Source organism: Gemmatimonas sp. (assembly GCF_031426495.1).
GTDB lineage: Bacteria > Gemmatimonadota > Gemmatimonadetes > Gemmatimonadales > Gemmatimonadaceae > Gemmatimonas.
Map to the genome: position 1 here is coordinate 1 of NZ_JANPLK010000083.1, position 57671 is coordinate 57671.

At 65.0% G+C, this 57671-nt stretch carries 58 protein-coding genes (1 of these 58 running past the window's edge); 27 read left to right on the top strand and 31 right to left on the bottom strand.

Going from position 1 to position 57671, the window contains the following annotated elements:
* Positions 1-24 precede the first annotated feature (24 nt).
* From RMP10_RS21445 to msrP, 4 genes are all read right to left on the bottom strand, one after another.
* Positions 25-1266 carry a hypothetical protein gene (locus RMP10_RS21445; protein WP_310572124.1) on the bottom strand — a complete coding sequence of 414 codons (1242 nt, stop codon included), beginning with the start codon at positions 1264-1266 and terminating at the stop codon, positions 25-27.
* On the bottom strand, positions 1250-4099 hold the full coding sequence (locus RMP10_RS21450; RefSeq protein ID WP_310572125.1) for an EAL domain-containing protein: 2850 nt from the start codon (positions 4097-4099) through the stop codon (positions 1250-1252). The genes RMP10_RS21445 and RMP10_RS21450 overlap by 17 nt, the downstream gene beginning before the upstream one ends.
* A 63-nt stretch (positions 4100-4162) precedes the next feature.
* Entirely contained in the window at positions 4163-4825 is a 663-nt protein-coding gene (locus tag RMP10_RS21455) for a protein-methionine-sulfoxide reductase heme-binding subunit MsrQ (protein ID WP_310572126.1), read from the bottom strand.
* 8 nt (positions 4826-4833) lie between these two features.
* Positions 4834-5775: a protein-methionine-sulfoxide reductase catalytic subunit MsrP gene (gene msrP, locus RMP10_RS21460; RefSeq protein WP_310572127.1), complete on the bottom strand. Its 942-nt coding sequence runs from the start codon at positions 5773-5775 to the stop codon at positions 4834-4836.
* 115 nt (positions 5776-5890) lie between these two features.
* Here msrP and RMP10_RS21465 point away from each other — a divergent pair, with 115 nt between their 5' ends.
* Positions 5891-6874, top strand: a complete 984-nt coding sequence (locus RMP10_RS21465) for an aldo/keto reductase (protein ID WP_310572128.1) — start codon at positions 5891-5893, stop codon at positions 6872-6874.
* Positions 6875-6876: 2 nt separating this feature from the next.
* Here the strand turns inward: RMP10_RS21465 and RMP10_RS21470 are convergent, their stop codons facing one another.
* From RMP10_RS21470 to RMP10_RS21480, 3 genes are read right to left on the bottom strand one after another with little or no spacing between them, the layout of a single operon-like run.
* Positions 6877-8010, bottom strand: coding sequence for an ABC transporter permease (locus tag RMP10_RS21470; protein WP_310572129.1), 1134 nt, complete (start codon positions 8008-8010; stop codon positions 6877-6879).
* Positions 8007-8771 (bottom strand): ABC transporter ATP-binding protein, encoded by a 765-nt coding sequence (locus tag RMP10_RS21475; RefSeq protein ID WP_310572130.1) that lies wholly within the window; start codon positions 8769-8771, stop codon positions 8007-8009. Before RMP10_RS21475 ends, RMP10_RS21470 begins: the two co-directional genes overlap by 4 nt.
* Before the next feature lie 8 nt (positions 8772-8779).
* Positions 8780-9748, bottom strand: coding sequence for an HlyD family efflux transporter periplasmic adaptor subunit (locus tag RMP10_RS21480; protein WP_310572131.1), 969 nt, complete (start codon positions 9746-9748; stop codon positions 8780-8782).
* A gap of 77 nt (positions 9749-9825) precedes the next feature.
* Between RMP10_RS21480 and RMP10_RS21485 the strand changes: the two genes are divergently transcribed.
* The 4 genes from RMP10_RS21485 (at position 9826) to RMP10_RS21500 (ending at position 13425) form a co-directional block, all read left to right on the top strand.
* Positions 9826-10314, top strand: coding sequence for a SufE family protein (locus RMP10_RS21485; RefSeq protein WP_310572132.1), 489 nt, complete (start codon positions 9826-9828; stop codon positions 10312-10314).
* Positions 10315-10519: 205 nt separating this feature from the next.
* Positions 10520-11302 (top strand): lysophospholipid acyltransferase family protein, encoded by a 783-nt coding sequence (locus tag RMP10_RS21490; RefSeq protein ID WP_310572133.1) that lies wholly within the window; start codon positions 10520-10522, stop codon positions 11300-11302.
* 7 nt (positions 11303-11309) lie between these two features.
* Positions 11310-12344 (top strand): NAD-dependent epimerase/dehydratase family protein, encoded by a 1035-nt coding sequence (locus RMP10_RS21495; RefSeq protein ID WP_310572134.1) that lies wholly within the window; start codon positions 11310-11312, stop codon positions 12342-12344.
* Positions 12331-13425: a dihydrodipicolinate synthase family protein gene (locus tag RMP10_RS21500; protein ID WP_310572135.1), complete on the top strand. Its 1095-nt coding sequence runs from the start codon at positions 12331-12333 to the stop codon at positions 13423-13425. The genes RMP10_RS21495 and RMP10_RS21500 overlap by 14 nt, the downstream gene beginning before the upstream one ends.
* 141 nt (positions 13426-13566) lie before the next feature.
* Here RMP10_RS21500 and RMP10_RS21505 read toward each other — a convergent pair whose 3' ends face one another.
* The 6 genes from RMP10_RS21505 to RMP10_RS21530 form a co-directional block, all read right to left on the bottom strand.
* Positions 13567-14067 (bottom strand): hypothetical protein, encoded by a 501-nt coding sequence (locus RMP10_RS21505; RefSeq protein WP_310572136.1) that lies wholly within the window; start codon positions 14065-14067, stop codon positions 13567-13569.
* 5 nt (positions 14068-14072) lie between these two features.
* Positions 14073-15041, bottom strand: a complete 969-nt coding sequence (locus tag RMP10_RS21510; protein WP_310572137.1) for a prohibitin family protein — start codon at positions 15039-15041, stop codon at positions 14073-14075.
* On the bottom strand, positions 15025-15285 hold the full coding sequence (locus RMP10_RS21515; RefSeq protein WP_309672472.1) for a hypothetical protein: 261 nt from the start codon (positions 15283-15285) through the stop codon (positions 15025-15027). The genes RMP10_RS21510 and RMP10_RS21515 overlap by 17 nt, the downstream gene beginning before the upstream one ends.
* A 274-nt stretch (positions 15286-15559) precedes the next feature.
* The gene (locus RMP10_RS21520; RefSeq protein WP_310572228.1) at positions 15560-16933 is read right to left on the bottom strand and encodes a TIGR01777 family oxidoreductase; all 1374 of its coding nucleotides are present in this window, start codon (positions 16931-16933) and stop codon (positions 15560-15562) included.
* Between the two features lie 49 nt (positions 16934-16982).
* Complete coding sequence (locus tag RMP10_RS21525) at positions 16983-17636, bottom strand: DNA-3-methyladenine glycosylase (RefSeq protein ID WP_310572138.1); 654 nt, start codon at positions 17634-17636, stop codon at positions 16983-16985.
* Between the two features lie 7 nt (positions 17637-17643).
* The gene (locus RMP10_RS21530) at positions 17644-18240 is read right to left on the bottom strand and encodes a hypothetical protein (protein ID WP_309672470.1); all 597 of its coding nucleotides are present in this window, start codon (positions 18238-18240) and stop codon (positions 17644-17646) included.
* A gap of 75 nt (positions 18241-18315) precedes the next feature.
* Here RMP10_RS21530 and RMP10_RS21535 point away from each other — a divergent pair, with 75 nt between their 5' ends.
* On the top strand, positions 18316-18996 hold the full coding sequence (locus RMP10_RS21535) for a HAMP domain-containing sensor histidine kinase (protein WP_310572139.1): 681 nt from the start codon (positions 18316-18318) through the stop codon (positions 18994-18996).
* A gap of 24 nt (positions 18997-19020) precedes the next feature.
* Here RMP10_RS21535 and RMP10_RS21540 read toward each other — a convergent pair whose 3' ends face one another.
* From RMP10_RS21540 to RMP10_RS21610, 15 genes are all read right to left on the bottom strand, one after another.
* Positions 19021-20127 carry a chemotaxis response regulator protein-glutamate methylesterase gene (locus tag RMP10_RS21540; RefSeq protein WP_310572140.1) on the bottom strand — a complete coding sequence of 369 codons (1107 nt, stop codon included), beginning with the start codon at positions 20125-20127 and terminating at the stop codon, positions 19021-19023.
* Entirely contained in the window at positions 20124-20624 is a 501-nt protein-coding gene (locus RMP10_RS21545; RefSeq protein WP_309672467.1) for a chemotaxis protein CheX, read from the bottom strand. The genes RMP10_RS21540 and RMP10_RS21545 overlap by 4 nt, the downstream gene beginning before the upstream one ends.
* On the bottom strand, positions 20572-21000 hold the full coding sequence (locus RMP10_RS21550; protein WP_309672466.1) for a response regulator: 429 nt from the start codon (positions 20998-21000) through the stop codon (positions 20572-20574). Before RMP10_RS21550 ends, RMP10_RS21545 begins: the two co-directional genes overlap by 53 nt.
* 18 nt (positions 21001-21018) lie before the next feature.
* Positions 21019-21513 carry a chemotaxis protein CheD gene (locus RMP10_RS21555; RefSeq protein ID WP_310572141.1) on the bottom strand — a complete coding sequence of 165 codons (495 nt, stop codon included), beginning with the start codon at positions 21511-21513 and terminating at the stop codon, positions 21019-21021.
* 19 nt (positions 21514-21532) lie between these two features.
* Positions 21533-22372 (bottom strand): protein-glutamate O-methyltransferase, encoded by an 840-nt coding sequence (locus RMP10_RS21560; protein ID WP_310572142.1) that lies wholly within the window; start codon positions 22370-22372, stop codon positions 21533-21535.
* Positions 22373-22379: 7 nt separating this feature from the next.
* Complete coding sequence (locus RMP10_RS21565; protein ID WP_310572143.1) at positions 22380-22883, bottom strand: chemotaxis protein CheW; 504 nt, start codon at positions 22881-22883, stop codon at positions 22380-22382.
* A gap of 144 nt (positions 22884-23027) precedes the next feature.
* Positions 23028-25223, bottom strand: a complete 2196-nt coding sequence (locus RMP10_RS21570) for a chemotaxis protein CheA (RefSeq protein ID WP_310572144.1) — start codon at positions 25221-25223, stop codon at positions 23028-23030.
* 178 nt (positions 25224-25401) lie between these two features.
* On the bottom strand, positions 25402-26097 hold the full coding sequence (locus RMP10_RS21575) for a hypothetical protein (protein WP_310572145.1): 696 nt from the start codon (positions 26095-26097) through the stop codon (positions 25402-25404).
* Between the two features lie 11 nt (positions 26098-26108).
* Complete coding sequence (locus tag RMP10_RS21580) at positions 26109-26480, bottom strand: response regulator (RefSeq protein ID WP_310572146.1); 372 nt, start codon at positions 26478-26480, stop codon at positions 26109-26111.
* A 43-nt stretch (positions 26481-26523) separates the two neighbouring features.
* On the bottom strand, positions 26524-26811 hold the full coding sequence (locus RMP10_RS21585) for a flagellar biosynthesis anti-sigma factor FlgM (RefSeq protein WP_310572147.1): 288 nt from the start codon (positions 26809-26811) through the stop codon (positions 26524-26526).
* Positions 26812-26972: 161 nt separating this feature from the next.
* Positions 26973-27239: a hypothetical protein gene (locus RMP10_RS21590; protein ID WP_310572148.1), complete on the bottom strand. Its 267-nt coding sequence runs from the start codon at positions 27237-27239 to the stop codon at positions 26973-26975.
* A gap of 17 nt (positions 27240-27256) precedes the next feature.
* The gene (locus RMP10_RS21595; protein WP_310572149.1) at positions 27257-27730 is read right to left on the bottom strand and encodes a hypothetical protein; all 474 of its coding nucleotides are present in this window, start codon (positions 27728-27730) and stop codon (positions 27257-27259) included.
* A gap of 14 nt (positions 27731-27744) precedes the next feature.
* Positions 27745-28149, bottom strand: a complete 405-nt coding sequence (gene fliS / locus RMP10_RS21600) for a flagellar export chaperone FliS (protein ID WP_310572150.1) — start codon at positions 28147-28149, stop codon at positions 27745-27747.
* A 60-nt stretch (positions 28150-28209) separates the two neighbouring features.
* Positions 28210-30258 carry a flagellar filament capping protein FliD gene (gene fliD, locus RMP10_RS21605; protein ID WP_310572151.1) on the bottom strand — a complete coding sequence of 683 codons (2049 nt, stop codon included), beginning with the start codon at positions 30256-30258 and terminating at the stop codon, positions 28210-28212.
* A 90-nt stretch (positions 30259-30348) separates the two neighbouring features.
* The gene (locus tag RMP10_RS21610) at positions 30349-31116 is read right to left on the bottom strand and encodes a flagellin (RefSeq protein WP_310572152.1); all 768 of its coding nucleotides are present in this window, start codon (positions 31114-31116) and stop codon (positions 30349-30351) included.
* Between the two features lie 179 nt (positions 31117-31295).
* Here RMP10_RS21610 and RMP10_RS21615 point away from each other — a divergent pair, with 179 nt between their 5' ends.
* The 6 genes from RMP10_RS21615 (at position 31296) to RMP10_RS21640 (ending at position 39483) form a co-directional block, all read left to right on the top strand.
* A complete protein-coding gene (locus RMP10_RS21615) occupies positions 31296-32777 on the top strand; it encodes a tetratricopeptide repeat protein (RefSeq protein WP_310572153.1) in 1482 nt (493 codons plus the stop codon).
* 217 nt (positions 32778-32994) lie between these two features.
* Positions 32995-35754, top strand: a complete 2760-nt coding sequence (locus RMP10_RS21620; protein ID WP_310572154.1) for a glycosyltransferase — start codon at positions 32995-32997, stop codon at positions 35752-35754.
* A gap of 6 nt (positions 35755-35760) precedes the next feature.
* Positions 35761-36735, top strand: coding sequence for a hypothetical protein (locus RMP10_RS21625; RefSeq protein WP_310572155.1), 975 nt, complete (start codon positions 35761-35763; stop codon positions 36733-36735).
* The gene (locus RMP10_RS21630) at positions 36732-37940 is read left to right on the top strand and encodes a DegT/DnrJ/EryC1/StrS family aminotransferase (protein WP_310572156.1); all 1209 of its coding nucleotides are present in this window, start codon (positions 36732-36734) and stop codon (positions 37938-37940) included. Before RMP10_RS21625 ends, RMP10_RS21630 begins: the two co-directional genes overlap by 4 nt.
* A complete protein-coding gene (locus tag RMP10_RS21635) occupies positions 37937-38602 on the top strand; it encodes a NeuD/PglB/VioB family sugar acetyltransferase (protein ID WP_310572157.1) in 666 nt (221 codons plus the stop codon). The genes RMP10_RS21630 and RMP10_RS21635 overlap by 4 nt, the downstream gene beginning before the upstream one ends.
* A gap of 29 nt (positions 38603-38631) precedes the next feature.
* Positions 38632-39483 (top strand): class I SAM-dependent methyltransferase, encoded by an 852-nt coding sequence (locus RMP10_RS21640; RefSeq protein ID WP_310572158.1) that lies wholly within the window; start codon positions 38632-38634, stop codon positions 39481-39483.
* A 24-nt stretch (positions 39484-39507) separates the two neighbouring features.
* Here RMP10_RS21640 and RMP10_RS21645 read toward each other — a convergent pair whose 3' ends face one another.
* The 3 genes from RMP10_RS21645 to RMP10_RS21655 are packed head-to-tail and all read right to left on the bottom strand — an operon-like array spanning position 39508 to position 42796.
* Entirely contained in the window at positions 39508-41370 is a 1863-nt protein-coding gene (locus RMP10_RS21645) for a glycosyltransferase (RefSeq protein ID WP_310572159.1), read from the bottom strand.
* Between the two features lie 5 nt (positions 41371-41375).
* Positions 41376-41882, bottom strand: a complete 507-nt coding sequence (gene fliW / locus RMP10_RS21650) for a flagellar assembly protein FliW (protein ID WP_310572160.1) — start codon at positions 41880-41882, stop codon at positions 41376-41378.
* A gap of 5 nt (positions 41883-41887) precedes the next feature.
* Positions 41888-42796: a flagellin gene (locus tag RMP10_RS21655; RefSeq protein WP_310572161.1), complete on the bottom strand. Its 909-nt coding sequence runs from the start codon at positions 42794-42796 to the stop codon at positions 41888-41890.
* A 214-nt stretch (positions 42797-43010) separates the two neighbouring features.
* On the opposite strand from RMP10_RS21655, the gene RMP10_RS21660 reads away from it, so the two are divergent.
* From RMP10_RS21660 to RMP10_RS21730, 15 genes are all read left to right on the top strand, one after another.
* Positions 43011-44480 carry a sigma-54 dependent transcriptional regulator gene (locus RMP10_RS21660; RefSeq protein WP_309671613.1) on the top strand — a complete coding sequence of 490 codons (1470 nt, stop codon included), beginning with the start codon at positions 43011-43013 and terminating at the stop codon, positions 44478-44480.
* 189 nt (positions 44481-44669) lie between these two features.
* A complete protein-coding gene (locus tag RMP10_RS21665; protein ID WP_310572162.1) occupies positions 44670-45047 on the top strand; it encodes a hypothetical protein in 378 nt (125 codons plus the stop codon).
* Complete coding sequence (gene flgC / locus RMP10_RS21670; RefSeq protein ID WP_310572163.1) at positions 45047-45664, top strand: flagellar basal body rod protein FlgC; 618 nt, start codon at positions 45047-45049, stop codon at positions 45662-45664. The genes RMP10_RS21665 and flgC overlap by 1 nt, the downstream gene beginning before the upstream one ends.
* Before the next feature lie 167 nt (positions 45665-45831).
* The gene (locus tag RMP10_RS21675; protein ID WP_310572164.1) at positions 45832-46209 is read left to right on the top strand and encodes a hypothetical protein; all 378 of its coding nucleotides are present in this window, start codon (positions 45832-45834) and stop codon (positions 46207-46209) included.
* A gap of 26 nt (positions 46210-46235) precedes the next feature.
* Positions 46236-46553 (top strand): flagellar hook-basal body complex protein FliE, encoded by a 318-nt coding sequence (gene fliE / locus RMP10_RS21680; RefSeq protein WP_310572165.1) that lies wholly within the window; start codon positions 46236-46238, stop codon positions 46551-46553.
* A 13-nt stretch (positions 46554-46566) separates the two neighbouring features.
* Entirely contained in the window at positions 46567-48150 is a 1584-nt protein-coding gene (fliF, locus tag RMP10_RS21685) for a flagellar basal-body MS-ring/collar protein FliF (protein ID WP_310572166.1), read from the top strand.
* A gap of 8 nt (positions 48151-48158) precedes the next feature.
* Complete coding sequence (gene fliG / locus RMP10_RS21690; protein WP_310572167.1) at positions 48159-49208, top strand: flagellar motor switch protein FliG; 1050 nt, start codon at positions 48159-48161, stop codon at positions 49206-49208.
* Positions 49209-49218: 10 nt separating this feature from the next.
* The gene (locus tag RMP10_RS21695; RefSeq protein WP_310572168.1) at positions 49219-49848 is read left to right on the top strand and encodes a FliH/SctL family protein; all 630 of its coding nucleotides are present in this window, start codon (positions 49219-49221) and stop codon (positions 49846-49848) included.
* Positions 49849-49895: 47 nt separating this feature from the next.
* Complete coding sequence (locus RMP10_RS21700) at positions 49896-51227, top strand: FliI/YscN family ATPase (RefSeq protein ID WP_345785839.1); 1332 nt, start codon at positions 49896-49898, stop codon at positions 51225-51227.
* Positions 51224-51724 carry a flagellar export protein FliJ gene (fliJ, locus tag RMP10_RS21705; RefSeq protein WP_310572169.1) on the top strand — a complete coding sequence of 167 codons (501 nt, stop codon included), beginning with the start codon at positions 51224-51226 and terminating at the stop codon, positions 51722-51724. The genes RMP10_RS21700 and fliJ overlap by 4 nt, the downstream gene beginning before the upstream one ends.
* Entirely contained in the window at positions 51721-52467 is a 747-nt protein-coding gene (locus RMP10_RS21710; RefSeq protein ID WP_310572170.1) for a hypothetical protein, read from the top strand. The genes fliJ and RMP10_RS21710 overlap by 4 nt, the downstream gene beginning before the upstream one ends.
* Positions 52464-54617, top strand: a complete 2154-nt coding sequence (locus tag RMP10_RS21715) for a M15 family metallopeptidase (protein WP_310572171.1) — start codon at positions 52464-52466, stop codon at positions 54615-54617. Before RMP10_RS21710 ends, RMP10_RS21715 begins: the two co-directional genes overlap by 4 nt.
* A complete protein-coding gene (locus RMP10_RS21720) occupies positions 54617-55426 on the top strand; it encodes a flagellar hook capping FlgD N-terminal domain-containing protein (RefSeq protein WP_310572172.1) in 810 nt (269 codons plus the stop codon). The genes RMP10_RS21715 and RMP10_RS21720 overlap by 1 nt, the downstream gene beginning before the upstream one ends.
* A gap of 30 nt (positions 55427-55456) precedes the next feature.
* Complete coding sequence (locus RMP10_RS21725) at positions 55457-56977, top strand: flagellar hook protein FlgE (RefSeq protein WP_309671626.1); 1521 nt, start codon at positions 55457-55459, stop codon at positions 56975-56977.
* A gap of 325 nt (positions 56978-57302) precedes the next feature.
* Positions 57303-57671: the 5' portion of a flagellar basal body-associated FliL family protein gene (locus RMP10_RS21730; protein WP_310572173.1), read on the top strand. 201 nt of this gene lie beyond the right edge of the window; the window shows 369 of its 570 coding nt (coding positions 1-369); it begins with the start codon at positions 57303-57305; its stop codon lies off the right edge, out of view.

Here is a 57671-nt window from a genome sequence, read left to right on the forward strand (position 1 = left end):
CCCCTTGAAGTCCGACGGGTAGCCCTACACCCGCGACAGCAACACCTCGACCGGCAATCCACCGTTCGCCGTGCGCATCACCGCATCGAACGTGAGCCGCGTCTGCGCCGCCAGCACGCGATCGGGCACCAGAAGCCCAAGCTGCCACGCGCGGCTGCCGGCGCGCACCACATCGCCCAGACGGGCGTACAGTGAACGCAGGTCGGCACCGTCACTGATGCGCAGTCCGTACGGCGGGTTGGTCAGGACCAATCCGGCCGAACCGATCGACTCGAGTGACGTATCCGATAGCGGCCCCTGTTCGATAACGAGGTCGGCCAGCACACCGGCGCGCTCAGCGTTGGCCACGGCAGCCTTGCACGCGCCGGCATCGCGGTCACGCATCACGATCGGCACACCTACCGCGGGCAATTGTTCGGCCTTGGCCGCCGTACGGACCCGCGCGTGCATCGACGCATCGGCACCGGGCCACTGCTCCATCACGAACTCACGACCGAGCCCGGGAGCCATGCGACGGACGCGCAGTGCCGCTTCGATGCCGATCGTGCCCGATCCGCAGAACGGGTCCACCAGGGGCCGCTCGCCGTGCCAGTCGCAGGCAGCCAGCATTGCCGCAGCCAACGTTTCGCGCAGCGGCGCCTTCGCGATCGCCTGACGCCAGCCACGCCGGTGCAGCAGCGCGCCCGAACTGTCGGCGCTGATCGTGCACCGATCGTGGTCGAAGCGCACCACGATCAACTGCGTGTTGCCGTCGTCGTCCTCTTCGTCATCCCTGGCCCGACCGAGCGCCTGCGAGCCCTTGATGCTGTTGGTGATGCCGCGCGCCACGCGTTCCGCCACGGCATCCGAGTGATACAACCGCGATTTCCGGCACGTCACGCGGAGCCGGACAGCAGCACCTGGCGACAGCACCATCTGCCACGGCACACGCGACGCCATCTTCTCGAGCGTCGCAAAATCGCGCGCCTCGAACTCCGCCAGACGCACCAGCACGCGACTCGCCAAGCGCGACCACAGATTCACCGTGAACAGCTGCTCCGCCGTGGCATTGAACGCGACGCCGGCCGGACTGACATCGCGGGGCGTGATGCCGAGCGCGACGCATTCGGCCGCCACCAGCGGGGCCAGCCCAGGGGCGGCAATCGCAAACGCGTCGAAGCCCGACGGAAGCTCCGTCGGGATCGATGTGGTATTCGGACGGGGGGCACGAGCCGGTCGGGCAGGTCGCGCGGGGATGACGTGGTCGGGCTTATGCGGCTTTGACACTCATTTCGCGACGCCGGAGTGTGGTAAAGGGCGTCCGGGCACCTCGGGCGAGCAGCAGATGCCAGAAGTCTTCGGCATCCAGCGGCGGCGCGAACAGGTAGCCCTGTCCGAGCTCGCAACCAAGGGTGAGCAGGTGGCCGCGTTGCGCCTCCGTTTCGATGCCCTCAGCCACGGTGTTCATCCGCAACGTCTCTCCAAGTGCCACGATCGCGCTGGCCAGGACCGGTCCTTCGCCTCCCTTATCGATGACATCCACGAACGCCTTGTCGATCTTCAGAATGTCGATCGGATAGCGCTGCAGATAACTCAGGGAAGAATAACCTGTCCCGAAGTCGTCGATGGCCAGCGAGATCCCGAGTGCTTTAAGCGCGTTCAAGCGCTCCATCGACAGCTCGGTGTTGTGCATCAGCATGCTCTCCGTGATCTCGAGCACGAGCTGAGCGGCCGCCAGCCCCGAATCGGCCAGCGCCTGCGCCACATCATCCACGATCCCGGGCTCCTGCAACTGACGCCCGGAGAGATTGACCGTGATCCGCACCGGCAACCCGCGTTCGTCGGTCCAGCGCTTCGCTTCACGGCACGCGCGGCGCAGCACCCAGCGACCGATCGGCACAATCAGGCCGGTCTCCTCGGCAATCGGAATGAACAGGCCCGGCGGGACTGTCCCGCGATCGCGGCACATCCAGCGTACCAGCGCCTCGGCGCCGATGATATCGCCCGTCTCGAGGGCCACGATAGGCTGATACTGCAGCATGAACTCATCGTGTTCGATGGCGCGACGGAGATCTGCTTCCACCACCAGTCGATCGAGTGCGGCCTTGTGCATCTCCGGCTCGAACAGCACGTGCTGCCCCTTCCCGCGCGTCTTCGCCACGTACATCGCCACGTCGGCATTGCGCACCAGTTCATCGGTGCTTTCCCCACGCGCACTGCGCGCGATACCGATGCTCGCATTCACGAACACTTCCTTCCCGCCAAGGACGAACGGCCTGCTCAGCGCGACGCCGACGCGATTCGTGATGGCGAGCACTTCGTCCACCGAAGCGGTGTCTTCGACGAGCACCGCGAACTCATCGCCACCGAGCCGGGCAATCAGGTCGCTGTCGCGTACACACGTCGCCAGTCGACGCGCCGCCTCCACTAGCAATCGATCGCCGGCTGCATGCCCGAGCGAATCGTTGACCGTCTTGAAGTTGTCGAGATCGAGAAAGAGCACGGTGACGGCGTTCGACTGCCGCTGCGCCCGCGCCAACGCGTGTCCCACCTGATACAAAAAGAGCGAGCGGTTCGCGAGGTCCGTGAGCGGATCGTGAAACGCCTGATGCATGTACTGCTGCTTGATCACGCTCTGCTCGGTCACATCGCGCGTGTTCAGCACCAAGCCGCGGATCACCGGCTCGCTGAGCAGGTTCGTGCCCACGTTGTCGACCGTCAGCCAGGCGCCATTCGCATGGCGGATGCGCCACTCGCGCTTCAGCACGCCGGGCGTCGCCCCACCGGTGCGCAGGCGGTTCGAACGGGCCAGTTCCTCGAGAAACTGCAGCGCCGACGACAGGTCTTCGGGGTGCAGGATCGATTCGATGCGCGACGCGACCAGCTTGGCGGGGTCGTGACCGAACACCAGCGCCATCGAGGGACTCGCGTACCGGATGGTGCCATCGGGATCGAGGATCATGATGACGTCGCTGCTGTGCTGCACGAGTGCCTGAAAGCGCGCCTCGTTGTTGCGGGCCGTCGACTCGGCGAGGAGGCGCACGGCATCCTTCGTGGACATGAACTGGCGGGCGAAGGCGAGCGCGGTGAGCACGACCACGCCGATGGCGAGGCCAAGCAGCGGCTGCGTCCCGCCAGCGTGCGGCGTACCCGAAAACGCCAACTTGAGCAGCAGGGCAAACCCCGGCAGCACGGCGGCGAACGGAATGACACTCGCGGTAAGCTGATCGCGCTCACTGCGCACACGAACCTGCCGATGCATCACCGTCGCGATGCTGACCCATGCCGCGGCCGCCATCAGCGCGAAGGTTACCGGCGAGGCAATGCGAACGACGTCGAAATTGGTAATCCCCTGCGTCATCTGCACGATCGCCAGCACGTGCACGATGAACTGCAGTAGCAAGGCAGTCGACAGGACCACGAGCACATTCGCGCGATGCTGCAGCACCGTTCGGCGCCACAACACCGAGGCCACGAGAATCACGATGAGTTCGAGCGTGGCATGGACATGCAGGATCGTGAACGGGCGCACCGCGATACTACTGCCGCCGATCATCCACAGGCCGTACCACATGACAAGCAACCCCGCCACGCCGACGGTGGTGATATCGAGCAACAGCTTCGCGCGATCGACGGCACTGCGCGGCGCACTGGGCAGACAGAGGAAGGCCATCAGTAACACGACTTCGGCCACCACCGGCGTGATCATCACTGCGAGATCGGCACCGTCCGGCGACACCGGGCGCACGGCCACGTCGATCGCGAGTCGAGCAACCGGAAAGATCGACAGGGCACCAGCGACCGTTCTCCAGAATCGTCGGGTGCCGAGGTCGAAGGCGAGTTCGCGGCCGGCACGCGAGGCACAAACGATCGCCAGCAGCGCGACGAGCTGCGGCGCGAAGCTACGCGTCCAGCTGCCCGGCTCGGCGCCGGGCGCTCCCAGCGCCAGCCACGTGGTCACCAGCGCGGTGTATCCAATCAGGGCAGCCAGAATCGGGCGATCCCAGGATGCCCCAAATACCGGACCACCAATCACCGGGATGCTGTCGAGCGATCGCCGGAGACTGGTCGTCAGGTAACTGCCCGATCGACGCGAGTCGGCGTCGGCGGGTGAGGGCATGGCATGCGGAGTCGGAGTGAGTCGAGGATTCCCACAAGAGGGACGTCCCTCGGGTCCGAGCCGTCACGCTGCCGGCAGAGTCACCGCGGCGTCAGGAGGAGCGGACCGCGGGGCCCGCGGACCCGGCTTGCGCACGATGAAGCGAAGCGCGAAGAGGACCACGAATACCGCTACATAGATGATCGGCTCGACCAGGTCCTTCTTGACTGCCCAGAGAAAATGAATGCAGCCGGCAATCGCCGACACGTAGACCAGGCGGTGCAGCAGATTCCACCGCTTTCCGCCCAATTTGCGGATTGCGGCCTTGGTCGACGTCAGCGCCAGCGGGATCATGAGGACAAAGGCGAGCATCCCGAGGGTGATATACAGCCGCTTCAGGATGTCTTCGCCGATCGCCGGCCAGTCGAAAAACTGGTCGAGCACGATGTAGACGCTCAAATGCCCCAGCGCCCAGAAAAAGGCGGCCAGCCCCAGAAACCGACGCTGCGCGACCATCCAGCCCCAGCCGGTGAGCCGCATGAGTGGGGTGACCGCCAACGAGGCCGCCAGCAAGCGGAGTGCCCACTTGCCCGAGGCATGCTCGAGCTCCTCGATTGGTTCGGCACCCAACTGATCCAGGAGCAACTGCGCCACCAGCACGATGGCGGGCACGATCACGAGCAGCCACAGCGCAGGACGGATCAGGCGCCGAATCGGGGATTCGGCGCGCGCGAGCACGGACGGCATTCGAGGGCTCAGTAGTTCTTCCGCAGATCCATACCGCTGTACATCGACGCAACCTGGCTGGCGTACCCGTTGAACGGCAGCGTCGGGATCTTCAGGAACTGTCCGATCCGACGCTCCTTGGCCTGGCTCCAGCGGGGATGATCGACCGTGGGATTCACGTTCGCGTAGAAGCCGTACTCACTGGGATTGGCGTCATTCCAGGTCGTGTTCGGCATCTTGTCCGTGAACTTGATCTTCACGATCGCCTTGATGCCCTTGAAGCCGTACTTCCACGGCACCACGAGCTTGAGCGGCGCCCCATTCTGGTTCGGCAGTGCCTTCCCGTACATGCCGGTGGCCAGTAACGCCAATGGGTTATTGGCCTCGTCGAGGCGCAGCGCCTCCTTGTACGGCCACGGCAACACGGCCCGGGCCTGCCCCGGCATCCGGCGCGGATCGTACAGCGTGGTGAATTCCACGAACTTGGCACCCGGCAGCGGCTCGCAACGCGCCACGACATCCTTGAGCTGCACCCCCTGCCACGGAATCACCATCGACCATGCTTCCACGCAGCGATGGCGGTACACCCGGTCCTGCACCGGCAGCTTGCCGACCAGCTCGTCGAACGAGTACGGGCGGGGCTTCTTGACCAGCCCCTCGACATTCACGGTCCACGGCATCGGCTTGAAGTTCTTGGCCTGATCCCTCGGCTCGTCCTTGCCGGTCCCGAACTCGTAGTAGTTGTTGTAGCTGGTCGCGTCTTCCTCGGGCGTCAGCTTGTCGTCCGCCTGCAGCCCCGGAAAGGTGCCCGCTGTGCCGCCATCGAAACTCATGGCCTGCAGCGCCGACGGCGCCACCAGTCCGCCCAGCGCCAGCGCGCCGGCCGTGCCGATAAAGGCACGACGGTTCTGGTACACGGCTTCCGGCGTGATGTCGGAGCTTGGGATGTCGTCGGGGCGGCGAATCAGCATGGGCGTCGGTGTCGGGGTGTAGGGTGCATACATTCTAGCGGCGAGCACGCTGTTCGGTTCCCGAATTTTGCGCCTGCACAGCTTCTGGTCCGGTCACTTCCTGCGATTCGTCCCCATGCGATATACGACGCTCGGCTCCACCGGGATCTCCGTGTCCCGCCTCTGCCTCGGCTGCATGAGCTACGGCACCCCCGGCTGGCGCCCCTGGGTGCTCAGCGAGGAGGACGCCCGCCCGTTCTTCCGCCGCGCCATCGAGGCCGGCATCAACTTCTTCGACACCGCCGACATGTACGCCCTCGGCATGAGCGAAGAGGTCACCGGCCGAGCATTGCGTGAATACGGTCGCATGGAAGAAATCGTGCTGGCCAGCAAAGTGTACTGGCCGATGGCGCCCGGTCCGAACATGCGCGGTCTCTCCCGCAAGCACATCGTGCAAGCCTGCGAGGCGAGCCTCACGCGACTTGGCGTGGACACGATCGACCTGTATCAGATCCATCGCTTCGACCCGAACACACCGATCGAGGAAACGCTCGCCGCCCTCGACCACCTCGTGCAATCGGGCAAGGTGCGCTACGTCGGCGCGAGTTCCGGCTGGGCATGGCAGTTCGCGCGCGCCCTCGGCACATCCGACCTCAAAGGCTGGTCGCGCTTTGTGAGCATGCAGAATCACTACAACCTTCTCTACCGTGAGGAGGAGCGTGAGATGATTCCGCTGTGCGCATCGGAAAGGATCGCGGTACTGCCGTGGTCTCCGCTGGCCCGCGGCCTCCTGGCCGGTACACGCACCGCCCTCGACGACCGCACGTCCACCACGCGCGCCGCCCACGACGCGTACGCCGTGGGCCTGTACGAAGGCGAGAAAGACTGGGAGATCGTGGACGCCACGCGCTCCATCGCGAGTGAACGCGGCGTGCCGATGGCGCAGATCGCCCTGGCCTGGCTGTTGTCAAAGCCCGCCGTGACGGCCCCGATCATCGGCGCCACCAAGATGTACCAACTCGACGAAGCTCTCGGCGCCGTCGACATCGTGTTGTCCGCCGACGAGATCACGCGACTCGAAGCGTCGTATCGACCACACGCGGTGAAGGGGCACGAGTAGGCTCAATCCAACGTCTTGGAGAACCGCCGTACCGACACGACCAGCAATACGAGCGCCAACGTCGACAACACGCCGAGCTGTGTCCACAGATCGCGCATACCGACACCCTTGAGCAACACACCACGCAAAATGTCGAGAAACCACGTGAGCGGGAGCGCCGCACCCACCCATTGCGCGGGCACCGGCATGGCGGCGCGCGGGAAGATGTAGCCCGACAGCAGAATGTTCGGCAGCATGAAGAAGAAGCTCAGTTGCATGGCTTGCAGCTGACTGCGCGCCACCGTCGAGATGAGCAGCCCGACACCGAGACTGGCCACAATGAACACCAGTGCCAGCGCATAAAGCAGCACGAGGCTACCCATGATCGGGATGTCGAAGAACATGACGCCCAGGGCGAGAATCACCGACATCTGCACATAGCCGACCAACACGAATGGGATGAGCTTGCCGAGCATGAGGCTCGTGCGACTGATCGGCGTCACGATGAGCTGCTCGAGCGTGCCGCGCTCGCGTTCCTTCACGATCGCCGTGCTCGTGATCAGCGTCATCGTGATCGTGAGCAGAATGCCGACGATACCCGGCACGATGAACGTGGCGCTCTTCTGCGCCGGGTTGTACCACGGGCGCACGCGAATCTCGACCGGCGGGCGGATCTTGTACTGCGAGGCCAGCAACTGCGCACCGCGTGCCTGCGCGGCCAGCTGCGCGCCCGAGATCGCGGCGCCGGAACTCTGCGGGTCGGCGGCGTCGATGAGCATCTGCGCCACGCCCGTGTGTCCACCGCGGATATTGCGCTGATACTCCGGTGGAATCACCAGCGCCACGCGCGCCGCACCGCGCTCGATCCATCGCTTGGCCGACGCACGGTCGGGCAACGAGGCTACGAACGTAAAGTTGTCGGTGTTGGCGAGCACCTGAATGAGCGCGCGACTCTCGCTGGTGCGCGATTCGTCGACGACCACCGTGGGCAAACGTCGGACGTCGGTCTGAATCGCGTAGCCGAACAGCAGCAGCTGAATGGCCGGCAGTACCGTCATCATGGCGAACGTGAGCCGATCGCGACGCAGCTGCAGAAATTCCTTCCACAGCATCGGCCACACTGTCCATCGTTGCACCCGCACATACAACGCGTTCACGACGGCTTGCCGGTCACCGCCATCGCCTCGTCAGCTTCATCGCGCTGCTGCAACATCACGAACACATCTTCGATCGTCTCGGCGTTGAACTGCTTCACCACTTCCGCTGGTGTACCGAGCCCGATCAAATGCCCGCGCGACAGGAACGCGAGCCGCTGACAGCGCTCGGCCTCGTCCATGTAGTGCGTCGTCACCAGAATCGTCGTGCCTTCGCGCGCCAGCTGGTAGATCGTCTCCCAGAACGTGCGGCGCGCGGCGGGATCGACACCGGCCGTCGGCTCGTCGAGAAATACCAGGTCGGGGTGATGCGCCGTGGCGCAGGCAAGGGCGAGCCGTTGCTTCCACCCACCACTGAGCGTACCCGCGCGTTGTTGCAATCGAGAGCCCAGCCCCAACGACTCCACGTGGTCGGCCAGCCGTTGCTCGCGAGCGGGCCCCACCAGTCCGTATACGGAGGAGTAAAAGCGCAGATTCTCCGCCACCGTGAGTTCGTCGTACAGCCCATATCGCTGCGACATATAGCCGATACGACGACGCACCCCTTCCGTATTCGTCTTGACGTCGAGTCCCGCCACCTCCGCCGTGCCGCTCGTCGGCACGACCAGGCCGCAGAGCATGCGAATCGTGGTCGTCTTGCCCGACCCGTTGGGGCCCAGCAGACCGAACACCTCGCCGCGCGCGATCTCGAGATCGAGTCCAGCGACCGCCACCAGCTCGCCGTAGGCTTTGCGTAGTGCCCGCGTGCGCACGACGGAATTCACCGGATCGCTCACTTGCGGGTGCGCGGTAACAGCACCGAGATCGGCATGCCGGCGCGCAGTCGCTGCGTGCTGTCGGCGAACTCCACCTTCACACCGAACAGCAGATCGGCGCGTTCCTGGTCGGTGAGCGCCACGCGCGGCGTGAACTCGGCCCTCGTCGCGATCGCGGAAATGCGTCCGCGGAACAGCGTGGTATCACCATCGAGGCGCGCCGAGAGCGAGTCGCCCGGATGCAGCGTCGGCAACACAAACTGCGACACATAGATGCGTGCCCACGGACGCGATGGTTGGGCCACCGTGATCGCGCTCTGGCCGGCCGCCATCACTTCGCCCGGCTCGACGTTGCGGCTCGACACCACCCCGGCCACTGGTGCGAGCAGCACCAGGTCGTTCGCGGTGGCGCGCCAACCGTCGGCCACGGCCTGCGCCCCGCGCGCCTCAGCGGCCGCCGCCTGGCGCCGCTCACGGCGGGCTCCGTCCTGAATCAGTCGGAGCGCGTCACGGGCGGCATCGCGGCGACCGGCCGCCACCCGCGACGCGGCTCGCACACCATCGAGCGAGGCACGGCTCACATCGCCCTTGGCCGCGAGCGGCTCGAGTCGCGCCAAATCTGCCGCCGTCCGATCGGCATCCGCCTCGGCGGCCCGCAGGTCGGCCTGCGCTCGGCTGATTTCTGCCGGACGCGCCCCGCTGGCCAACTCGCGCGAGGCCTCCTGCGCCGCCACGGCGCGAGCTTCGGCCTGCGCGGTGGAGCTGGCCAGCGTCGGCGTCGTGAACAGCACCAAGGTGTCGCCGGCCTGCACGACATCTCCTTCCTGCACCATGACCCGGAGGGCGCGGGCCGGCTGCAGCGGACCGACGTCCACTTCCACCATCTCCAGGGTCCCGACCGCCGTATCTGGGGCCGACGACGGTGAACAGCCGCCGAGCAACAGCAGCGGCACGAGCGCGACGAGCGGGAAAGCACGCACTATCACGAAATCACTCACGAAGAGAGACACGCACCGCACCGGACACGCTTGACCGGCCGACCTCGGCAACATTGCATTCCAGCATGTCCCACGCCACCCCGCCAACCCCTACAGATCCGTCTTCGGGAGAGGAAGCGCTGCCCGCGTCGCTCGCCCGCACCCTCCGCCAGTTCCGCGTGCTCGAGCGGGAAGACAAGATGCAGGCGCTGCTGGGTTGGTCGAAGAAGCTCGAGCCGCTGCCGGAAGCACTGGCCAGCCTCGATCGAACGGCGTTCACCGTGCCCGAATGCCAGACCCGGGTCGATATCTTTCCGGAACGGCAGGACGACGGCACGATCCATTTCTATGCCGACGTCAATGCCCGGCAGTCGCCAACGGTGGCCGCAGTTCTCGCGATCACTTTCGCGGCCGTCAACGATCAGCCGCCGGCGGTCACGCTCGCCCTTCCGGCCGATTTCGTGCGGCTTCTGATGCAGGACATCGGGCTCGGCGCCCGCGAATCCGGCCTGTCCGCCATGATTGCGCGCCTCAAACGATTTGCCGCGCACAGCGCGACGACGGCCCCGGAATAGCGCATTGCCCCGACTCCGTACCCCATACTTCTTACTCCATACTTCGTACTCGGTATTCCGTACTTCTTACTCCATACTTCTTACTCCATACTGTTTTCATGCCCATCACCATCACCGTCCGTACGAACGGTTCGCTGGGAGTTCCCGCCGAAGACGCCGCGCCGATGCGCGCGCCGGTCGTCACTCTCGCCAGCTGAGCGCGGCCATGCGGTTGGTGCGAACGTTGCAGAACTGGTGGGCCTGGACGGAGACCGTACTCGTCGTGATGCTCGGGACGCCTGTCGTCGCCCTGATTTATGCCATCACCGCCCCCTTCGATCCGGGCCGCTATGCCGCCGGTCGCGCCTTCCGCTTGGTTGGCGTCACGGCACTACGACTCAATAGCCTCTGGCGCTTCCACACCCGGGGCTCACTCGCCGATGCGCGCCGCCCGTACGTGGTCGTGGCCAATCACGAGTCGTACGCCGACGTGTTCCTGATCAGCTGCTTCCCGTGGGAGATGAAGTGGCTGAGCAAGGACACCATGTTCAAGATTCCGTGCATGGGCTGGATGATGCAGATGGCCGGCGACATCAAGTTGGTGCGAGGCAATCGCGACTCCGCTGCCGACGCCATTCTGCAGTGTCGCGATCGCCTCGCTAAGAAGGTCTCCGTCATGATCTTCCCCGAGGGCACGCGCTCGCGTACGTGGGAAATGCTGCCGTTCAAGGACGGGGCCTTCCGCCTCGCGATCGAATCCGGCGCCCCGATTCTCCCCATCGCCGTGACGGGGACGCGCCACGCCATGGCCAAAGGGACCTTCCGCTTTTTGCCGGCCCGCGCGATCGCCCAGCTGCTCGAGCCGATTTCCACCACCGGGATGACGCTTGCTGACATCGGAACGCTCAAGCAGCTCACGCGTGACCGCATCGAAGCAGGGCGCCGCGTGCTCGCCGCCGAGCTGGGCGTGCGCGTGGGCGACGACACCGCCGCGTCAACGACGGCCTGATCTCGTCATGACGACCGGGGCGCCGACCACCGAGCTCGAGCTCGACGCCCTCTTGTCGGCGCCCGACGACGACACCATCGCCGCCCTCGCGTCGCTGTCAGGTGATGTGCTCATCCTCGGCGCCGGCGGCAAGATGGGCCCCACCGTGGCTCGCATGGCGCGTCGGGCCATCGCCGATCCGTCGCGTCGCGTGATCGCCGTGTCGCGATTCTCGGATACGTCGGCCGTCGCCGCACTGCAGGCGCACGGCGTGGAGACCGTCCGCGCCGACCTCGCCGATCCAGCCGCGGTGGCGGCGCTGCCCGACGCGCCCAACGTGCTCTGGATGGCCGGACAAAAGTTCGGATCCACCGGCGACCCCGTCGGCACCTGGACGCAGAACGTCGTGGCGTCCGCGATCGCCGCGCAACGATATGCCGGCTCACGAATCGTGTGCTTTTCGACGGGCAACGTGTACGGACGACAAGCCGTGGCACTTGGCGGCGCCCGAGAGCACGATGCGCTGGTGCCCGACGGCGAGTACGCCGCGTCGTGCATCGGTCGCGAGCGTGTGTTCGAATCAATTGCCCGACGCACACAGTCGCCGTTGCTGCTGTATCGCTTGTTCTATGCCTGCGATCTTCGGTATGGCGTCGTGACCGACATCGCCCACAACGTGCTGCACGGCACGCCGGTCTCGCTCGAGACCGCGTTCGTGAACGTGATCTGGCAGGGCGATGCCAACCGCCTCGCGTTACGTGCGCTCACGCAGGCCGCGCGGCCGACCGGCGACGCGTCGGTCGCGATGAACGTGACCGGACCGGTAGTCGCAGTGCGCGACATCGCCGAACGCGTGGGGAGCATTGCCGGTGCGGCGCCGGTGTTTGCGGGCGCGCCGAGTGACGATGCGTTGATCGCGAACATCGACCGGCTCCATGAGCGTCTGCCCTACACGGCACTGCCGCTTGAGATGCTGTGCGAGTGGGCCGTGCAGTGGATCCGCGCCGGTGGTCGATTGCTGAACAAGCCCACGAAGTTCGAGGTGCGCGATGGTCGATACTGAGCGCGAGGCAGTCGAGGCGGTCGACGCGTTCGACATCCGCCGTCACTTGCACATGGGTCAGGTCATTCCAGCGCATCCGCTCGCCTTGTTGCCCACGCGCGCGATGGACGAGCAGCATCAACGCGCGCTCACACGCTACTACCTAGCGGCGGGAGCCGGTGGCATGGCGGTCGGCGTGCACACCACAGGCTTTCCCATTCACGATGCCAAGATCGGCCTGTACCGGCCGGTACTGGAACTCGCGGCGGAAACCGCGAGCGACGCGCTATCGCGCGATCCGCGGCCGTTCGTACGAGTGGCAGGATTGATCGGTGATACCGCGCAGGCCGTACGCGAAGCACAGATCGCGCAGGCACTCGGGTACCACTGCGGTCTGCTGTCGTTGGGTGCGTGGCGCGACGCGACCGATACGGCGATTCTGGCCCACTGCGCGCGCGTAGCCGAGGTGATGCCGCTGTTCGGTTTTTACCTGCAGCCGGCCGTGGGCGGACGACGGCTGTCGTACGCGTTCTGGCGTGAGTTCGCAGAGATCCAGAACGTGGTCGCGATCAAGGTGGCGCCGTTCGACCGCTATGCGACCCTAGAGGTGGTGCGCGCGCTCGCTGATGCCGGGCGTGATGACATCGCGCTCTACACCGGGAACGATGATGCGATCGTGCCCGACCTGGTGACCGACGTGCCGGTCACCAGCGGCGGACGCGCGTACACGCGCCACTTCGTGGGCGGATTGCTCGGGCAGTGGGCGGTGTGGACGTCACGCGCGGTCGAGATGCTGCGCGAGATTCAGACGTGGCGTGCATCGGGTGCGGATACGATGCCGCGTAAGTGGCTTACCCGCGGCGCGGCGCTCACGATGGCCAACGCCGTGATCTTCGACGCGGCGCACGGCTACCGGGGGTGCCTGCCCGGCATCCTCGAGATACTACGGCTGCGAGGACTCGTGCGCGGCACGTGGACCTTCGACACGCACGAGCAGCTCTCGCCGGGGCAAGGCGAGGCGTTGGCGCGGCTGTCGGAACAGTATCCGGACTTGGCGGACGACGACTTCGTGGCGGAGCGGCTGGACGAATTTCTGGCGTGATGTGTCGTGTGATCCATACATCGCTGAACTGATCACGCAGAGAACTGCTGGAGAGCGCAGAGATCGCAGAGAAGAGCGTTGTTCTCTGCGACCTCTGCGCTCTCTCGTTTCCTCTGCGTGATCAGTTCAGCGATGTATGCATTACCGCGCCACCGGCAACAGCTTTCCATGCCAGCTGTCCGCGGCGGCCTTTTCGAAGCCGCTCCGATACGCGCCAACGGTGGTGATCGTGGTGTCGAACACGTGAGTCTCCGGCACCACCGCACCCGCCGCCGCTGCTTCGCGAAACACCGGCCGCGCGCCCGATACGACAGCACCCGCCGCATCGCGCCAATACACCGAGCCGCCGCCCACCAGCGTGGTGCCGACCAGCGATTCGATGTCCCGGAGCACGTGAAAGAGCCCGTCGATCGAACATCCCGTCGCACCGGTGGCCGCTTCATCCACGCCGATCACGAGGAAGCGATCATCGCGCCATTCACGCGCGCACTCCAGTGGTGCATCGTGGGCACGCCAGTTGGCGAGATGGGCATCCACGGTGGACAGCAGCGACTCGGCAGCGGCGCCGACCACCGGTGCCGCCGCTCCGAACACCCACGCCCGCGCATCATCGGGCAACGCATCGAAATGCACCACGGGCATGTCGATTACTCCGGATTCTTCGAGCCGGGAAGCTGCAGCATCGGCATCGCGCCGCCAGTCACTTGCGGCATCTGCCCGTTCCAGCGTTTCGCCATCTCGTACTGCACCAGCGTGCTTGTGATGCTCTTCGACAGCAGATCATTGGCGCGGGACTGCGCTTCGGCTTCCGCCATGATCGCCTTGGCGCGACCGACGGCCTTGATGCTGTCACCCTGCGCCTGAAACGTGTTCTTCTGTAGTTCGTTCTGCGCCGTGAGCGCCTGCTGCTGCATGACGTTCTTCAGCGAGATCGCGTCCATGACCGCCTTCGGCGCGCGGAACTCGTTGAGCGTGAACTGACGCACGTCGATGCCGTACGGGTCGAGCCGCTTCTGCAGGTTGGCCTGCGTGCGCGTGACGACTTCCGCCTTCTTCGGGCCGAGAATCGCGGCGATCTCCTCGTTGCCGACCACTTCCTGGAGCGACTGGCGAATAGCCTGACGGATGTAGCCGTGTGAAATCGTCTGCACATCCGTGCGGAACGTCTGATACAGCGCCGGCACCTTGTCGGCGCGCAGTTCAAAGCTCATCGACACATCAAGCGACAACGGCTGGCCTTCCACCGAGTTCACGTTGATCTCGTCGTTCTGCTCGGAGCCTTCCGTTACGGCCTTGGTGAGCACCAGCGTCTGCATGAACGTGGGATACTCCTGGATCTGCGTCATGAGCGGGTTCCGCATGTGGAAGCCGGGGCCCAGCGGCGTGGGATCGACACCGCCACCACCGCGATGAATCACGATGCCGACGTGGCCTGGCTCGATGTACGTAACCGACGGGCGCACCAAGAAGAGCAGCACGAGTAACGCGACAAATGCGCCAGCGAGCTTGATGAAAATGCCGCCTCCACGACCACCGCCACCGCCCGGCATGCCCGTCAGCGGGTTGCGCATGGAGCTGCGAAGTTCGTCGAGCGTCGAATCAATCGATGTGGCCATGGACGGCCTCCTTATAGCAATGGGAACACAACGGTTCACCCGTGGGAAGTCGCACGAGGTCTTCTTCGCGCTGCAACCCGTGAATCGGGCACGTGAGATCGGCTTGGCGATCGATGCGCTTGCGATTGGCCGACTGCCGAATCCGGCGACCAAATGGGGTAAAGCCCAGCGCCGTAACAAAAAGAGCGCCGACCACCGCCAGTAGGGCGATAAAGAGGGCGCTCTCGAGCATGATGGCGTTCATATAGTTACTGAATAATACGGTGCGCGCGTCGGAAAAGTGTCATCGATCGGCACGACGGTGCCGCCACGCGGCCGCAACGTGCCCGTATCTTGTTGTTCTACAATGAGATAGGCACCAGCTTACACTCGATATCGAAAAACGAAAAGCAACAGCCGGAACACGGAGAAAACGGATCTCACCGATTGCACTGATAAACCAAAAGCGCGTTTCGCTTATCTGTGCGATCGGTGTCATCCTCCCCGATCCGTGTTCCCGCTGTTGCCGTTGCTCTTGCCTACTCACCCAACTCAAACCGCAGCATCGACTCGAGATCCGGCAGACGCCACACAAACCCGGCCTCGCGCAGTACGCGCGGCGCGACGCGTTGACTGGCGAGCACGGTGAGATTGGCCATCTCCTCACCCAGCAACAACCGCAGCGCGAATCCCGGCGCGTGTGCGATCGTGGGGCGACCCAGGACGGCGCCGAGCACCTTCGTGAACTCCGCGTTCGTGACCGCCGTCGGCGCCACGATGTTGACCGGCCCGCGAATGTCATCGCGCATCAGGCAGAAATGGATGGCGCCGATCTCGTCGTCGAGCGCGATCGGACTCACCCATTGCGTGCCAGGTCCGAGCGTGCCGCCGGCACCATAGCGGAACAGCGGCGCTTGCGTGCCGAGTGCGCCACCGGCCGCGCCTTGCACGATGCCGGTGCGCAGATGCACCACGCGAATCCCCGCCTTCTCGGCCGGTGCCGTCGACGCTTCCCACGCGCGGCCAACGTCGGCGAGATAGTCGCCGCCCAATGTGCTGCGCTCGTCGAGCACGTCGTCGCCGCGGCTGCCGTAGATGCCGATGGCCGAACCACTGAGCAGCACGCGCGGCTTGCGCGACAGTTGTGCGAGGGTGTGCGCCAGCAGCGACGTGCCTTCCACGCGACTGCTCTTCAGCGCCGCGCGATGTTCCGCGGTCCAGCGCGACGCGATCGATGCACCGGCCAGATGGATCACCGCATCCACGCCTTCGAGCGCGCGCGGATCGAGCTGAGCACGCTCGGGGTTCCACTGGATAGCGTGACTACCGGGCTTCGGCGCGCTGCGTCCGATGCGGATCACCTCGTGTCCGCCCGTCGACAGAAACGCCGCGAGCTGCGTGCCGATGAAGCCGCTCGCGCCCGTGATCGCGATCCGCAAGCGTGGCCGTTCGGCGAACGGCGCATGTCGCGCAAGATCACCGAGCATGACAGCGTGGCGATAGGCGAACACCCGCTCCAGCGTGCGCTGCGTGTATCCACCCGCCACCGCATTGCCCAGCCCACCGAGCGGAAGCTGGTAGCGGATATGATCGTCGAGCGTGCTCGAGTGGGCGTCGACCGGCGTGAAGCCGTGCGTATGCTCCCAGGCCGCGAAGGGTCCGTCGCGCATCACATCACGGAACTGCCGATTCGCGATGTAATCCCGATGCTCGAGCGTCCACGTGGTCGGGACGGGACCGGCGTGCACCTGCAGCACCACCTTGGCCCCGTCACGAATGCCGCCGGTATGTTCGAGCACCTTGGGGCGATCCCACGGCGGCGACAGACGCTCGAATGCGCCCGCCCGCTCATGCCAGGCGAAAAGCGCCTCGACGGGCACGGGGGCCTGCACCTGCTTCCGAAATTCCTGCATCGACACGAGCACTCTCCACTGCGGCGACCCGCATTCACCTGCCCCTGCGCTACCAGCCGCCGGCATCCTCGAGATCGAGGACCCGCCAGCAGTACCAACTGGCAACGCTTGCCCACGGACGCCAGTTCCGCGCCACCTTGACGAGGCGGTCCGCTTCCGGCAGCGCTCGCATGCGGTAGATCCGCTGCGCGCCCTTCCGTACCCCGAGGTCCAGCACCGGGAGCACATCGGGACGGCCGAGCCGGAACATCAGGAACATCTGCGCCGTCCAGCGGCCCACCCCGCGCACCGCGACCAGGGCGTCGATTACCGCTTCGTCGTCCATCGTGTCGATGACGGCGAGCGGCAGACGGTCATCGTCGACATGCTGCGCCAGGTCGACGATCGCGCGTGTCTTCGCCGTCGAGAGTCCGCAGGCGCGAAGCGTGGCCTCATCTGCCGCCAGAATCTGCGCCGGCGTGGGCGCGTCGGTGCCACCACCGATGCGCTCTTTGAAGCGCCCGTAGATCGTGGACGCCGCACCGCCGGAGAGCTGTTGAAAAACGATGGCGCGCGCCAGATGATCGAAGTGCGTCCCATCGACACGCGGGATCATCGTGCACGGGCCCACGCGTTCGATGGCCGCCGCCATCTTCGGGTCGTTGGCACTGAGCGCCGACACCGCCTCCTTGAGGCGGCGCGGCGTCAATCGAACGATCGTCAACGACGGCTCACATCGTCAACGAGAACATTACGTGCGCCTTCGGGGTGCCGGCAAACATCAGCCACGGCTTCGTATCCGACGGCGTGGTCGATATGCCCGTGGTCGCCGTCGTCGCGAACGGGATGTACACGACGAACAGCGGGTTGCCCTGCTTCACCGTACCCGATGCCGCATCGAACGCGTCCTTCTTGCCAAAGATCTGATACAGCGACGCCGGAGCCGTCGGCATCTTGATTTTGCCCGCCTTCACTTCGGCGAAGCGCACGGTATCGACCTGGGCTCCCTTCACGCCGGACTCACGCAGGGCGCGGCCACGGGCCATGAACGGATCCATCGAGTCGTGGTAGCAGGACACATGGAACTGCTCTTCGGCAGGATCGTCGGCCAAGCACATCATGCCGTTCTTCGCGGGACGCAGCCATTCCAGCTTGCCCGCCGTCTTGTACCCCATCACGCCGGCGCCGTCGCGCAGCTCCTTCGGCAGCGCCTGAATCGCCGCCGTGATCTGTTGGGCCACCGGCGGCGGGGTTTGCGCACCGAGCGTGGCGCCGGTGATCGTAAGCGCCGCAGCACGGGTCAGGATCCAGCTGGTTCGGAACGACATGGTTCGAGCTCCCGGAGAAGACGGACGAAAAGTGACAGTTGTGCTTACTACCGTGGAGCATATTCTACGGCGTATATGGCCACCTCCACAAATCCGGTGTCCGATACCGACGCGCTGGTGCGCTTTGCCAGGCGGGTCTCGCACGACATCAACAACTTCTCGACCGTCGTCCGGACCTACAGCGAGCTGCTGCTTTCCGATCTCCCCGAGGGCGATCCGATGCATGCCGACGTGGCCGAGATCCATCGGGCGGCTGACGCGACCGTTCGGTATATCCAGCGCGTCACGCAGTTTTCACGTGCGGGGAACATGCGACGGGGCCCCACGTTGGTGGACGACGGCATCACCGACGCATGCGACTTCCTGGCGGCCGAGCTAGGCGGTCGGATTGTGGAGGTGGACCTTGGTGGCGGCCAGATTCAGGCGGACCCCAGCTGGTGGCGGGACGTGATGATCGAGCTGCTCCGCAACGCCCTCGACGCGGCCCCGGCGGGCAGCGTGATCGTGGTGCGCAGCGCGACGCAGGGCAGTACCGTCACGGTGGACGTCGAGGACGAGGGCGAGGGTATTCCGGCCGACTTGCAGGCGACGCTCACCGAGCCGTTCGTGACGGCCAAGCAGGGTGTGCGCGGAGCCGGAATCGGACTCGCTATCGTCGCCGCCTTCGTACACACGATTGGCGGCTCGATCCAGTTTGATCGGATCGACGGGGCCGCCGGTGCGCGCACCCGAGTGCGCGTCACCCTTCCCGCGTAGCGCGGGGACCTTGCGCGACCCGCGCTAGACGCGGTTGGCGGCGACCGCGTGAAGCAGCGCGTCGGCGATGCGGTCGAGCGGCAGCACATCCACCGCCGCGTCGAGCTTGACCGCTTCACGCGGCATGCCGTACACGACGCACGTCTCTTCGTTCTGCGCCACGGTGTAGGCGCCAGCCTCGCGCATGGCCAATAGGCCCTTGGCGCCGTCGGCACCCATACCGGTCAGCAGCGCGCCCACGGCATTGCGTCCGGCACTCCGCGCGACGCTTTGAAAAAGCACGTCCACGGCGGGACGCTGGTGATGCACCTTGGGACCGTCCTTCACGCGCACCGCCCACCGCGCGCCGCTCGCCTGCAGCACCAGATGCTTTCCGCCCGGCGCCACGAGCGCGAGACCGGGCACGGCAAAGTCCCCGTCCTTCGCCTCCTGCACCCGCATGGCACAGACCTGATCGAGTCGCTTGGCGAACGAGAGGGTGAAGTGTTCCGGCATGTGCTGCACGATCACCGTGCCTGGCGCATCGACTGGAAACCGTCGAAGCACGTGCTCAAGCGCCTGTGTGCCACCGGTAGAGGCGCCGAGGGCGATGATCTTGTTGGTGGTGTTCAGCGACGCGATCGCCGAGCGGCCGGGCACCGGCGGTGCCTCGGCGGTGTCCACGCGCTTTACGACGCGCGCATGCGATGCGGCACGCACCGCGCGCACCAGCTCCTCCGCGACATCGCCGGCGGCAAGAGACGAACCCGGCTTGGCGATGACATCCACTGCGCCCAGCGCGAGCGCACGTAGTGCCGTTTCGCTGTTCTGCGGAGTGAGTGAGCTCACCACCACGACCGGCAGCGGGAAGTGCCGCATCAGCTTGGACAGAAACGACAGTCCGTCCATGCGCGGCATTTCGATATCGAGCGTGATCACGTCAGGCCGCAACTGCACGATGCGCTCACGCGCGACGTACGGATCGGTGGCCGTGCCGACGACTTCGATGTCGTCATGCTTCGACAGCGCGTCGGAGAGGATACGACGCACAAGTGCAGAGTCGTCCACGATCAGGACGCGCACCACACCTGGCTTGCGCAGCGGTGAGCCGGAGCCGGGCAGCGGAGCACCCGGTGTGAGCGTCGTCGTCACGCGGCGCTCACAGCACCTTGGGAGAGCGGCTCCGCACCGTCACGTTCTCCGAAAAAGTAGAGCACCGCTTCGGCGCGACCGTCTTCTACTCCGAACATGATGCTCGCTGATGGCGCGTCGTCATCGCGCGACACGACGTCGACGCCCTCGTGGACATGCGGCGCCGACAGATGAAACACGGCCTCGACACCTGCGATCACGGGCAGCACGTTGCCACAGATCACGTTCGCGATCTCTCCGAGCGCATCGCGCTGCAGGGGACGCTGACGGGACGCATCCTCGCCCAGCATGTTCGCCGCGATCGACGACAGAATACTGGACGTGGCACGCAGCACGAGGCGACCGCGGAGCGGGCCGCGGAACTCCACCGACACCGCGACGTCGAGCGGGGCCGCGGCCTGTTCCGGCGAAAGCTCATGCTCCGGAAAAAGGAGCGCGAGCTCCTCAAAAGTCGCTGTCGTCGCTCGCGACAGGGACTGGACCGTAGTACTCGGCATCGGTAACTCCAGTAACACGCAGAATGGTATCGCGCAGGGTCTCTGGCGCGAACGGTTTACGGACAATCTCGGCACCTAATTCGTGGAGCGCCGCCAGACGGGTTTCGCTGCCTTCCGTGGAGACCACGATGACAGGCAGCGAGGCGGTTTCCGGTGCGGCGCGCAGACGCCGCAGCATCTCCTCGCCATTCATCACCGGCATATTGATATCCAGGAGCAGCAGGTCTATCCACTGTTCCTGTAGGACGAACAGTCCTTCTTCGCCATTGCCGGCCTCGTGGACCGTACCGAGCGGAAGTCCACTCATCCTGAGGGTGCGCACGACCATCTGCCGCATGACGGCACTGTCGTCGACTACGAGAACGTTAAAGGCCATGAGTCGGGTTCCAGTGCATCAGAGCTTACTTTCGGCGCCGTTGATCTTGAGCGTGACCTCGCCTGTGGCCACGTCCACCCACATGGTGCGGGACGTCTGTACTCCCCCGGTATCGTGCGCGTGCACGAGCACTCCGTTCTTCCACAGTAGCTTGCGCAGCGCGATCATGTTGCGCTTGCCGATCTGGAAGCGATCGTCTTCCTCCCGAGCGCCGGCGTGCGCGCCACCGGCCACCTTCACCTGCATTCGCTCTTTCTTCGCGCCGAGCTTGTAGCACTCTTTGAACAGGAGCGGCACGCCACTGTCCACGAACATGGCGGGATTGTCCTTCATCTTGGCCTCGTCGATGGTTCCCGTGGGCAACATGACGTGGAGCATCCCCGCTACGGAGACGACCGGATCATAAACCACGATACCAAGACAGCTGCCAAGGGCATAGGTGATGATCCGCTCGCCCGCCGTGTTCGACACTTTGACATCGGCGACACCAACGACTCGATCGACCGCGCGCACAGGCGCAATCGTACCCACGCTACTTCACGTAGACGGCAGGCTGCACATACCGGAAACGGTGTGTGAGGCCCGTGAGACTTTCCGAATGTCCTACGAAGAGATGTCCACCGGGACGGAGCAGCGCCCAATAGCGCTCGACGAGCTGCTGCTGGGTTGCTTTGTCGAAATAGATCATGACATTGCGACAGAGAATGGCGTCGAACGGCCCCTGCATCGGCCACCGTTCCATCAGATTCAGCTTCGCGAAATGGACCAGTCGCCGGAGCGGCTTGCCCGCCTCGCACACTTCGCGGCCCTGGGGGTCGCGCGTGCGGGTCCAGTACTTCTGCATCCACCCGGCCGGCACGTCGGCCATGTTCTCGGACGGATACGTGGCTGCCTTCGCCGTGGCCAGCACGCGATGACTGAGGTCGGTCGCGAGAATGCGTACGTCACACTTACTGATGTCACTGAAACTCTCATTGGCCAGCATCGCCAGCGTGTAGGGCTCTTCACCGCTCGAACATCCGGCGCTCCAGATCCGCACCGGTCCCTTCAACGTCGGGAAAACCGCCTCGCGCAGGTAGTCGAAATGCGACGCCTCGCGCAGAAAGCTGGTTTTGTTCGTGGTCAGCGCGTCGATCATCTCGGCAAATTCGCGGCGCGACGGCTCCTTCTCCACGAAGTCGAGATAGGCATCGAAGTCGGGCAGATTGAGCTTGCGCAGCCGCTTGGCCAGACGGGCGCGAACGAGCCCCTCCTTGCCCTCGCGCATGCGGATGCCCGCGTGCTCATGGAGCACCTCGGTGATTCGCGAAAACTGCGCGGGAGAGATCTCGCATTCCGTGAAGAACGCGCTGCTGGTGGTCGGGGCAGACATCGGAAAATCAGGCCGCGTGCGACTGCGCGGCTTCGAGCGCCGCGATCTCGCTGCTGGCGAGCACCTTGTCGATGTCGAGCAGCAACTTCACACGTCCGCCGGCCTTGCCGATGCCGAGCAGGAACTCCGTGCGGATGCCGGCGCCGAAGCTGGGCGCGTCCTCGATGTCCGCTTCCGCGATCGCGACCACTTCACTTACGCGATCGACCACGATGCCGGTCTGGATGCCGCGCATCTGCACGACGATGATACAGCTGTCCTCGCTGCCGTCGTACTCCATGCTGAACTTGCTGCGGAGGTCCGTGATCGGAATGACTTTGCCGCGCAGGTTGATCACGCCGCGCACGAACTCCGGCATGCGCGGGACGCGCGTGATCGGCTGCATGCCGATGATCTCGCTCACCTTCAGAATCTCGAGGCCGTACTCTTCGCTGGCGAGAAAGAAGGTGAGATACTTGCCCGCGCGGGACTGCGTGGCGACGGTGGCATCCGATTCAGTATGCGCGCTCATGGCTCGCTCGACTTGGAAAGAGGGTTCTCGGGTCGCACGACCCGTCTGCTGTGGTGTATCGGCGCCCCCTCGTCGGAGCTTGACTCGAACATGTGTTGCTCAAAGGTCCCAGCGACACCGGAACCCGCAATGACTACGTCGTGATCAGGCGGCGGCCTGTCGGTCGCGGCGCACAGGCGACGGCTCGTGGCTCTGCGCCAACGCTACGGTTTCGGTGACGTCAAGGATGAGTCCCACGCGACCGTCACCCAGGATCGCGCCACCGCTCACGCCCGGTACCTTCCCGAGGCCGTCGCCGAGCGTCTTGGCCACGACCTGTTGCTGGCCGAGGAGATCGTCCACCAGCAGGGCGGTACGGCGATCGCCGTCGCCGACGATCATCAGCAGCCCATCGAGCGGCGACTGCACCGCGCCGTGCACGTCAAAGAGACGGTGCAGGCGAATGATGGGCAGGAGTTCACCGCGCAGCAGCACCGCTTCGCCGCGTCCTACGACGGTCGAGAGCATCGACTGCTCCGGACGGAAGCTCATGTGGATATGCGTGAGCGGGATGATGAAGCGTTCGTCGCCGACGCGGACGAGCATGCCGTCGGTCACGGCAAGCGTGAGAGGCAGGCGAATCGCGAACGTCGTGCCCTTACCCGGCGCCGACGTGATGTCGATGCGTCCTCGAATCTTCTCGAGGTTCCGGCGCACCACGTCCATCCCGACGCCGCGTCCCGAAATGTCGGTGATCTGTTCGGCGGTCGAGAAGCCAGGCGCGAAGATCAGATTGAACACGTCGCTGTCCGTCATGCCCTTGTCGCTCTCGATCAAGCCCTTCTCGATCGCTTTCTTCACGATTTTATCGCGATGGAGGCCGCGCCCGTCGTCCTTGAGCTCCACCACCACGTTGCCTGACGCGTGATAGGCATGCAGACGAACCACACCGAGACGCGGCTTGCCGTTCGCGACGCGCTCATCGGGCCCTTCCACGCCGTGGTCCACCGCGTTGCGCACCATGTGCACGAGCGGATCGCCAAGCACGTCCACCATGTTGCGATCGATTTCGACATCGTCGCCATCGGTGACGAACTGCACCGTCTTGGCAGCCTTCGAGGCCGTGTCGCGCACGACGCGCGTGAGCTTCTGGAACGTGGCGCGGAGTGGGACCATGCGCATAGACATGCTGAGATCCTGCAGCTCGCGGACGATCTTGCCGGCGTGCGTGACCTTGCGCAGGAGCTCGTGCTGCTTGCCCGCGCCGAAGAGTTCGTCGCCGGCGATCATCGACTGCGCGATCACCAGTTCGCCGACCATGTCGATCATGCGGTCGAGGCGATCGGTACGCACGCGGATCGTGGCATCGGCGTTCGACTCCACGCGCGGCTTGTTGTTATTCCCGCTGGCCGCGGCCGCCGACGGCGAGGCGACCGCCGTGTTCGACGTCGTGGCGATCGGGAAGATGTCATCGGTGTCGGACACGGCCCGCACGGCAGCGGGCGCGAGCGGTTGGACCACCGGCAGCATGACGCCGTCCGCGTCGCGCGCGGGGTCATAGGCGGCGAGGGCGTCGAGGAGCTCGTGGTAGCCATCGGGAATGGGCAGCTTGCCGTCGCCGTTCAGGCCGGTTTCCACCGACATGAGCAGCGCCTTCAGCATGTCCGCCGAGCGCAGCGAAAGATCGGCGCACCCCTTGGTGTAGGCGATTTCCTTGTCGCGCACGCGACTCAACAGGGATTCCGCTTCATGCGCGAAGGCGGCGATGCGAGAGAGTCCCAGGAAGGCCGAGGTGCCCTTTACGGTGTGAAAGGCGCGGAAGACCGTGTTGACCGCTTCTTCGTGGTCGGGGAATTCCTCGAGTTGCAGCAGCGCGGCTTCGGAGTGCACCACGCACTCGTTGCTCTCCGTGATGAAGTCGGGGAGCAAGTCGCGGTCGGCATCATCCGGCAACTGATCGACGCCCACGTGGTGCTGCAGCGAGCGCGTCTGCTCGTGTGGCGCCTCGGGTTCGTCGAGCGCGAAGACGGGTACGCTGGCGGTCACGGCGGCGGCGGCCGTCTCCGCAGCGCGCGCCACGATGCGATCGGCCGGCGACACGCTGCCTTCGCTCGCGCGCATGGCCTCCTCGATCGCACCGCTGACATCGGCGAAGGCGGCGGGAATATCGGGTGCGGTGCCATTGACGATGGTGCCGAGCACGCGCGCCGCACGGGCGACAAAAGGCTGCGCGCGGTGCGGCACGCGATTCTCGAAGGCGAGATCGGTGAGCGCTTCGCGCAGCATCGCGAGATCGGCGGTATCGGTTGCTTCCAGCTGCATCAGCAGCGTGGCGGCATCATCGAGATTCAGAGAGGACACGGGCAAACCGTCGGAGGGCGGCAGTCGGTACCCAGGCGGGTACGATCATCATTGAGCAGTATCGGCTCGAAGGGTCATCAGGTTTACCACTGTCTACCGATTGGACACCGGAACGACGAACGGCCCGTACCGGTGAAGGTACGGGCCGCCGTGGTCACGCGTCGGAGCGGGGGGGACGCTACGCCGCGGGAGCGCGCACGGCAGTGAAGATCTCGTCGGCCAGCGCTTGACGTGTTTCCGCGTTGAGCGTCGAGGCATTCGGATCGTAGGTCGCTTCATCGGGCGCACCGTGCTGCCCGTTTGCAATAACCTTCACATGGTCCGCGTTGCTATCGAAAAGTTTGGCCACGTCGAGCAGCCGGTTCTCCATCTCGACCAGTACCGCCGATGCGTGTGAGAGCTGCTGCGACGTGATGTCCTGGAACTGGAGCGCACCCATCATGAGAAAGAGCTCGTCGCGCAGATTGGCGCGAATCCCACCGGCTTTCTCCCGATCAGGGCTTTCCCCGGCATCGATCGTATCGAGCTCGTCGACCATCTGCGTGGCGCGATCGCAGGCGTCCATGATGTTGATCGCCGCGTCCTCCGTTGCCGACGTGACTTCACGGATCTTCTCGTGCGTCGTCGCAAGCTTCTCGAGCGCCGTCGTCTGCAGCGCGGCGCGGCTCTCGCGCAAGCGCGACAAGACGTTCAGGATCTGCGCGTTCGCCTGTTCGAGAATCTGCGGAAGTTCGGACAGCGAGAGCAGCGGAACGATACGCGCCGACGGCTCTGCGGCGTCTCGGACATCATGCATGCCTGACAGCTCATGGTCGACGAGGCGGAGGGCCGCCTCGGACTCGTACAGGACTTCCTGCGCACGGCTACTGGTCATTGAACTGGTCCTCAGGCCGCGGCTGCCGGGAGGAGCGCGTCGATCTTCTCCTTCAGCACCTGCGGAGTGAATGGCTTGACAATGTAGTTGTTCACGCCTGCTTCCATTGCCGTCAGGATGTCTTCCTTCACGGAACGCGCCGTCACCATCAGAACGGGAACATGGCGGCCATCATCACGCGACCGGAGCACTTTCGTGAACTCAGTGCCGCTCATGTTGGGCATGTTCCAGTCCGTGATCACGAACTTGATCGAACTGTCGAACTTCGCCAACGCTTCCTGACCGTCGCCGGCTTCGACGGTGTCGTTGAAGCCGATCCGCTGCAGCGAATTGATTACGATGCGCCGCATAGTCGCGGAATCGTCCACCACAAGGAACTTCATACAGCCGGTCTCCTGATCGTGCCGGTCGGAGTGGGCCGCAGACCTACAGGTCGCCGCGCGTCAGAATGCGGCGCGCTACCTGGTCCACGACATCGAGAGTGTTGTAGGCGCCCGTGAGCACCTTCGTGCGTAGCTCAGCCACACGTTCCGGGTTCAGGGCGTTCGCCTGCTCAGTATTCAGGCGACGACCCGCGTCCGAAATCTGGACCGAGTCCGACTTGACCGGCTTGGTGGCCGGTGACTGCGTGATCTCCTGCGCGGGACGCTGGACGGCAGGGCTGCTCGTCGGCGTCGGGCGTAGTGGATCGAAACTGCTTCCGTGTATTCGCATAAGGGTTCCTCCTCCTCACATGGGACTATCGGCAGGAATGGCGCGCAACTTTACAGGTCGGAAGGATTTCCTTATCCCGGAAAGCGACGTCCCTGTCGCCCAGGTGGTGCGGGTGGAGCCCGTTCGGGACCTAACGACAGTCCCGGCGGTCGTGCAACGCTCTATCCGTTCGATCGAGCGGGGTAGCTGATATCGAGGGTGGGGGCCCGAACATCCATGTCCGACGGATCCCCCTGAAAGTGCACGGCGGCCCCGGTGTGCCACGGCTTTCCGTCCGTGCCGCTCACCAGGTAGGCCGCCTGCAATCGCAGCAGTTCGACCTCGTCATGCTCCATCAGTGCTTCGTGCTGGGCTGCCTGATCGAGCTCGTCCAGCTTCTCCTGCAACAGCGCGCTGAACGCCTCGGGGGTGGCCGATCGTACGGACATCGTTCGCGGGTCTCTGCTCAGCGGAGACGGTCAACCAGATGTGCTCCGGCGGCCGATCCGTATCCGAGACCTGCACTGCTCGCGCGCTGCACGGCGTCGAGCTCGCTCCGGATCTCGTCGGTCCGGCGCGCCACCTTGGCGGCCAGCTCCATCGTGACGCGGTGCGACGTGCTCAGCGCGGCGGACACTTCCGTGAGCAACGCGTCGGCGTCATCGACCGCCCGTTCCGTCGCCGCATACAGCGGGCTATCGGCGGTCGGACGTTCGAGACGCAACATCACGAGGTGTTCGCTAAGGTCCTGCAACATCTGATCGCGCTGTTCGAGGAGACTGAACAGCCGGTCGTCATCCTCTCCGACCGCATCGACCGCTTCGCGCGCGAGGGCATCGGCGCTGGCACAGATCGCCAGCGCTCCGCGAGCGGCGGCTTGACGGGCTTCGGGACTGCGTCGACCGAACCGACCGGCGCGAATGGTGTCGAAGGCGTTCATGATCGGGTTCCGTGTCACGCCGTCTTCAGCTTCGCGACGCCGACGTTACCGGCGGCCGCGGCGGCGGTGAAGCCGTCACGCAGCGACGTCGCGATGTTCACGAGCTTGCGCAGCGTGGCCACGTCACCGCGCTGACCGATGTCGACGAGTTCGTAGAGCATGAACTGATAGAGATCGGCCAGCTGATTGGCGAGCGGTCCACCTTTCTCGAAATCGAGCGTAGCCAGCAACTCGCCGACCAGACCACGCGCGCGTCGCAACGACGTGACCCGCAACTCGACATCCTTGCGGTCCATCGCGATCCGCGCGCGCTCCAGGTTCACCACCAGCTGTTCGAACACGATCACGACGAGTCGCTCGGGAGATGCGGACTGAATCTCCATTTCGCGATACGACGAGGACTGGCTGGCGTAGGACATCGGGACGGTGGCTAGAGTCAGAACAGATACGAAAACTGCGTCACTCGTGAGTATCGGCAGTTACTGGTTGCCCTGAAGTCCCTTGACGCTCGAAAGCAGCGAACTGCTCTGCGAGGTGAGACGGCTCATGGCTTCTTCCATTCGCGTGAACTGCGCCACGAGCTGTTCGCGCTTGAGTTCGATACGCTTCTGCGCATCAGCCTCGCGCTTCTTCAGCAGAATCGTGTTCTGATTGATGTTCTTGAGCTGGGCGCTGATCGTACCGACGCCGAACTGCGTTGCGTTGTCGGTCGCCGTCACGAACGCCTGACCTACACCGGTGAAGCCGAACAGGGTTTCAATCTCGCCCGGCTTGTCGGCAAGGGCCGTCTTGAAGGTGTCCTGGTTAAACGTCAGGATCCCGTTGCGGTCGAGCGTCACCCCGGCGATGGTCAACTTATTGTACGTCGGGTTGCTGCTCACATCGGTACGGAGCGCTTCCTGAAACGTGCTCACCACACCGCGTAACAGCGTATCGGCGTAGAGCGGTGCATCACCCAGACGCTGCTCATCGAAGAACTTCCGGATCTCGTTGTACGAGTCCACGAACTTCTGCACGGAGTCGACCGTCCCCTTCACGTCCCGATCGATGGTCACATCGATCTCCGTGCCGGGTTCGGCGGTGCTCAGTGAGAGCGTGACGCCGGCAATGGCATCGGTGATGTTGTTGGTCGACCGCGTGACTTCGCGACCGTCCACCCGGATCACCGCATCCTGACCCACCTGTAGTTCACGACTGCGTCCGGCCACCGACGTGGTCGCCGATCCGAGCGAGCCACTGGACCCGTCGGCGTGCGTGACCGACATCGACAGTGACAAGCGCGAAGCACCGCCGGTGCCATCGGTGAGACGAATACGACCGTCGCTCCCGAGGGCCGCCGTGGCCGTACGCGAACCCGAGCCGAAACCCGTGGTGGCATCATTCACCTTGTCGAGCAGCGTCTGCATGGTATCGTTTGCGCCAACGACCAGTCCGATCGTCACGGCGGTGCCATCACCGCGCATCCCGCGGATGTTGATGGCATCGCCGACGGCCAGATTGGACGCCGAGCCTCCGAACTTGAGCCCGACCAGCGACGTCGCGGCACCAGCGACGGCATCGGCCGCATCGGTGTACACGGGCGTCTGCACCGTCTGCTTCACACTGCCCGTGGTGCCGGCGGCAAAGCCGAGCGCGTCGATGACGGACTGCGAGCCGGCATCACCATCCACCGCCGTGACGTTGCCGTCGACGACCAGGCGATAGCGCGTCTCACTGCCGTAGGCTTCGGATTCTACCGACGCCGCACCCCCAGCCGCGTTGATCTTGGCCGCGATCGACGCAATCGATTCGGTAGCCAGATCGGCCGTGATCACCGTGGTGCCCACGCGAATCGAGGCCGGCTGCGGGGACACGGCCAGTCCGAGTGCGGCGGCGGCAGCGAGACTGGCCGACGACACTGGCTTGCTACGCGTGTCGATGAACCCGAGCTCGCGCGCCATACCACCGGTGCCGTCGACAATGGCCACGCCGGACGCACCGGCGGTCTTGGCTGTCAGCACGAGACGACCGGCGGTGCCGCCTTCGCTCACGATGGCCGCCGTCACCCCAATATTGGCGTCGTTGATCTTCGTGCGGATGTCCGCCAGTGACTCCGTACCGACGATGTCGATCGAGGTGCCGTTGATCGACAGGGATCCGGTCAGTCCTCGCGCCGCCGTGGTGTCCGCGACCGAGGCGCCGCCAATCTTCGCCGTGTCGGCGAGTTGCAGCACCTCAACACGATAGCGCCCCGGCGTCGCCGTCAGCGAAGCCGTAGCAGACAACAACGTGCGGGACGTGCTCGGACTGGGCGGGACGGTCGCCAAAAAGCCGCCGAACCCGGTGCGCCGCAGATTGCGCGCATTCGTGTTCAGCGTTTCAACGAGGCCCTGCATCTTGGTCCACGCCGTCTTCTGTGCCGCGCGCTTCGTAATGCGATCGGTGATCGGTGTGACCTGACGGGCTTCATAGGCCTTGATCGTCGAATCGACGATATCGCCCCATTGAATGCCGGTGCTCAGTCCACTGATGTTGATCGGACTCGACATGCGTTCCTCCTACTGCTTTTCTAAGGCCAGACCCCGGGGCCGGCAAACTCGCCGACCCCGGGGTTAATCACCTACTGGAGAACTTCAGGTTTAGCGGAGCAGCTGGAGCACGTTCTGGCTGCCCTGGTTCGCCTGCGACAGCATGGCCTGTGCAGCCTGCGTCAGAATGTTGTTCTTGGTGAATGTGGCCATTTCTTCCGCCATGTCGACGTCGCGGATGGTCGACTCGGCCGCGCGGACGTTCACGACGGCAGACTTCAAGTTCTGCACCGTGTAGTCGAGCACGTTCTGGCCGGCACCGATGTTGGCGAGCGTGGAGTTCACCGCATCAAGGGCCGTGTCTGCATTGGCGAGCGTCGAGCTCGCGGAGAGCGCCGTCAACGTGAGCGCGGCATTGACCGTCACCGTGCCGTTCGAGGACGAATCAGAAACCTGGAACGTGAGCGAAGCGAACACCGAGGCGCCCTGGAAGTCCGCATCCGCCAGGATACGAGCCGACTCAGTCTGGAGCGTGGCGATTTCGGTACCGAGGGTGGCCGATACGGTGCTGTTGTTACCCGTCGACTCCTTCTGCGTGATCAGTTCCTTCTGACGTTCGATGATGCGCTGGATCGTGGACGCTGCACCTTCCGCGATCTGAAGCATCGCATTGCCCTGCTCCGCATTCGAAGCCGCCTGCGTGAGCGACCGGCTCTGCGTGCGAAGCTTGTTGGCGATCGAGAGACCAGCCGCATCGTCAGCCGCACGGCTGATCTTGAGGCCAGAGCTCAACTTCCGCATGCTGTTCTCCGTCGCCATGTTGTTGACGAAGATGTTGCGCGAAGCAGTGATGGCGCCGACGTTCGTGTTGATACGCATGAGACTATCCTCCGTGATGTTTACTCTGAGGCATCCGTGCCTCGCCCGGATCCGACTATCGAATCGCGGTCAGATGATATTGTCGTCCGAGCCCGAAAGAACTTGAGCGGGAGATTTCGAATGCTCCGCCGGGATGGAACACAGCATCACATTTCGGGCGCACCTGACACGCTCGTGGCGTGCAGCGTCACATCAGCGGCGCATCGCCCCTGTTGCCGCACATGACACAGCGCCCGAGTGACATCGAAGCGTGGCTCGTGGCGGGCCAGACGGCGCTCGATGCCGGCCAGCATACCGACGCCGCCGCCGCGTTTGCGCGCGTGCAGGACGCGCTGCCCGGCGAGATCACCGCAGCGCTGCTGGTCGCCAACGCCTGGCGGCTGGCGGGCAACACAGTGGCCGTGCGTGATGCGCTGCTCTCGGTCTTTCGGCACGCGACCGACGCCACGTCCGGCACCGGTTTTATAGAAAGCGCCGACGTCACGGCGATCTATGAACTCGGTGCGGCGTTACTCGACGCCGGCGCGCCCGCCGAAGCGAGGCACCTGTTCGAGCGGGTCGTACGAAAACGCCCTAAGGACCCAGCGGCGCTGGGCGCGCTGGCCGGTGCGACGCGGGCTGATGGCGATCCGCAGCGGGCATGGCCGATCGTACAACGCGCGATGGCGATCGCGCCCAAGCAGCCGGCGCTGCTGCTCACGGCCGCCCAGATCCGACACGCACTGGGCGATCTCACCCGCGCGCGGTACTGGCTCGATCGGGCGGAAGCCGTGCGTCCGGCCCATGGACCAACGAGGCGTCAGCGCGCGCTGACCTCACTCCTCGCGGGCCCGAGCGCCGACGGCTGGGCGGACTTCGAACACCGCGGATTGCCCACCCCTCCCACCACCGGCGCGGCCGCGTGGCACGGCGAGCCGCTCGAGGGGCAGACGATCCTGGTCACGGCGGAACAGGGCCAAGGCGACAACTTCCAGTTTCTACGATTCGTCGCCGCGCTGACGCGGCGCGGCGCAGGGCGCGTGGTGGTGGAGTGCCATCCGGGCGCGTTGTCGCTGTTCATCGCGAGCGGCTTTGACGCGGTCGCGAAGGGCCACGCTCCAGTCACCGACTGGTACGTGCCGATGCTGTCGCTACCGCATTGGTTGGGAACGGGCAACGACGTGGCCAGCAGCGACATCCCGTATCTGCGCACGGGGGCGGCCGCGCGATTGAGTGCGGCTCCGTCCGGGCATCGTCGGATCGGCGTCGTCTGGCGCGGGAATCCGGCGTTTCCGGCCACGACGCTGCGGGACTTCGACCCGACGCTGCTCCCGCGCCTGCTGGATATCCCGCACGTCGAGTGGGTGTCGCTGCAGGTTGGCGCAGCGGACAGCGAGACGCCAGAAGCATTTCTCAAGCCGAAATTGTCTTTAAACTGGCTTGATACTGCCCTATTACTGGAACATATAGACGCCCTTGTAAGCGTGGATACGGGCATTGCGCACTTGGCCGGCGCCATGGGAGTTCCCACCGTCATCCTGCTCCCGTTCACCCCCGATTGGCGCTGGGGGCTCGGCGTTGCCGGCACGCCATGGTACCCGGCGGCGCGGCTCATCAGACAGCGCGCGCCGCGTGACTGGGCGAGCGTGGTCGACGCGTTGACTCGCGCCCTCGACTCGTAGCGTCCGGCAGATTCTGCCGGATCCGGAGGACGACGTTGCCGATTCACGTCGCGCCAGATGCCCGGCAAACCTGCTAAGATGTTGAATAGCAACGACTTGAATATGGCACAGTCCGTGCATTTGAACGGATCGTCATGCCTGTCTCCTCGTCGATCCATACTCCACGCGCGAATCAGCGTGCCTCACTCGCGCCAGCGTCTGCGCGCGGGGGCCGCTAATGCGTCCGGTCGTCTGGGTAGGGCCGGTGTTCGAACCCACCGGCTATGCCGACGAGGTGCGCGGAATGGTTGCCGCCCTCGAGGCGGATCGCGTTCCGGTCAGCCTGCGCAGTAGCACCAGTGACGCTCGGGGATTTCGCGAGACCCTGAGCGTCGACCACTTGGCCGCACTGACGCGGTGCATCGAGCGTCCGGTGCCAGGCCCGTTCGTTCAGGTCCAACACTCGACGATCGACAGCTTCGCGCCCCCCCACGAGGAGGCGGTGTACTCGGTTGGGCGCTCGATGTTCGAGACCGACGGACTTCCCGGACACTGGGTCGCCGGTGCGAACGCGCTGGACGAGCTGTGGGTGACCGGCGACTTCAACGCGCAGACCTTTCGTGAGGCCGGCGTCCGCGTGCCCATGCACGTCATTCCCGGTGGCATAGACAGTCAGCTCTTTCACCCGGACGGCGCACCGTACGCGATCCCCGGCGTTCGCGGAACCGTCTTCCTGAGTGTCTTCGAGTGGCGCTTGCGCAAAGGGTGGGATGTGCTGCTGCGCGCATGGGCAGATGCGTTCTCGCCCGATGACCACGTCACCCTGGTCATTCGCGCCTATCCCATCGGCAACGTGGACGGCCGACGAAATGCCGACATTCTCAACGAGCGGATCAACCGCTTCCTCGTCGAAGCCTGTGGACGGCGTCGTGCCGATGTCGCCCGGATCGTCCTGATCGGCGAGCGGGTGCCAGCGCGCGATCTGCCCGCCTTGTATCGCATGGCCGACAGCTTTGTGCTGCCCACGCGAGGGGAAGGGTGGGGTCGCCCTTTTATGGAATCGATGGCGTGCGGCGTACCCGTGATCGCGACGAATTGGAGCGCGCATCTCGCATTCCTGAACACCGACAACGGCTATCTCATCGACGTCGACGGCCTCGTGCCCGCCGACGCGACCGAAGTGTCGGTGTACGCCGGGCAGCACTGGGCAAACCCCAGCGCACCGCACCTGAGCGTCCTCTTTCGCCGCGTCCATGCCGACCGCGCCGAAGCACGGGCACTCGGCGCACGCGCGCGACAGGACATGGTCACCGACTGGCCGTGGTCTCGGGTCGGTGCGGCGATTGGTGCACGCCTGAAGGACATCGGTCGGACCGTGGATGCCATGCGCAGACCGGCCGGTCGTGTCGCAGCGACCGAGGCCTCGACGGCAGGCGTGATCGTCGAGGGTGGGAGCGGCAACACACGGCGCCGTCATTCCAACGCCAGCGAATGGCTCTTCGCCCTCCATGATCGTGGCCGCGTTCCGTACGCGTGGCGCACCGACGAACACGGCGTACGACCCTCTTGGTCATCTCCCGCAATCGTGGCCTGGCGGCATCTCCGCAGGACGCTGCCTGCGGTGGCCGTCCATCTCACCGTGCTCGACGAGAAAGCGCTCGTCACCAGTCCGCGCACGCCATCGCAGGGCGCATGGGTCATCGACACCGGCAGCGTCGTGACCGACCGCGTACCACCCTGTTTGGTCACGTCATTGCGCGATCGTGCCGATATCGTCGTCGTCCCACATGACGCGGCGCGTGCCGCCGTACTCGCGATCGGCGCCGACCCGGCACGTATCGTCGTGCTCCCGGCGGCAGTAGACGCCAGCCACTTCACACCGACCGGTGCGCCGTACGGCAGACCGGCGACCGCTGCGACCCGCTTTCTCCTGATCGGTGGAGACCAGCCGCACCGCGCACTGGCACGCGTGGTCAGTGCCTACGAGCGCGCCTTCACCGCCAGCGACGATGTGCTGCTGCATCTCGTGCTGCCATCCCGCCTCCGGGAAGACCTGAGCGCCTGGAGCGCCCGGCTCATGGCCGACGTGTCGGCCGGCCGGCGACATCCGAATCTCCCTGCGCTCTGGGTCGACAGTTCGCCCATGACGTATGATGAAATGCCGTCGCTCTATCGTTCGAGCGACGTGCTGTTACACGTGGGCACGGCGACCGGTCGCGGACGCACGATCCGTGAGGCGATGGCATGCGGGGTTCCGGTGATCGCCACCGACGATGCGCTGTCGCGACAGATCGTCGGTGCGGATGCCGGCTGGCGTGTGCCGCCATTCGGCGATACACCGGCCGCCGCGGACGCGTGGCGTGAGACGCTGATCAACCGCATGCACATGGCAACCGACATCGCGTCGCGACTCGAAAAGGCGCGGGCCGCGCACGAGCGCTCACGCACGTTCGCGACGATCGACGCCTGCCGGAGCGCGATGGTTGATTTGCTGACGCAGTGGGACACGCTCACACCGCGCTCGCAGAGCGTGGAGACGCCGTCGGCGACGACGCGGCCCTTCGCGCTGCAAGCGCCGCGCGGCCTCGTGATCCTAGCGCACGCCGACTGGCACAACGGCATGTTGCCTGCCATCGCCCGCGCCTTTGCCGGCGCCTGCTCGACCGACGATGACGTCACGCTCGCGATCTGTCTCGACCCGGCGCAAGGTGTAAGCGCCGAGGACGCGACCGACCGCCTTCGTGCAGCGATGCTACTGGCCGGCGGCAGCGACGCGCAGTGGCCGGACGTGCTACTCATCGAGGATGCGTTCGACAGCGACACACAGCGTCGCTTGCGCGCAGCGGCCGACATCGTCGTCGCCGTGCGTGATCCCGCCGCCGCCACGGCCGCGCGAGCGGCGGGGTGTGCGGTGATCGACTCGCTGCTCCCGTCTGCATGGCACGCCGCGATCGCGCACCAGTATCCTCGTGAACTTTCTTCCAGACTGTCTGCATGAGTGCCCATGAGTAATCCACTTTGCCGCAAGGTTGCCGTGTGCGCGCTGTTTCGGAACAGTGCCGCGTACATCGATTACTTTCGCGCCGTCATGACGGCGCAGGCACGCGATCACATCGAGCTGGCGTTCTCACTGGTCGAGGGAGACTCCACCGACGACTCGCACGCGCGCCTTCAGGCATGGGCTGCAGCGGACCGCCGTGTCACCCTCTCGAAGGTCGACGTCGAACCAGTGGCCGACTTCGCCGATCGCGTCAGCAAGTGGGCGATGCTCGGCAATGTGGCCGTCGAGCAGGCGCTTGCTACCGACTGCACCCATGTGCTCTGGTGCGAAAGCGACCTCGTGCTCCCTTTCGATCTGCTCGACCAGCTGCTGGCCGAACCAGCGGATATCGTAGCCCCCGCCATCTTCCTCGGCACACTGTTCTACGACACGTGGGGATTCCGCGGATTGGACGGCGCGCGCTTCAGCAACGAAGCGCCCTACCATCGCGAGTTTCGCCATCACGCCCGTGTGCCGCTGAGCAGCGTCGGCAGCTGCGTACTGTTCCGGCGAGAGCTGTTCGATCAGGGGGTTCGCTTTCGCGGCAGCTATGACGACGGACTGCTCGTTGGTGTCTGCCGAGATGCGGCGGCACTCGGCTTCCAGACGTACATGGACAGCCGTATTGCCATCGTGCATCCCACGTCGCTCTGGAAGCGCCAGCAGTACACACTGGGTGCGGTCGACGTCCAGTGCTTTCGACCGGAGAACCAGGACCTGCTGGCGCGCGCGGCGCAGCGGGTCGTCTCGGACGTTCGCATCACCATCGGCAGCGTCGACATGAGCGGCGACCATCCCGTCTTCGCGCCGGTGCATGACATCATGCGCGCCCATCTCGCGGATACGCCGTTTGCTGTCCGCCTCCGTCTCGCCTCAGAACGCGACAAACAGTACGCGCTGATCCTTTCTGATCTCCCCGCTCCCCGGGTCCTGCCATGACTGCCATCCGCTATCCGGTCACCGAGCCCCATCTCGATGACAACGACCGCTCGCACCTGCTCGACGCGTTCGATTCGGGCTGGATCAGCTCGCAGGGACCGTATCTTCAGAAGTTCGAGCGCAACTTTGCCGAGTTCGCCGGAACGACGCATGCGTTAGCCACCTGCAACGGAACGACGGCCCTTCACCTCGCGCTGATGGCGCTCGATCTGAAGCCGGGACAAGAGGTCATCGTGCCGACGTTCACGTATATCGCCTCGGCGAATGCGGTGCACTACTGCGGCGCCGTGCCGGTGTTCGTCGACTGCTCGGCCGATACCTGGAACGTGGATCCGGCAGCGGTCGAAGCGTCGATTACGGAACGTACAGTCGGCATCATGCCCGTACACCTCTACGGTATGCCCTGCGACATGAACGCACTCGCGGACATCGCGCGGCGGCACAACCTGTGGCTCGTGGAAGACGCCGCTGAAGCGCATGGCGCGACGGTGAACGGCAAACGCGTCGGCAGCCTCAGCACCATCGCCAGCTTCAGCCTCTTCGGCAACAAGATTCTGACAACGGGAGAAGGCGGTGTCGTGACTACCAACGATCCGGAACTCGCACGGCGCATGGAGCTGCTTCGCGGGCAAGGCATGGATCCGTCGCGTCGCTACTGGTTTCCGATCGTCGGCTACAACTACCGCATGACGAACCTCGCGGCCGCACTCGGCGTATCTCAGCTCTCCAAAGCGGAGCGTCTGATCGCTGCGCACCAGCAAGTACATGCGTGGTATCGCGAGGCGCTTGGTGACATGCCGGGCCTTGCGTGGCAGGGCGAGCGGCCGGACACCATCAGCGTGCAGTGGCTCACCAGCATCCGGCTCCGGGCTGCCGAGCATCGGCCGGGGCTGCGCGACGAACTCATGGAGCGCTTGCGAGCAGACGGCATCGATACGCGTCCGTTCTTCTATCCGATGCACAGCCTGCCGCCCTACGAGTCGTCTCGCCCGTTTCCAGTCGCGGACGCCATCGCGTCGTCAGGCATCAACATTCCGTCGTCACCTCGGCTAACCCGCGACGATGTATTCGTAATCGCCGATCGCATTCGACACCATGTCGAAGAGATCGAACTCGGAGACGTGTTCGGTGGCGTGTCGGTGTCGGTGTCCGATGCAACTGGCGTTCCGGGTACTGAACGGATTGCCGCGTCGGCGGCCGCGTGAACAACACCGGCGCGGGTACGATCAAAGTCGCCATTCTCGGCGCCGGCGGATTCGCCCGCGAGGTGTGGTGGGCCCTCCTCAATGCGCAGGCGCACCAGAGTGCGCTTCGCTTTGAGCCGGTCATGTTCGTGGACCGTGAACCGCGGGCGACGTTGTTGAAAGGACTGCTAGTTGGCACGCTCTCCGACGTCCCCGACGACGCGTTCCTGGTGTGTGGCATCGGCGGAATGACCGACATCAAGGACCGCGTGGTTTCAGCAGCGCGTGCCGAAGGGTACCGATTTGCGCCGGCGATCATCGCTGCGGGTGCGCGCGTAGGACCCGACGTGGAGATCGGCGAGGGCACGATCATCTGTGCGGGCACGATTGCCACCACCGACATCGTGATCGGCGCGCATGTGGCCATCAATCTGGATTGCACCATCGGGCATGATGCCGTCGTCGGCGACTTCGTCACGGTGTCTCCGGGCTGCCACATCTCCGGCGGCGTACACCTCGGCAGCCACTCGTACATCGGCACCGGCGCCTCGATCCTCGAGCATGTCTGCATCGGTGATCACGCCATTCTCGGAGCCGGTGCCGTGGCCACGAAGGACATCGGCGAATACGCGCTCGCCGTTGGCGTGCCAGCCGTTGTGAAGAAGATCCGCCAGCCGGCCTGAGCGCCACCTCTCCACTCTCTGCGATCGACATGACCAGCTCCGTCCTCTCTTCTTCGGTTTCCTCACTTGCACAGCGCAACCTCGAGGCGATTCGCGATGTCATCGGATCGCCAGCGCTGAACAGTGCGACTGCCGACACGCTTGAACAGCTCGCGCCGGACGATGTCAATAAGCCGCGCTTGATCGAGTGGCTACGAGAGGGCGCCGCACGACAGGAGCGTCGCTTCGAAATTCGGTCTGCCCTGCGGGCGATCGCGCATGCGACGCAGCCGCGCAGCTATCTCGAGATCGGTACGCGTCGCGGGTGGAGTCTCGCGCAGGTGCTGGCCGAGTCGCCGGAGGTTCAAGCGTACTCCTTTGATTGGTGGATGCACGACTACGGCGGCGTGGACAATCCTGGTCCGGGATTCGTCCGCAATGAAATGCGGCGCGTGGCGCCCGATCATCGAGGCGCCCTGCACTTCCTCTCGGGGAACAGCCACGACACGCTTCCCGTCTTCTTTCAGGAAGTGCAGCTGGGCCCGGTCGAGCTCGACGAAGTCGTATTGCTGCGAACCGGCGAAGCAGCCCCGCGCATGTTCGACCTGATCACGGTGGACGGGGATCACACGGCACTGGGCACGTGGTGGGATCTCGCCGACGTGCTGCCGCACATGGCGGTTGGCGGTGCACTGGTGTTCGACGATCTCCTCGATTCGTCCGATGAGTTGCTGGGTGACTCGCCGAGCAGCCGGTACGCAGACATTCGTTCACATCCCGACGACCTGCGCCCCTCGCTCCTCTGGCTGTGGGAACACGTGAAGTCGGTGCTGGACGGCTGGGAGTTCATCGAGTCATTCGACTCGATCGTCCCGATCGGGATCGCGGTGCGCATGCGCTAGCGCATGCGATAGCGCCCGCGGGTACTACGCGAGCGAGACGCTCGCCATCAGCGCACGCGCTGACGCCGTCCAGGAAAGCCTCTTCGATGTCTCCACACCGGCCAGATTCACCGCCAGTTCACTGTGCTGACGTTCGCCGTGTACGTCCCGGAGATGTTGTACTAACTGTTCATGCTGCGGGTCGCCCCACGCGGCCCAGCGGCCAGCGTGCTCGCCCGGCACCGACTCTTCGAGCGCGTCGATAGCGACCAGCTTCGCATTGTCCGCGGTGAGATAGGCCGTGTGCGCCGTGCACGCCGATGCGATGACGCGCTTGCCCATGGCGAGCATCTCGAGCGCCTCGAGGTTCCAGCCTTCCGCGCGCGCCGGGAATACCGCGCAATCGGCGATCGCCATCGCCGCCGCCAGATCCTTCTGGTGCGGCAATGGTTTCGTCACCAGCGTGATTCGCGAGGCCATGGGCGATTGCTTGAACGGTGCCAGCATCTCGTCGAGTCGCACCGCATCGACGAACGCGTTGTGGCAGATGAGTACCAGTTGCACGGCGTCTTTCGGCGAAAAGGCCGCCTCGAACGCGCGGAGCAGCTCGCGCTGACCTTTCCGGGATTCGAGTTTCCCCACGCTCATGAAGACCGTATCGCGACCGCGCTTACTGGCGGGAGCGACCTGCTCATTGAACACGGTACGATCGACACCAAGCGGAACGATGTCGATCGGCGTACGCCAGATGCCGTTCTCCAGCAGCACGGTGCGCGCCCACTCGCAGGTCACGATAAGGCGATCCTGCCGTTCTAGATGGTGTCGTTCCGACGCGTTAAAGCTGTCCAGTTCGAAAATGGGGAAGCCGATACGCGGCCCGCGACCGACATGCAGTGCCAGATCGAACTGCTGCGAAAGGCGCACACTCGGCGCGGTGTCGTCGAACTCCCCCTGGCGGGCCAATGCCGCACCAAGCTGATCATTCGTCACGATGCTTCGGTCGACGCTCCCCAGCGGGAAGTACGCGACCGGCACATCGAGCTGCGTGAACTCGCGCAGCAGGTGAGCACCGACGACACCATACCCGGTCCGACAGTACGGCGCGATGAAGGAAAATCGGTCGGATGGAAGCGGCGTCGAAGTCGTCGAGGCAGACGACGGCGTACGGGCGACGGCCGGAGTACGCTCCTCCATCACGATTGCGCTCACGGGCTGCGCTGTCGCCGTGCCGGCGATGGCGATTACCGGTGTCTTCACGTTCCAGTCGGCCGTGGCGAACAGTGCCGGTTCACCATCCGCATCGCGCATCTCGTGTATGCCGAAGCCCGCCGACTGCAGCAGTGCGCACACGTCGGCGTGGACGGTCTCGGAGGCGTTGACCGACGGGGAGAGGCAGATCGCGACGACCCGCCCGAGCACGATGAGCGCATTGAGGCTTTGCAGCACCGGTGCCAGCGAGGTGGCGTCGGCATGCACGAATACGCGCCCTTCGATGCCGACGCGATCAGCCACCAGCGTGACCAGCCGATCATGAGATAGATCGGCGTGCACAAATGCGTCGAGCCAGCCGCCGACGTCGCGCGCCGCGCTCTGCAGCAACGGGAGGGTTCCCGTCTCGTCATCGAGAACGAAGACGCTGGGCAGGCCGGTCGGCGCCGTTACGGCCGACAACGAGACGAAGCCGAACCCTGGTGCGACATCGACGAGCGCATCGCCTGCTTCCAGTTGCGCATCGAGGAACAAACGAAGCTCCGCGACGACGCCGGCAGACTGTTCCTGCTCTACCGTGTCACGCCATGCCGCGTGCGATGGCTGTGCGGGGATGTGAAATCGGGGGGCGCCGTCCTCGCGGAGCTGGGCGCTCTCGAGCGCGGGCACGATCGGCGTCGATGAAGACGTGGACGGCACGACCGTTACGACAGCCGCAGCCCGTCTTCCGCCATCGGATACGCGGACAGATCCATCGGCTCCCGCAGCGAGTACTGCTCGTCACGGTTGACCACCTGCTGCGCGAGGCCTTTGCTGATATTGAACACGATCGGTGCGCGGAAATTTCCGGTGACCGGCTCACTCGGTGTCATCGGCAAGGCGACCATCACCAGCGCCAGCGCATCGGTCGGCTCCACGATTTGCAGCGCATCGCGCTCCGAGTCACCGAGATCGATGCCGTAGTCGGTGTGCCCGACAAAGGGATCGGCCAGCACGAACGTCGTCTGCGGCTCGTCGACCGAGAGCAACCACCACAGGCCCTGACGCGCCGCGGGTAGTAGCGCGTAGGCGGTGCGCTCCGGGAAGCCCCACAACGCTTCCGTGAAGTGCATTACGGCATCTCCGCTCACTTCGATTGTGCCAACGGCCGGCGACGTGATTGTGTACGTCGTGGTGCTGCGATCCTGCTGGTCCATGACGGCGTGACTCATCAACGTCAGAGGTAATTGGCCAGGCTGAGTCCGAGGATACGCGAAGTCGCGCTCATCGCCGCCTGATAGAGCGTCTGCTTGCCTACGAGTTCCACCATCGCCTTGTCGATCTCGGTGTCGCGCAAGTCGGAGCGGAATGCCTTGAGGTTCAGTTCCATCAAATTGAGGTTGACCGTGGCGGTTTCCAACTCGTTGATGCGGGCGCCCTGCGTGCCGATCAGCGACTGTACGTTACTGTTCGCCGTCGTAATACGGTCCGCGGCGGCTTGAATCGCCGTCGGATCATTGTTGCCCAGTGCCGTCGAGAGCGCACGCAGCGACTCGAGGGCGTCGGTGTCGATGAACACTTCCGTGCCGTTGTGCGTGGGCGTGACAAAGGTATTGTCGCCGATCTCGAGCGTGATATTGCCGCTCGGGTTGACCGGGTTGCCCGCTAGCGTCAACCGCGAGAAGCTGCCGGTTGCCGGTGCCGGCGTGGCAAACGGCGCTTCTCCGGCGCGATTGCCGCCGAACAGATATTCGTCCCCGATGCGCGTATTGCCAAGGTTCGACGCGAAGTTGATGAGCTGATCGACTTCCGCCTTCACAATGAGGCGGGACTGCGGATTCGCCGTTCCGCTCGCCTGCCCGATGCCAAGCTCGATGCCGCGCGTAAGTGCGTTCGTGAGCTGGTCGAGCACGTTCTCTTCGGTGGCGGCGCGGGCGATGCCGCTGTCGACGTTTCGCTTGAACTGCGAAAGCGCACGCATCGAACTGCCGATGCGCACGAGCTCACCGCCGCTCGTGGGGTTGTCGGACATCTTGCGCAGGCGAATGCCCGAAGAAATGTCCTCCCGAATGCGATCGAGCCCCTGCAGGTTGGCCTGCAGGCGCGATTGGCTATTCCGGGTGATGATCGAGTTGGTGACGCGCATCTGACCTTTGGATTCGGTGACCGTTACATCCCCGAGGGGTTGCAACACGGTGCCGGCATTCCTCTACCAGTATCGGACTGGTGAGCCGTTCCTTTAGCAACGCGCTATTCTTCGCGTTTTTCAGAGGATGCGGCTAATTTTGCCGGGTTGCCGATTCGGATTCCCTTCTGCGGCATCCTCCCGACGCCTCCCTTCGTCCCAGCGTTGCTCCGCCATGGCCACAATTCTGTACGTCGATGACGAGCCAAGCGTCGGACTGATTCTCGAAGATTCGCTCGCCCAATCCGGCCATACGCCGATCGGCGCCCGAAGCGTGCCGGAAGCGCTCCAGATCCTGGAGCGGGGTGGCATCGACCTGATCATCTCCGATTATCGAATGCCGGGACTGACGGGGCTGGAGTTCATCCAGCTGCTCGCGCGGGAGGGGTACGACATCCCCCTGATCATGCTGACGGGGCACGCCAGCATCGAGCACGCCGTGGCCAGCATCAAGGCCGGGGCGATCGACTACATCACCAAACCGGTCCGTCCCCAGCAGCTCGAACTGGCGGTGGATCAGGCGCTCGAGTTCGTGCGCCTGCGGCGCGAGAACGAGACGCTCCGCAAGGAAGTGATGCAGTTCCGGAACGAACGGCAGATCATCGGTGACTCGCCGGCAATCCGCCGGATCCTGCAAACGGTATCGATGGCCGCACCGACCCGCGCGACGGTGCTGCTACAGGGCGAGTCGGGGACGGGCAAGGAGCTGTTTGCCCGGGCCATCCACGACCAGAGCGAACGTCGCGACAAGCCTTTCATCAAGCTCAACTGCGCCGCGCTTCCCGAGGGACTCGTCGAGTCGGCGCTGTTTGGTCACGAGAAGGGCGCGTTCACCGGCGCCATCAAGCGGGTCGAGGGTGCCTTCGAGCGGGCCAACCGCGGCACGCTGCTGCTGGACGAAATCTCGGAGATGCGGCTCGATTTGCAGGCCAAGCTGCTCCGCGTGCTGCAGGAGCAGGAGTTTGAGCGGGTCGGCGGCACCTCCCCGATCAAGGTGGACGTGCGCATCGTGGCCACCACGAACCGCGATCTGGCCGCCGAGGCCGATCAGGGGACGTTTCGGCAGGACTTGTACTATAGACTGTCCACCATCCCCGTCCTGATCCCGCCCCTGCGTGATCGGCCGGAGGATATCGCGGTCCTGGCGCTCCGCTTCGCGATGCGGACCGCAGCCGAGCTGGGCAAGAAGATCGACGGCATCTCGCCCGACGCCCTCGAGTCCATGCAGCAGTACCCGTGGCCGGGCAACATCCGCGAATTGCAGCACGTGATCGAACGCGCCGTGATTCTCACGCCGGATCCGATGATCCACGCGCACTGCCTGGAAGGGACGCGTTTCGGCTTGGCCCACTCACTCGGCGCGCCGTCGATCCGTCCGCGCTCGATCCCCACGCCCGGCGCCGTTCGGGCCGTCGCGACCGGCGCTGCCCCCGCCGCTGGGATGGCCATCGGCGGTGCGACCAACGGCAACATCGCGTTGGCGTCGCTGAATGTGGCCGATGCCGAGCGGGTGCTTATTCAGCATGCGCTGGCAGCTGCCGATAATAACCGGACGAAGGCTGCCGAACTGTTGGGCATCAGCGTGCGTACCCTGCGCAACAAGCTCAACGGTCCGGGTAAGGACGCCGACGGCGACGACGAGTAGTCGTCGGCAACTCCTACCGGGTGGGGGTGGTCGGCAAGTTTGGTCCTCGGTGCACTCGGCAAAATTTGCCCTAATGGCGTGATTGGCCGCACCGGCCTTGCTTGGAAACACTCACCAATGCCGGCTTGAGCTCACGACTCAAGACTCACCGTAGCAATGGGTTAGCGCGCCACTATTGATGAGCTCCTGATGGCCGGTCCCTTGTGGCCCGGCCATTGCTTTTTACCGGTGTGGACACGCTCGCCCTTTCACACCGGGACTACGCAGATGCTCTTCGGACTCATCGATCGCACCACCTCCGCCACGTCGCTCAAAGGCGCACTCGACAAGAGTGTGGAGCGGTCTCGTGGCATCGCGGATCGCGTCTCCAAAGCAACCGTGGGCAACGGTGACGGATTCGCGCTGGAGGCCAAGGCCGGTACTGCCCAAGCCAACGCGAATCCCGTCAACGTGGAAGACGAAATGGTGGCGCTGGCGGATGAACAGATCCGCTTCCTCGCCACCTCCCGCCTCCTCGAAAAGACATACGCCAGCCTGCGAACGGCGATCAAGGGAGGTAACGGCTGATGTCGATTGACCCGACGCGCCGCCCTGCCCTGCTCCCGATCCCGGGCCAGCAGACGATCCGCCCGATGTTCCGCTCGCTCGGCATCGCCGCCAGCGGACTCAGTGCGCAGCGCCAGCGCATGGAAACGATCGCCCAGAACATGGCGAACGCCGATGTCACCCGCGGCCCCGATGGCCAGCCGTACAAGCGGAAGGACGTCGTGATGGAAGCCGCCACGTCGCAGAACGCCCTCTACAACTCCGAGAATTTCGCGTCGACCATGGGAACGGCCGCCGCCAGCAGCAGCGTGTTGGGCAGCAGCGCCTTCGAGATCGCCACCGGCGACTCCCGCAAAGCGATCGAAGTGCCGGTGCTGCCGACGACCGGCGGCGTGAGTGGCACGATCGGCGGTCAGTACGGCGTGCGCGTGGCAGGCTTGGCGGAAGATCAGGGCGAAGGCCGTCTCGTGTACGAGCCCGGCCACCCCGACGCCAACGACGCCGGCTATGTGCGCTACCCCGACATCGATACCACGCAGGAAATGGTCAAGCTGATGGATGCAAAACGCATCTTCGAAGCGAACGCCGCGGTCTTTCAGACCGCCAAGTCCATGCTGCGCGCATCGATTGACATCTGATGACCTAACCGCACATCCGCTGCGGGCTCGGGGATCGGCGTGACTCTTCCTCCTCCTCCTCTCCGAACCACACGGTCCCCGACCCGCAGCACTCCTGGCCGCACCGCACGACTCGCCACACTCGCCCGACGCGCTTCACTCGCATCAACCGAACACCAGAGATTCACATGAGCGTCAACGGCATCAACAACACCCCGCTGCTTCCCAACCTCGGCGCGACCCGCGCCGAGACGGCACGCACGCAGAACGGCGCGCAGAATGGCGCCGAGCGCGCGCAGCAGGCGACGACGAACGCCCGGGCGTCTCAGAATGCCGCGCTCAAGCCGCAGACGCCGATCGCTGGTCAGTCCACGGCGCAGAGCACGGTGCCGGCAGAAGCGCCGGCCGGCACCGACCCGACGTTGTGGAGCGTGTTGACGAACGACGAGCGCAACTTCTTCGCGAAGACCGCCGCGCTCGGCCCGCTCACGTACAGCCGTATCAAAGCCGTCACGAACCCTGCGCCGCCGACGGCGCGCGGGATTCGCCTCGACGTCCGCGCCTGATTCCCGACTCCCACCGACTGATCATCATGCAGAATCGAATCGATCTTCTTACCCGGGCGATGCCCGAGTTCGGCGGACGCGACACCGGCCTCTCCAAACAGGTGCCGGTCATCGGGGAAGGCGAGAACTCGTTCGGCAACACGCTCACCAAGGCCATCAACGAAGTGTCTGACGCGCGCGATCGCTCGGGCGACCTCACGCAGCGGTTCGCCGCCGGCGAGAACGTCGAGCTGCATCAGGTGATGGCCGCCAGTGAAGAAGCAGGTCTCGCGCTCGACATGATGATCGAGCTCCGGAACAAGGTCGTCGAGGCCTACCGGTCCGTCATCGCCATGCAGTCCTGAGTCTGCGACAGTCATGAACTCCCTGATGGAATCACTCTTCGGACGCATGGGCAACGGACGGCAGATCGCGATCATCGCGGTCGGCGTCGTGGCCACGGCGCTCGTATTCGGTGTGTCGCGCTGGGCTACGCAGCCGACGATGGTGCCGCTGTACGCGGACATCCCCGTCGAGAATGTGAAGGCGATGACCGACAAGCTCACCGAGACGGGCATCGTGTACGAGCTCGATCGCACCGGTTCGACGATTCTGGTGGCGAGCGCCGACCTGGCGCGTGCCCGCGTGAATCTGGCGGCGGAAGCGATGCCGACGGGCGGTCGCCCGGGTCTCGAGCTGTTCGACAAGCCGTCGTGGGGCATGACGGACTTCACGCAGAAGGTGAACTATCGCCGCGCCCTCGAGGGAGAACTGGAGCGCACGATCGGCAAGCTGAAGAACGTCGAGATGGTACAAGTGCACCTCGCGCTCGAAGACGCGCAGATGTTCAAGGCGAACGAGCGGCCGAGCAAGGCGTCGGTGACACTCAAGATGGCGGGTGGCGAGACGCCGCGCGCCGAAACGGTGCACGGCATTGCGAGCATGGTGGCGAACAGTGTGGGCGGCCTCGACCCCGAGCACGTGACGATCGTCGACGAGCGTGGACAGGCACTCACGCTCGAAGACGAAGGCTCGGTGGCCGGTCTGTCCAGCCGTCAGCTGTCGGTGCAGCGTGAGGTCGAGACGTACATGGAACAGAAGGCCGACAAGCTGCTGAACAGCCTGGTCGGCGCCGGCAATGCCCGCGTGCAGGTCGCCGCATCGATCAACTTCGACAAGGTTGAGCGCACGGTGCAGGCCGTCGACCCCGAGCGTCAGGCGCTCGCCACGGAACAGAAAGCGGAAGTGACGCCGAGCAATCCCGCGCAGGGCGCCGGCTACAGCACGACCGCGACCTCGTACGAGAACACCAAGAGCGTCGAGAGCTTCAGCGGCGCGATCGGCAACCTGAAGAAGCTCACCGTCGCGGTGCTGGTGGCGGACAAGGTCACGATGCCAGTGCTGGACACGACGATCAAGACGGCGCAGACGCCGATCATCACGGTGCGCACGCCCGAGGAAATCGCCCGTATCGAGACGCTTGTGCGCAATGCGCTCGGCGTCGACTCGACACGCGGCGATATGATCTCGGTGGTGAGCGCGCCATTCGACATGCCGACCCCGATCGTGCAGCGCGACACGGTGCTGCCGCCGCAGGACATGGTGGCCAAGCTGCAGGCGAACCCGAAGCCGGTCGTCGCGATCGCCGCGCTCGTCGTGTTGATGGTCATCGCGCTCGTGAGTGTGAGCGCGCTCAAACCTAAGAAGTCGAAGGCCGTGGCCGGTGGAACACCCAACCTGCTGCCGCCCAACTCCGGGTATCCGGAACTGCCTGCCAGCTCGCAGATGCAGTCGGCGATGCAGGGCGTGAACGACTACGACGAAGAGCAACTCGAGGAGCCCAAACGTCCCGTGCGTCTTCCGCCTCCGCCAACCACCCCGGAGCGTGAACAAGCCATGGCCACCGTGGATCAGCGTCCTGACGCTGCGGTTCGCGTGATGCGCGGCTGGCTTCGGTCGTGAGTTCTGCCATGATCGCTCTCCCGCGCGGTGGCGGAAACTCCGCCGACAAGTACTCACCCGATCGTCTCACCGGTCGCCAGAAGGTGGCGATCGTGTGTATGGCGATTGGCACCGAACACGCGGCCAAGGTCACGGCCGGCCTGCACCCCGAGGAGGCCGAAATCGTCGCCCTCGAAATGGCGCAGCTCGATCGCGTACCGCCTTCGATCGTCGACATGGTGCTCGCCGAGTGGCTCGAACTCACGCTTGGCGTGGATTCGATGAGCACCGGCGGTGTGGAGTTCGCCAAGGACGTGCTCGAAGCGGCCTTCGGCGTGGCCAAGGCGCAGCAGATCCTCAAGCGCATCCAGGGACAGCTCGCCGACAGCGACCGCTTTGGTCGGCTGCGTCGCGCCGACCCGCAACAGCTTGGCAACACGCTGCGCGGTGAACACCCCCAGACTATCGCGCTCATTCTCGCCCACCTCGATCCAGGCCACGTGGCCGCCATTCTGCGCGAGCTGGACCCCGCGCTGGGCGGTGACGTGATGTTCCGCATCGCGAAGATGGAGAAGGTGTCGCCCGAAATGATCTCACTGGTGGAACGCGCGATCGGCAACGAAGCCGACCTCGCCTTCTCGCAGGGTATGTCCAGCGTCGGTGGTCCGGCGGCCGTGGCCGCCGTCCTCAACCTCGTCAGCACCTCGCTCGAGAAGGAAGTGCTCGACCTGGTGGCCGAGAAGGACGCGCACCTCAGCGATCAGATCAAGAACCTCATGTTCGTGTTCGAAGATCTCTCGTCGCTAGACGACAAGTCGCTGCAGCGCCTGCTGCGCGAAGTGGACGTCAAGCAGCTCGCGCTGGCCCTCAAGGCCGCAAGCCCCGAACTCAAGACGAAGATCATGCAGACGATGTCGCAGCGCGCCGTCGCCGGCCTCAGGGAAGAGATGGAGTTCCTCGGCCCGGTCAAGATGCGCGATGTGGAAGCGGCCCAGACGGATATCGTCTCGAAGGTCCGCGCCCTCGAAGAGACCGGCGAGATCGTGCTGAGCGCCGGAACCGACGATGTCATCATCTGAGGACCGACCAATGCGAGCAACTGCCTGGTCCCTCGACGAGTTTGCCGTGGCCGACGGCTTCGGCGAGTTCACGCCCGCGGAAACGCGGGTACCGGCTCAGACGCCAGGCGACCTGGAAGCGGATTTCCAGGCTCGCCTCGCGGTCGAGCGTTCGCGCTCCGAGGCGGCGGCGTACAGCCGCGGCCGCGCCGATGGCGAACGCGCGGCCCGCGCTGGTGTCGACGAAGAAATCGCCTCGGCGATGGCACTACTTTCCGAAGCGTTGAACAACGTGCAGCTGCACGAATCGCGCTGGGTCAGCAATGCCGAAGAGAACATCGCCGCCATCGCGGTGATGGTGGCGCGACACATCGTGCAACGCGAAGTGAACGCCGATCCGTCGTTCGTGCGCGACGTGGTGCAGAGCGCGATGGCGCAGTATCCGCTCGACCAGGAGATCACCATCCGCATCAACCCGGAGGATCTCAATGCCTGCCGCGCGTCCATCGAAGAAGCCGGTCGTCGCGAGATTCGATGGATCAGCGATGCCTCGATCCTGCGCGGCGGTTGCTTGATGGAAGGGCGCGAGCGCATCATCGACGGCCGTGTGGACACGGCGCTCGAGCGCGCGTATCGCACCCTCGGTGGAGTGCACGCGTGATGACGCCGACGCGCGTCACGAAGCCGTTCGACGACGGATACACCAACATGCTCGACGCCATGCAGGACCGCCTTGCGCGCAGCGAACGCTTCGGCTCGTACGGTCGTGTCACGCGCGTCGTCGGACTCGTGGTTGAAGCCACCGGCATCGATGTCGGACTCGGTTCACTGTGCCGCATCACCAGTCACTCGCGCGACCGGTCGGTATTGGCCGAGGTGGTCGGCTTCAACGAGCGCAGCGTGCTGCTCATGCCACTCGGTGAACTCGACGGCTTGCATGCTGGCGCCAGCGTTCAGCCGCTCGGTCGGACCTTCGGTGTCGATGTCGGCCCGGGACTGCTGGGCCGCGTGCTGAACGGCCTCGGCCATCCGATCGACGGCAAGGGCAAGCTCGATACCGTGGAGCGTGTGCCACTCTCGGCCGAACCGCCCAATCCGCTCACGCGCGACACGATCGACCGACCGCTCGAAACCGGTGTGCGTGCGATCGACGGACTGCTCACGATCGGGCGCGGTCAGCGCGTCGGCATCTTCGCCGGCTCCGGCGTCGGCAAGTCGACCATGCTCGGCATGATTGCGCGCAACGCGCAGGCCGATGTGAACGTGATCGCACTGCTTGGTGAGCGCGGTCGTGAGGTGCGCGAGTTCATCGAGAACTCACTGGGAGAAGAAGGACTCGCCCGTTCCGTCGTGATCGTGGCCACCGGCGATCAGGCCGCGCTTGTACGCGCCCGCGGTGCGCTGGTAGCCACGGCCATCGCCGAGTACTTCCGCGATCAGGGCAAGCAAGTGCTGCTCATGGTGGACTCGGTCACGCGTGTGGCGATGGCCTGGCGTGAAATCGGTCTCGCCACCGGCGAGCCGCCCACCACGAAAGGTTATCCACCCTCGGTGTTCGCCAACCTGCCGCGCCTGCTCGAGCGCGCCGGAAATGCGACGACCGGTGGTATCACCGGCATCTATACCGTGCTCGTGGACGGCGACGATTTCAACGAGCCGGTAGCCGACGCGTCGCGCTCGATTCTCGACGGCCACATCGTGCTCACGCGTCGCCTCGCGGCGCAGAATCACTTTCCAGCCATCGACGTGCTCGACTCGAAAAGCCGAGTGAAAGACGCGATCACAAACGAAGTGCAGCGGCGCGCCGGAAGTGCGATGCTGCGACTCGAAGCGGCGTATCGTGAGAAGGAAGATCTGATCATGGTCGGCGCGTACCAGAAGGGGAGCGATCCGTACGTGGACGCGGCGATTATCTATCGCCAGCGCGTGCTCGAGTTCCTGCAGCAGCGTCCCGATGAGGCCACGCCCTACGGCGACACGTACAGCGCGCTCGCCCAGATCGCCGAGGCCATCGAGTCGTCGGTGCGGAGACGTCCGTGAGCTTCAAGTTCCGGTTGCAGCGCATCCTCGAACTGCGCGAGCAGCACGAGCAGGCGAAGGCGCGCGCGTTAGCGAGCGCGCGTGACACCGCCGAAGCGGCGCACCGCGCGAAGGACGAGATCGCGAATCTGCGCGATCACAGCAAGCAGCAGATCTCGACGACGGCGAACAACGGTCCGCGCATCGGACATCTGCATCAGCTCGGATTCGTGCTGGCGTCGCTCGATGAACGGGTGCTTTTGGCCGCCGATGCGGCAAAGCTTGCCGATAGCGACGTGCAAAAAGCGCAAGGCATGCTCGAGGAAGCGGCTCGCGACCGGCGCGTGCTCGATCGCCTAAAGTCCCGCCACGCCGACACTTGGCGCGCTGACAGTGCCCACAAGGATCGTGTCGCTATGGACGAGATCGCTCTGGCGCAGTTCTCGCGTAAAGCAGGGCTGAATGCGGCGGATGACGCCGCGAGCAGCAACACCCCCATTGATGGTTCGCATTCATGAAGCAGCTGATCATCCCGATCGTGATAGGACTCCTCGCCGGCCTCGGCGGCGGCACGGGGTACTCGTACATGAAGACGTCGGCCAAGTACACGGCCGACTCCACGCACATGGCGGATAGCCTCAAGGCGCATCCGCCGGCTGACTCGACGCATGCCGATTCGTCTGAAGCCGATGCATCGCATGGCGATGCATCGCATGGCGACGCGGCGGCGCATGACAGCGTACCAGCTGACAGCGCTGCGCATGGCATGGACGCGCCAGGCGCGCACGAAGCCCCCGCGCCGATGACGCCGGCCGACAGCATTCGCTTGCTCGACGCCGCGCGTCGCGAGCTGAAGTCGGTGTCGGCGAAGCCGGCGCCGGGCAAGGCCGTCGATACGCACGCCGCACCGACGAAGGCAGCTCCCGCCCCCGATGCACACGCGACGCCGAGCCTGAAGTCGCAGACGCAGACGGCGACTGACGCAAAGTCCAGCACCGCATCCGCCGCCAACGTCGTGAAGGGAGCGCGAGATGCCGCAATGAACACCGCGCTGCCCGAGCTGCGACTGGCCAAGATCTTCTCGGCAATGGCGGCGAAGGACGCCGCCAAGGTGCTCGACCAGATGACCGACGGCGATGTCCGCGCCATTCTCAGTATGATGAACGACCGCCAGGCGGCCGCCATCCTCACGTCGATGTCCGCATCGCGTGCCGCCTCTATCTCGAAGGGTGGCAACAAGGCCCCTGGAGGCTCGCTATGAATGTGATGAAGGCCGTGACCGCCGCACCGCGTCCGGAACGGGCCGCCGAGCGGGCGATCGAGCGCACCACGCGCCCCGAGATCGAGCCTAACGAGACCGACGCGTCCGCCGAGACGGAGAAGAAGCGCAGCGTGTCGCGCGCCGAGTTCTCCGCCCTGCTCGCGCTCATCTCCGGCGCCGGCTCGCGCGTGCGCTCCGATCTGATTCAGCAGCTGCCGGCCGAGGGCGCGTCACTGGTGGACAAACTGCTCGATGAAGCAGCCGCCGAGCAAACGGCCGACGAATCGACCGGTGATACGCTAACGGGTGAGGGTGCCTTTCCCGGCGAGAAGGGACTGCGAACCGCGGTGCAGCATGGCTCGCACGATCGCGCGGCCCAGCAGGCCGCGCAGGAAGTGAGTGAAGCGCTGCGCTACGGCATTCTGAATACGTCGATCGACCACGCGCGCGTCGGCAACACGCCGACCGAGTCGTCGTCGGACGACATCATCGACCTCCCCACGTACGCCAAGAATCGTGGCACCAACGGCCTGCTTGGCATCTCGCGCGCGGCGCAGCAGATCAGCGCGCAGCTTGGCAGCCAGGGAGAGATCGAAGGCGAACGCAACGCGCTCGCGGTGCTCTCGCGCATTGCAACCAAGCGCGGATCGTCGCTCGAACAGTTGATGGCTATCGGCGATGTCCGTGGCGCTGACGCCCGCGCTGCGCTGGACGCGCTGCTGGCGAAGGCAGGCACGCCGGCCGGTACCGAAATCGCGGACAGCGCAGCGGCCGCCGCCGCAGCTTCGGCTAGCGCGTCAGCCTTGGCCGCGGCCACGGCGGCCTCCGCCGCCGATCCGACCACACCGATCAAGGATCTCGACGCCGTCGCCCCGGAGCTCCGCTCGCGGGTGCAGCGTGTGATCGATCGCATGAAGGGTGAGTATGACCACGACGTCTCGATCGTCGAGACGGCGCGCTCGCAGGAACGTCAGGACCATCTGTACGAGCAGGGACGTACGCGTCCGGGCGCCGTCGTGACATGGACGCGCGATTCCGCGCACACGCGCGGTGACGCCGTCGATGTGATCGTGGATGGCTCGTGGGAGAACGCGCAGGGCTTCGCTCGATTGCAGCGCATCGCCAAGGAAGAAGGGCTTCGCACGCTCGGCATGAAGGACCCTGGACACCTCGAGCTCGCAAACCATGGCGAGCGCGCCCTGGCGAGCGCGGCTCCGCAGGCGTTCGACAAGGTCACGGCGGCATTTCAGCGGCAGTCGTCATCGGCCGCGCAGGCTGCATCGCAGGCCGCACCGGCTGGTGTAGCGCAGGTGGCAAGTGTGGCTGGCGTGGCGCAGGTGGCCCGCGTGGCCGACGCCAACGCTGCCCCCGCCTCGCTGGGCGAAGGCGCGGCGGCGTACGTTGCGCAGGCCAACGCGAACAAGGGCGCCAACGGCGAACAGAATGGCAATGCGTTCGGACGTGGTGCGCGCGACGAGAACGGACATCCGATCAACGATGGCCGGAAGCTCGGTCACACGAAGCAGGACGCCGCGGGCGACACGTCGGGCTTTGGCGCGCTGCACGGCAACGGCCAGGGCAGCACGCAGACGACCGGCGCCGAGCGCGCCGCGTCGGTGGGTCAGGCGGCCGGCAGTGAGCAGGCCCAGCGCGTGTCGGAGATTCAGGCCATGCGCGCGGATGCGCCAGCCGGTCCGCTCTCTCGCATGACGCTCAATGTCGACAACGCGAACGGGACGCAGGACCGCATCACCGTCGATCTGCGCGGCAACGTCGTGGACACGTTCATCTCGACCGACGCCTCGAGCGCCGAGCGGATGAAGCTGCGCACGGGTGAACTGCAGGAGTCGCTGAGCCGTCATGGCCTCGACGCCGAGAGCGTGCGGATCAGCGGTGCCAACAAGTCAGAGCAGCACGAGTCATCGCGAGCGATCAGCAGCGAGCGCGATGCGCTGCGCACGAACGGCGCGACGCAGACCACGTCGGGTGAGGGCGCACAGTCCCAGAGTCAGCGCGACCGGGCGACCGGCCGCGACTGGGATAAGCAGCAGGATGCTCGCCGCGAGCAGAAGGAGCAAGCGGCGCGTGAGCAGCAGCGCGAGCAGGCGAATCAGCGCGGCTGGCAGAATCTCTTCAACGGGACCAAGTGATGATCACCGCTACGCGGAACGTCGCCAGCGCGTTTGATCCGAGCACGATCAAGCCGAGCTACGCCACGACGGACACGACGACGGGCGCGACGCCGCCGGTCGGTGCGGCCGAACCGTCGGCGAAGGTGAGTGGACTGGCCAAGACGAGCGCGATGGGCCAGGACGAGTTCCTCAAGATGCTCGTGGCACAGCTGAAGAATCAGGATCCCCTGAATCCGATGGACGGCAAGGACATGGCGGCGCAACTCGCCCAGTTCTCGACCGTCGAGCAGCTGATCACGATGAACAAGTCGATGGAGGCGCAGGCGGCGTCGGCCGGTGCCACCGCCGAAGCGATCAAGTCGCTCGAGACCACGCAGAACGAGCGCGCCGACGAACTCGCGCAGCTCATCGAAGGACAGATGGCGATGGGCACCGTCGGCAAGATCGGCGTGACCACGGGTAACACCACGTTCCTCGACAAGGCCGGCAACGGTACGATCGTGGTGGACAGCGGCACCATGAAGGGCGGCGCGCGCGTCAGCCTGGTGAACGAGAAGGGCCAGACCGTCAGCACCATCAGTCTGGGCGAAGTGAAGGGCGGGCAGATGTCGTTTGAACTTGGCGACTACGCGCAGACACCACCGCTCCCCGCCGGCAAGTACACGTACAAGTTCGAGGTCGCAACGGATGGCGGCCAGTGGCAAGCAGCGAAGACGTACACGGCCGGACGGATTACCGGCATGCGGTACGAAAGCGGCAACCCCATCCTGATCATCGGCGATTCACTCAGCGTGCCGATGTCGCAGCTCACCCAAGTGCGCGCCTGATCGCGACCTGACCCACGAGGATTTTTTCACATGCTTCGTTCTCTCTTTGCCGGTGTGTCCGGCCTGCGCAACAACCAGGTGCGCATGGACGTGATCGGTAACAACATTGCGAACGTGAACACGGTGGCCTTCAAGGCGGGCCGTGTCACGTTCAAGGAAGGCTTCGCACAGCTGCTGCAGGGCGCGAGCCGTCCGCCTGGAGACCAGGGTGGTATCAACCCGGTCCAGATCGGCCTCGGCATGCAGATCGGCTCGATCGACCAGATTTTCAATCAGGGCAATCTCGAAACGACCGGCTTGAACACCGACGTCGCGATTCAGGGCGACTCGTTCTTCGTCGTGCGAAAGGGCAACCAGAGCTTCTACACGCGCGCCGGCAACTTCCAGGTGGACGCGAACGGTCAGATGGTGTCGCCGGCCAACGGCTTCATCGTGCAGGGTCGCATGTATGACAACGGCATTCTGCAGGATGGTATTCAGGACATTCGCTTGCCGTTCGGCCAGAAGGTGTCGGCCAAGCCGACGACCGAAGCCGTGCTGGCGGGCAACCTGAACGCCTCAGCCCCCGTGTTCCAGGGCGACTTCCAGGATCCGATCGATCGCGCGCTGCCGATCAACGAGAAGTCGTGGACGGAGTCGCAGATCGCCGTGTTTGACTCGCAGGGTACGAAGCGTGACATCAAGATTCAGATGTGGAAGACCGGCCCGAACTCGTGGGATTGGCAGATCGATCCGATCGCCTCGGGCGTCATCGAGAACTTCCAGACGGATTCGAACTCGCCGCCCTCTGACATCGAGCTCCCGACGCCGACCGCCGGCTACGAAATCCTGCCGGCCAACGTGAAGGTGTACAGCTCGTCGGGCACCGAATACTTGTCGCCGGCCGATTACAGCTTCTCCAGTGGTCCGCCGCCGGCCGTGCAGTTCACGACCAGCATGCCGTCGAGCTCCGAAATCAAGATCTCGTACTTCATGAGCCCGACCGCAGCAACGGCGAGCGAGAACAGTGGCACGTTCACGTTCGACAGCGCCGGCATCATGAACACCAACATCTCGGCCGCGATCAACTTCGCGGTGCCGGGTGCGAATCCGGTGCAGCTCAACCTCAAACTCAACGGCGGCGTCAGCGGCCTCACGCAGTTCGCCTCCACGGCGTCGACCGCCGTGCTCCGTGACCAGAACGGCTACACCGCCGGTACGCTGCAGAACTTCAGCATCGACCGCTTCGGTCTGATCACCGGCTTCTTCACCAACGGTACCACGTCGTCGCTGGCCAAGATCGTCCTCGCCGACTTCAACAATCCGAGCGGCATGCTCCGCATCGGCGACAACATGTACCAGGAGTCGGCCAACTCCGGCGGCGCCGTCCTCGGCTTCGCGCTCGAAGGCTCGCAGTCGCAGCTCACCAGCGGCGCGCTCGAAATGTCCAACGTCGACCTCGCGCAGGAATTCACGAACATGATCGTGGCCCAGCGTGGCTTCCAGGCCAACGGCAAGGTCGTCTCGACCTCCGACGAAATGCTTCAGGAGCTGATGAGCATCAAGCGCTAACCGGGTGACCCGATTCGGGTCAACCGGATAGGCTGGACCGCCCGGACTCGGGGGGCCAGAAGGCGGAGGATGGGGCACGCACGGGCCCTCATCCTCCGCCTTTGGCGTTTCCGGCCCGGCAGAAAGTGCCGGAATGAGTAAAAAGGACCGGCATACTTCAGTGATGTACGCCGTACGTTTTGACGAGTCTCAATGCGCAGAAGTCGTGCAAGCCGTTGTGGTTCATCTTCTTACACCATACTCCCTACTCCGTAGTCATCGTGGCCTGGGTCCTGCTTTTAGAGAGGTCGTAGCACTCCCTCTGTCCGACTCGACGAACCGATCCATGGCTAACGAAACCCCGCAGGCTCCAGAAGGCGCACCCGCTGCGCCTACCAAAGCAAAACTCCCGATGCTGATCGGCATGGTTGCCGTCGGTCTGGCGCTGGGTGGTGGTACCGGGGCAGCGGTACTCGGACCGATGGTTGCCAAGAAAATGGGCAAGGTCACGCCGATCGCCGCCGCTGCGGATAGCGCGCACGGCGGGGACGCGGCGGCGGCCGACGGCGAGCATGCTGCACCCGCCGAGGGTGGCAAGGAAGGCGGAGCCGCCGAGGCCGCGATCCACGTGCTCGACAACATGGTACTGAACCCGGCCGGCAGTGGTGGCTCGCGCTACCTCCTGCTCACCGTCGCGATCGAAGTCGGCTCGCCC

Bases quoted from the DNA above. Each gene is read 5' to 3' on its own strand.
- RMP10_RS21450 (WP_310572125.1), bottom strand. From the start codon at position 4,099: ATGCCCTCACCCGCCGACGCCGACTCGCGTCGATCGGGCAGTTACCTG.
- RMP10_RS21455 (WP_310572126.1), bottom strand. From the start codon at position 4,825: ATGCCGTCCGTGCTCGCGCGCGCCGAATCCCCGATTCGGCGCCTGATC.
- msrP (WP_310572127.1), bottom strand. From the start codon at position 5,775: ATGCTGATTCGCCGCCCCGACGACATCCCAAGCTCCGACATCACGCCG.
- RMP10_RS21465 (WP_310572128.1), top strand. From the start codon at position 5,891: ATGCGATATACGACGCTCGGCTCCACCGGGATCTCCGTGTCCCGCCTC.
- RMP10_RS21485 (WP_310572132.1), top strand. From the start codon at position 9,826: ATGTCCCACGCCACCCCGCCAACCCCTACAGATCCGTCTTCGGGAGAG.
- RMP10_RS21490 (WP_310572133.1), top strand. From the start codon at position 10,520: ATGCGGTTGGTGCGAACGTTGCAGAACTGGTGGGCCTGGACGGAGACC.
- RMP10_RS21495 (WP_310572134.1), top strand. From the start codon at position 11,310: ATGACGACCGGGGCGCCGACCACCGAGCTCGAGCTCGACGCCCTCTTG.
- RMP10_RS21500 (WP_310572135.1), top strand. From the start codon at position 12,331: ATGGTCGATACTGAGCGCGAGGCAGTCGAGGCGGTCGACGCGTTCGAC.
- RMP10_RS21505 (WP_310572136.1), bottom strand. From the start codon at position 14,067: ATGCCCGTGGTGCATTTCGATGCGTTGCCCGATGATGCGCGGGCGTGG.
- RMP10_RS21510 (WP_310572137.1), bottom strand. From the start codon at position 15,041: ATGGCCACATCGATTGATTCGACGCTCGACGAACTTCGCAGCTCCATG.
- RMP10_RS21515 (WP_309672472.1), bottom strand. From the start codon at position 15,285: ATGAACGCCATCATGCTCGAGAGCGCCCTCTTTATCGCCCTACTGGCG.
- RMP10_RS21520 (WP_310572228.1), bottom strand. From the start codon at position 16,933: ATGCAGGAATTTCGGAAGCAGGTGCAGGCCCCCGTGCCCGTCGAGGCG.
- RMP10_RS21530 (WP_309672470.1), bottom strand. From the start codon at position 18,240: ATGTCGTTCCGAACCAGCTGGATCCTGACCCGTGCTGCGGCGCTTACG.
- RMP10_RS21535 (WP_310572139.1), top strand. From the start codon at position 18,316: ATGGCCACCTCCACAAATCCGGTGTCCGATACCGACGCGCTGGTGCGC.
- RMP10_RS21545 (WP_309672467.1), bottom strand. From the start codon at position 20,624: ATGCCGAGTACTACGGTCCAGTCCCTGTCGCGAGCGACGACAGCGACT.
- RMP10_RS21550 (WP_309672466.1), bottom strand. From the start codon at position 21,000: ATGGCCTTTAACGTTCTCGTAGTCGACGACAGTGCCGTCATGCGGCAG.
- RMP10_RS21560 (WP_310572142.1), bottom strand. From the start codon at position 22,372: ATGTCTGCCCCGACCACCAGCAGCGCGTTCTTCACGGAATGCGAGATC.
- RMP10_RS21565 (WP_310572143.1), bottom strand. From the start codon at position 22,883: ATGAGCGCGCATACTGAATCGGATGCCACCGTCGCCACGCAGTCCCGC.
- RMP10_RS21575 (WP_310572145.1), bottom strand. From the start codon at position 26,097: ATGACCAGTAGCCGTGCGCAGGAAGTCCTGTACGAGTCCGAGGCGGCC.
- RMP10_RS21580 (WP_310572146.1), bottom strand. From the start codon at position 26,480: ATGAAGTTCCTTGTGGTGGACGATTCCGCGACTATGCGGCGCATCGTA.
- RMP10_RS21585 (WP_310572147.1), bottom strand. From the start codon at position 26,811: ATGCGAATACACGGAAGCAGTTTCGATCCACTACGCCCGACGCCGACG.
- RMP10_RS21590 (WP_310572148.1), bottom strand. From the start codon at position 27,239: ATGTCCGTACGATCGGCCACCCCCGAGGCGTTCAGCGCGCTGTTGCAG.
- RMP10_RS21595 (WP_310572149.1), bottom strand. From the start codon at position 27,730: ATGAACGCCTTCGACACCATTCGCGCCGGTCGGTTCGGTCGACGCAGT.
- fliS (WP_310572150.1), bottom strand. From the start codon at position 28,149: ATGTCCTACGCCAGCCAGTCCTCGTCGTATCGCGAAATGGAGATTCAG.
- fliD (WP_310572151.1), bottom strand. From the start codon at position 30,258: ATGTCGAGTCCGATCAACATCAGTGGACTGAGCACCGGCATTCAATGG.
- RMP10_RS21610 (WP_310572152.1), bottom strand. From the start codon at position 31,116: ATGCGTATCAACACGAACGTCGGCGCCATCACTGCTTCGCGCAACATC.
- RMP10_RS21620 (WP_310572154.1), top strand. From the start codon at position 32,995: ATGCGTCCGGTCGTCTGGGTAGGGCCGGTGTTCGAACCCACCGGCTAT.
- RMP10_RS21625 (WP_310572155.1), top strand. From the start codon at position 35,761: ATGAGTAATCCACTTTGCCGCAAGGTTGCCGTGTGCGCGCTGTTTCGG.
- RMP10_RS21630 (WP_310572156.1), top strand. From the start codon at position 36,732: ATGACTGCCATCCGCTATCCGGTCACCGAGCCCCATCTCGATGACAAC.
- RMP10_RS21640 (WP_310572158.1), top strand. From the start codon at position 38,632: ATGACCAGCTCCGTCCTCTCTTCTTCGGTTTCCTCACTTGCACAGCGC.
- fliW (WP_310572160.1), bottom strand. From the start codon at position 41,882: ATGAGTCACGCCGTCATGGACCAGCAGGATCGCAGCACCACGACGTAC.
- RMP10_RS21655 (WP_310572161.1), bottom strand. From the start codon at position 42,796: ATGCGCGTCACCAACTCGATCATCACCCGGAATAGCCAATCGCGCCTG.
- RMP10_RS21660 (WP_309671613.1), top strand. From the start codon at position 43,011: ATGGCCACAATTCTGTACGTCGATGACGAGCCAAGCGTCGGACTGATT.
- RMP10_RS21665 (WP_310572162.1), top strand. From the start codon at position 44,670: ATGGCCGGTCCCTTGTGGCCCGGCCATTGCTTTTTACCGGTGTGGACA.
- flgC (WP_310572163.1), top strand. From the start codon at position 45,047: ATGTCGATTGACCCGACGCGCCGCCCTGCCCTGCTCCCGATCCCGGGC.
- RMP10_RS21675 (WP_310572164.1), top strand. From the start codon at position 45,832: ATGAGCGTCAACGGCATCAACAACACCCCGCTGCTTCCCAACCTCGGC.
- fliE (WP_310572165.1), top strand. From the start codon at position 46,236: ATGCAGAATCGAATCGATCTTCTTACCCGGGCGATGCCCGAGTTCGGC.
- fliF (WP_310572166.1), top strand. From the start codon at position 46,567: ATGAACTCCCTGATGGAATCACTCTTCGGACGCATGGGCAACGGACGG.
- fliG (WP_310572167.1), top strand. From the start codon at position 48,159: ATGATCGCTCTCCCGCGCGGTGGCGGAAACTCCGCCGACAAGTACTCA.
- RMP10_RS21695 (WP_310572168.1), top strand. From the start codon at position 49,219: ATGCGAGCAACTGCCTGGTCCCTCGACGAGTTTGCCGTGGCCGACGGC.
- RMP10_RS21700 (WP_345785839.1), top strand. From the start codon at position 49,896: ATGCTCGACGCCATGCAGGACCGCCTTGCGCGCAGCGAACGCTTCGGC.
- RMP10_RS21710 (WP_310572170.1), top strand. From the start codon at position 51,721: ATGAAGCAGCTGATCATCCCGATCGTGATAGGACTCCTCGCCGGCCTC.
- RMP10_RS21715 (WP_310572171.1), top strand. From the start codon at position 52,464: ATGAATGTGATGAAGGCCGTGACCGCCGCACCGCGTCCGGAACGGGCC.
- RMP10_RS21720 (WP_310572172.1), top strand. From the start codon at position 54,617: ATGATCACCGCTACGCGGAACGTCGCCAGCGCGTTTGATCCGAGCACG.
- RMP10_RS21725 (WP_309671626.1), top strand. From the start codon at position 55,457: ATGCTTCGTTCTCTCTTTGCCGGTGTGTCCGGCCTGCGCAACAACCAG.